The organism is Rhizobium sp. JAB6 (assembly GCF_003024605.1).
Classification (GTDB): Bacteria; Pseudomonadota; Alphaproteobacteria; order Rhizobiales; family Rhizobiaceae; genus Rhizobium.
On the sequence record NZ_PYJQ01000001.1, the window covers coordinates 264,857 to 320,413 of the forward strand.

Sequence of the window (55,557 nt, forward strand, 5' to 3'; positions counted from 1 at the left end):
GATACTGTGTCCTTCGCGCATCTCGCGCTTCCGCGACACTCTATTGACACGCGGGAGGTGCTTTTTTCCTGCTGTCATGCTATTGACTTCAACACAGCTTTTACGACATTTCCGTCAGTTGCGCCGACGGGGAGCGAGAGGCTGCAGCTATCCGAAACAATTCGTGGAGAATACGACCATTCGCAGACCCTTTAAAACCGATGCGCCCGTAAAGGACGGGCCACGTTCCAACAGGGAAATTCGCATTCCCAAGGTTCAGCTCATCGCTGCCGATGGCGCGAATATGGGCATCGTCCCGACCGACCAGGCATTGAGAATGGCAGAGGAGGCCGGTCTCGATCTGGTAGAGATTTCCCCCAATGCTGAACCGCCTGTTTGCAAGATCCTCGATCTGGGCAAGCTGAAATATGCCAACCAGAAGAAGGCCGCCGAGGCGCGTAAGAAGCAGAAGATCGTCGAAGTCAAAGAAATCAAGATGCGCCCCAACATCGACACCCATGACTATGAGGTGAAGATGAAGGCGATCGGCCGTTTCTTCGAAGAAGGCGACAAGGTGAAGGTGACCTTGAAGTTCCGTGGCCGCGAAATGGCCCACCAGGAACTCGGTATGAAGCTTCTTCAGCAGGTCAAGGAAGATACGATCGAGATCGCCAAGGTGGAGGCCGAGCCCAAGCTCGAAGGCCGCCAGATGATGATGGTACTTGCGCCGAAGTGAGGCGCAAGTTGGAGTAGAGAGGCCGGAGCCGTCCCTTGGACGGCTTTTCCTTTTCTGCGGCATGGGCCATGCCTGTCATCGATCTGCAAAGATTCCCGCATTGGCACCGTTGCACTTGAAGACAAGTGCGGTTATAAGCGCGCGTCCGAACTGACCGGCAGGGCATGCCGTGGCAGTTCAGAATGCTGGTGGAGCGGTTCGTCACCGTATCCGCCGTTCAACAACAAACGCTCCGGCACCTTGTTGCAGCCCGGTCAATCCGGATCTGTGGGAAGGGCTTTTAAGCAAAGCAGGCCAGGAAGCATCGAAGGAGTAGCAAAATGCCCAAGATGAAGACGAAGTCCTCTGCCAAGAAGCGGTTCAAGATCACCGCATCCGGCAAGGTCAAGGCAGCCGCTGCTGGCAAGCGCCACGGCATGATCAAGCGTAGCAACAAGTTCATTCGCGATGCCCGCGGCACCATGGTTCTCGCAGAACCGGATGGCCGTAAGGTTATCAAGAACTACTTGCCGAACGGTCTCTAAGACTATTCGTAACGCTATAGACTAAGGAGATCATGACATGGCACGCGTAAAAAGAGGCGTTACCGCCCACGCCAAGCACAAGAAGGTTCTGAAGGCAGCCAAGGGCTTCTACGGCCGCCGCAAGAACACCATCCGTACCGCAAAGGCCGCCGTCGATCGTGCAAAGCAGTATGCTTACCGCGACCGCAAGGTTAACAAGCGCAACTTCCGCGCTCTCTGGATCCAGCGTATCAACGCTGCCGTCCGCGAGCATGGCCTGACCTATGGCCGCTTTATCGACGGTCTGAACAAGGCTGGTATCGAAGTCGACCGCAAGGTTCTCTCCGACATGGCAATCCATGAGTCGGACGCTTTCGGCGCGCTCGTCGCCGCTTCGAAGAAGGCGCTTGAATATCTCAAGGAAGCCGGCACGAAGAACGAGTTCGAAGCAGCCGTTAACTAACGCTGCCTCGCACGTTTTTCGTAAATTCATTATGAAACCCGCGCTGGCGAAACCGGCGCGGGTTTTGTGTTTTGCAGCATACGCTTTTCCATCGTGTCAGGCTGTCTTGTCGGGCGAGGCTCAAAAAAGGGGTCGCGCATCGGGCGGCAAATACCAAGGACCGCATTCTTGGCGTGTTTTTGTCATTTGCCCGGTTGATTGGCCGCTTGCACATGGGTAGTGATCTGCAGCGCCTCATCCTTGCTATAAGCAGTCCGATGTGGGTGTTCATCCATTATTCCGCGGAATGAGCGGCGTTCCAAGCCCGCCGCCCGCAAGGCAGGATCAGATGACGGAACTCGTAACACTCGAAACCCAACTCATGGCCGAGGTGGCCGCGGCGAACGACGAGCAGTCGATCGAGGCGGTCAGGGTTGCCGCGCTCGGCAAGAAGGGCTCGGTTTCGGAACTGCTGAAGACGCTGGGCTCGATGTCGCCGGAAGAACGGCAGACGCGCGGCGCAGCGATCAACGCGCTGAAGAACGCCGTGACCGATGCCATTAATGCCCGCAAGAGCGCGCTGCGCGATGCTGCGATCGAGGCGAAGCTGAAGGCCGAAACGGTCGATGTCAGCCTTCCCGTCCGCTCCTCGCCGGCCGAACGCGGCCGCATCCATCCGATCAGCCAGATCGTCGACGAAATCACCGCCATCTTCGGCGATATGGGCTTCTCGATCGCCGAGGGTCCGGATGTCGAGACCGATTACTACAATTTCACGGCGCTGAACTTTCCGGAAGGACACCCCGCCCGCGAAATGCACGACACCTTCTTCTTCCAGCCGGATGAAAAGGGTGAGCGCAAGGTGCTGCGCACGCACACCTCGCCGGTGCAGGTGCGCACCATGGAAGCGCAAAAGCCGCCGATCCGCATCATCATTCCCGGCAAGACCTACCGCCAGGACAGCGATGCCACGCATTCGCCGATGTTCCATCAGGTCGAAGGCCTCGTCATCGACAAGACGGCGAATGTCGCCAACATCCGCTGGGTGCTCGAAGAGTTCTGCAAGACCTTCTTCGAGGTCGACAATGTGACGATGCGCTTCCGTCCGTCCTTCTTCCCCTTCACGGAGCCGTCCTTCGAGGTGGATATCCAGTGCGACCGTTCCGGCCCGATCGTCAAGTTCGGCGAAGGCACCGACTGGATGGAAATCCTCGGCTGCGGCATGGTGCATCCGAATGTGCTGCGCTATGGCGGTCTCGATCCGGACGAATATCAGGGCTTTGCCTGGGGCATGGGCCTCGACCGCATTGCCATGCTGAAATATGGCATGCCCGACCTGCGCGATTTCTTCAATGCCGATGTCCGCTGGATGAACCACTACGGCTTCCGCCCGCTCGACATGCCGACGCTGTTCGGCGGTTTGAGCGCGTAAGGAAGGGATAAAGCACATGAAATTCACACTCTCCTGGCTGAAAGAGCACCTGGAAACCGACGCCACGCTCGACGAGATCTGCGCCCGCCTGACGATGATCGGGCTGGAAGTGGAAGAGGTTGACGACAAGGCGGCGTTCAAGCCCTTCGTCATCGCCAAGGTTCTCTCGGCCGAAAAACACCCGCAGGCCGATCGCCTGAAGGTGCTGATGGTCGATACCGGTAGCGGTGCGCCCGTTCAGGTCGTCTGCGGCGCCCCCAATGCCCGCGCGGGCCTCGTCGGCGCCTTCGCGGCCCCCGGCACCTATGTTCCCGGCATCGACGTGACGCTCGCCATCGGCAACATCCGCGGCGTCGAGAGCCGCGGCATGATGTGCTCGGAGAAGGAACTCGAAATCTCCGACAGCCATGACGGCATCATCGACCTTCCGGAAGATGCGCCCGTCGGTACGAGCTTCGCCGCCTATGCCGGGCTCGACGATCCAATGATCGAGATCAACCTGACGCCGAACCGCCCGGATTGCACCGGTGTCTACGGCATCGCCCGCGATCTCGCCGCCTCAGGCCTCGGTACGTTGAAGCCTCGCCTTACGCCGACTTTCCCTGTCCAAGGCGAAACGCCGACCGAGCTCAAGATCGAGCTGGACGATATCAGCCTTTGCCCCGGCTTTTCGCTGCGCCTCGTGCGCGGCGTCAAAAACGGCCCGAGCCCGAAATGGATGCAGCAGCGCCTGCTCGCGATCGGTTTGCGCCCCATCAGCGCGCTGGTCGACATTACCAACTACATGACCTTCGACCAGGGCCGGCCGATGCACGTCTTCGACGCCGCCAAGGTCAAGGGCAATCTGGTCGTGCGCCGCGCCAGGGACGGTGAAACCGTGCTGGCGCTGGACGAGCGTGAATATAAGCTCAACCCCGGCAACGTCGTCATCGCCGATGACAACGGCGTCGAATCGATCGGCGGTATCATGGGCGGCGAGCATTCCGGCTGCGACGAGAACACGACCGACGTGCTGATCGAATCGGCACTTTGGGACCCGATGAACATCGCCAAGACCGGCCGCAGTCTCGGCATCATCACCGATGCGCGCTATCGTTTCGAGCGTGGCGTCGATCCGGAATATATGGTGCCTGGCCTCGAGCGCACGACGGAGCTGGTTCTTGCCTGCTGTGGTGGCACAGCCGCCAAGGCGCGCGTCGAGGGCTACAAGGGCTATGAGGCGAAGGTCGTCGATTTCCCGCTGTCGGAAGTCAAGCGCCTGACCGGCCTCGAAGTCTCGACCGATGAGAGCAAGTCGATCTTGACGAAGCTCGGCTTCTCGGTCTCCGGTTCGGGCGAGCGCATTTCCGTTGCCGTTCCCTCCTGGCGTCCGGATGTCGATGGCAAGGCCGACCTCGTCGAAGAAATCATGCGCATCCACGGCGTTGACAATATCAAGCCGCAGCCGCTTAGCAGCCATGCCGCCGTCAACGGCAAGATCCTGACGACACTGCAGATCCGCACGCGCACCGCCAAGCGTGCGCTGGCTTCGCGGGGCATGCTGGAAGCCGTCACCTGGTCCTTCATCTCCGAAGATCAGGCGAAGCTCTTCGGCGGCGGCTCCAATGCGCTGAAGCTTGCGAACCCGATCGCCGCTGATATGTCCGACATGCGGCCCTCGCTGCTGCCGGGCCTGCTGTCGGCCGCGCAGCGCAATGCCGACAAGGGCTATGGCGATGTCGCGATCTTCGAAGTCTCCGGCACCTACGAGAACGATACGCCCGGGGGCCAGCGGCGTGTTGCCGGCGGTATCCGCCGCGGCACGGCATCGCTTGCCGGCGCCGGCCGCATGTGGTCGAACGCCGCCAAGGGCGGCGGCAAGCCGGTCGATGTCTTCGATGCCAAGGCCGATGCGCTTGCAGTGATCGAAGCTTGTGGCCTGCCGATGGGCAATATCCAGATCGAGCAGGGCGGCCCGGCCTGGTATCATCCCGGCCGCTCCGGCACCATAAAGATGGGTCCGAAGGTCGTGCTCGGCTATTTCGGCGAGTTCCATCCGAAGACGCTGGAAGCGCTCGACGTGTCGGGTGCGCTCGCCGGCTTCGAAGTCTATATCGATGCCATGCCCGAGCCGAAGAAGAAGGCGACCCGCACCAAGCCGGCGCTGGAGCTTTCTCCCTTCCAGGCCGTCAAGCGCGACTTCGCCTTTGTGGTCGACAAGTCGGTGGAAGCCGGCGCCATCGTCCGCGCCGCCGTCGGTGCCGACCGCAAGCTGGTCACTGGCGTCAACGTCTTCGACATCTTCGAGGGCGCATCGCTCGGCGAGGGCAAGAAGTCCATCGCCATCGAAGTACAGATCCAGCCGGCCGAGCGCACGCTGACGGATGAGGATTTCGAGGCGCTGACTCAGAAGATCGTCGCGAATGTGACGAAATCGACAGGTGGAGTGCTCAGAGGATAATCGGCTGCTGCCGAGTTCGCGGAGAGCTCGGCACCCCCTCAGTCGCTGCCGCAACATCTCCCCCACAAGGGGGAGATTGGTGACTCGCCGACAGTGACAGAGGGGGTATCACAGGTGCGGCGCATCAAAGCAACCGGTTCTACCGATGCAGATGATAAACCTTGTTCACCACGCTCCACCGTCCATCGATCTTCACCAGTGACAAATAATCCGAAAACCGCATGCCGGCGAATTCGTCGACGACCTTGACGCTTGCCGCATCGCCTTCGATGTCGATCAGTTCGATCTCCATCAGCGGCATGGTGCCGGGCGGGGCGCTGCCTTCCTCGACGATCGCGGCGATGAATTCGTCGCGCGTCATCCATTCCACCGCGCCCTGGTAATTGCCGATGATCGCTGCTCGCGGATGGAAGGCCTTGCGCAGCGCCGGCTCGTTCGCGAATGCCATTCCATCGACATAGAGATGAACAACCGCACGGATTGCCTGCTCTTCCGACATCTCGCCATTCCTCTCTTGAGTTATGCCTAAGATATCATAGACGCCGGCAGCTGACAAAAATGCGGGCGGCGTGATCGCAATGATTTGACTTAATCATTCGACAAAGACCCGCACGCTTGCCGCGCGTCCGGCCGCGTCGATGACGGTCAGCGTCGAATAGCCGGCACCATCGGGTGTCCACTGGTTGGTGCGGCGGCGCGACATGTCGGGCAGCGGCTTGCCGTTGGCGAGCCAGCGGAACGGCGCCCTGCCACCCTGCAGCTTCAGCGCCAGCGGCATGATCTGGTCGTTGCCACTGCTGGCGCCGAGATCGACGCGCGCGCCTTCCGGCGGATAGACGATCTGCGGCGCCGGTTCGCGGCTGGAGGCGGCCAGCAGCCCAGCGGCGGTCACGGAAAAGCGCCGTTGGCTGATCGGCAGTTCGGTCGGCGCGATGCGCACGGCTCCCATAGGAGCGGCAGGGAAGGGGGTTATGGCAACGCCGGATTTCGCGAAGGCCTCGAACAGGATGGGGGCGGCGGAAACATAGCCCGCCAGCCCCGGCACGGCGCCATTGTCCGGACGACCGACCCAGACGCCGAGCACATGCGCACCGTCATAGCCGATCGACCAGGCATCGCGGTTGCCGTAGCTGGTGCCGGTCTTGTAGGCGATGCCGAGCTGCTTGCTGCCGCGCGGCGCGATGATGTCGGAGAGAATATCGGTAATGTTCCACGCCGCGATCGGCTCCATCAACGGCACGCCGTCGATCGGCCCCGGCTCGTCCTGTACGCCGTCGCCGATCCGCATCGCCTTGCCGCGATTGGCAAGGCCGGCATAGAGCTGCACGAGGTCCTTCAGCGTCACGCCGACCCCCCCGAGGCCGATGGCAAGGCCGGGCGCTTCGTTCGGCGGCAGCTTCGGCTTCACCTCGGCACGGCGGAAACGCACCAGCAGCCGCGTGGGACCGACGGCATCGAGCAGCCGCACGGCCGGCACGTTGAGCGACAGCTGCAGCGCCTGACGCACGCTGACATCGCCTTGGTAGCTCATGTCGAAATTTCGGGGGCGGTAGCCGTAGAAATCGGCGGGGCGATCCTCGATGATCGTTTCCTGCGCCACATAGCCGTGCTCGAAGGCAAGGCCGTAGATGAAGGGCTTCAGCGTCGAGCCGGGCGAGCGCAGCGCGCGGGTCATGTCGACCCAGCCGGCGCGCGAGGAATCGAAATAATTGGCCGAGCCGACTTCGCCGATGATCTCGCCGGTCTTGGCGTCAGCCATGATCATGGCGACCGACACTTTCGGCCCAAGCCGCTTTGCCGCCGCATCCGCAACGGCTTCGAGGCCCTGCTGTACATCGCGCCGCAGCGTCGTCTTGTGCTTGATGATGCCGGGCTGTTTGCGCAGCGTCAGTTCGGCGAGATGCGCGGCATAGGCTGGCAACTGCCGGCGCTGGGCCGGAATGGGGGAAAGCGAGGCCCATTCCGCTTCACCTTCGCCGATAACAGCTGCTACGGCGGCGCGCTCAAGCACGCGATGGCGGGCAGCCTGGGCTGCCGCGAGATTGCGGTCCGGCCGGCGTTTTTCCGGCAGCTGCGGCAGCGCCACGAGCAGGCCCGCCTGCGCGACCGTCAAGTGCCGCGGCTCCTTGCCAAAATAGGCAAGGCTCGCCGCGCGCACGCCTTCTAGATTGCCGCCATAGGGCGCATGGGTCAGGTAAAGGTCGAGGATCTGTTCCTTGGTCAGTCGCCGCTCGATCTGGATGGCACGGACGACCTGCAGGAGCTTCGCCGTCATCGACCGCTCGCTGCGCGGCTCGATCAGGCGCGCCACCTGCATGGAGAGCGTCGAGCCGCCGGAGACGATGCGGCCATGGGTGAGGAGCTGCAGGAAGGCACGGCCGATCGCTATCGGATCGACGCCGTGGTGGTCGTAGAAGCGCCGGTCCTCATAGGCGACCAGCATGCGCAGAAATTGCGGATCGACATCGGCAACGCCGGTCTTCAGCCGCCACCGGCCCTCTGGCATGGCGAAGGCGCGCAGGAGATCGCCATTGGCGTCGAGCACCTCGGCCGAGACCACGCGCGCATTATCCAGCGGCGGCGGATAGGCGCGGTCCGCGGCTTCCAGGCCGAAGACCAGAGCCACCGCCGTTAATACGGTGGCTCCAATGCCGACCGCAATTTTCCACCGCGCCTTCATGGCTGCTTCTTACTGCTGGGCGCCCAGCACCTCCATGCGGCCCATCGCCGTGCGGGCCGAAAACTGCGGACGATACATGTCCTCGACGCTTGCGGCCGGATGATCGTAGACGCCGGGGGTAACCGCGCGCACGACATAGGCGAAGGTCATATCGCGGTCTGCTCCGGAGCCCTGATCGAAGGCAGCCACGAAGCGGTCGTTTCGGAATTCGACATGAGCAGGCTGAATTTCGCTGAGCCAGTCGAAGTTCGAAAGCTGGGCGCTGTTGACGATGCTCGGATTGTCGATCTCGAAGCCTGCCGGCAAAAGATCGGTCACGAGGATGCGCTGCGGCCAGTCATTGTCCTCGGTCACATGCAGGACGACCACGTAACGTTCGTTCTGCTGTGCCTGGCTGACATTCGCCTCTTCGCCGTCGAGCGTGTAGTATTTGCGCTCGATCTTGAAGCCGTTGCCGCCGGCCGGCAGCTGTGCGACCGGAGCCGCGACCGTGGTCACGGCAGCTGACAGCGGCTGGCGCGTCGTGTTGGTCACCGTCAGCGGATGGCCCATCAGGGCATCGCCCGACATCTGCGCCATATAGGTGCCGCTGTGGGCGGCACCGTTGACATCGAGCGTCAGGCCGTCATCGCCGTTCTGCAAAGCGCGGGCAGCGAGCAGCATCCAGGTCTGCTCCTGGGTGCTGGTATATTTCCGGCTCTGCCAATCCTTGGCGACGACGCTTGCGAGATCCGGAATGATCGGCGGCACCGGACGGCTTTCGGCGGCCAGCGCCAGCACGGCGGCACCGTCGCGCAGCGACGAGCCGTAATCCGAGCGGACGAAGCTGACCTTGGTCACCGCCGCCTTCTGCGACATCTGCAGCGAATCCAGGAAGATATTGCGCGAGCGCTGAGCATCCCCATAGAGCGCCAGAGCCGCAGCCAGATGCGCCTTGGAGAGCGGCGTCGGGAAGTCGTTCAGCATTGTGTCCGCATAGTAGCGCAGATCGCTGATCGAGGCCTTCTTGTTGCGTGCCAGCACATAAAGCGCATAGGCGATCTCGTTGCCATTATCCTTGACATTGGTGTTGGCGCTGAGCGCATTCTGGAGGTTTTCGAGCCCCTGCACCATCGCCTGATCCGGCACGTTGTACTTCTGCTCGCGGGCGCGGGTCAGGAAATCCATCACGTATGCATCAAGCCAGAGATCGCCGGAGCCCGGCCCCCAGAGGCCGAAGCTGCCCGTCGAAGACTGGTAGGACAGTTCGCGATAGATCGAGTCCTGCACGCGCTTCTGGATTTCGGCATCGTCGGCAAGGCCGTTCTTGATGGCCATGTCGCTGAAGTAGAGCAGCGGCATCGCGCTGCTCGCCGTCTGTTCCGCGCAGCCATAGGGATAGCGGCTGAGGCTCATCAAGAGCGCCGGCACGTCGAAAGCGCTGGAACGGCTGACATTGACGCTGACCGAGGCGCCGGGCAGCACGCTGTCGGCGAGAAGGTCGGCATTAACGGTCAGGCCCTTGCCGGGGGCAAGCGCGATGACACGCCGTTCGGTGACCGGCAGTTGCGATGGGCGCACCGGGATATCGACCGATTGATCGAGTGACATGCCCGACGCATTCGAGAGCTTGATCGAAACCGTACCGTCGCCCGGCTGTCCGCCGGTCAGCGGCAGCGTGATGTTGTACTTGCCGCCGGTCTGCAGGTTAATCTTCTGCTGCGCGGCGCTCGCATCCACGGTCACCGCGCTGTTGCCCGTCACGGCGAGCGTGTACTCGCCCGCGGGCGCATCGGTGTTGGCGACGTCGAGACGCAGGTTCGCCTTGTCTCCGGGAGCCAGGAATTTCGGCAGGCTTGCGGTGACGACAACCGGATCGCGGATGATCACATCCTGCGTTGCGTGGCCGACGCCAGCCTTCGACCAGGCAACCGCCATGAGCCGCGCAGTGCCGTTGAACTGCGGAATGTCGAAGCTGACATTGGCCTTGCCGCTGGCATCGAGCTTGATGGGGCCGGAGAAGAACGCGATCAGCTTTTCCTTCGGCGGGCTTGCCTGCAGGGCCGCCTGTCCGCCGTCGCCGCCGGTGCGCAGCTTGCCGGTCGCGCCGAGCGAGCCGTCGATGAGGCGACCGTAGATATCGCGGATTTCGAGGCCGAGCTGGCGCTGGCCGTAATACCAGTCATCCGGTGCCGGCGGCTGGTAGCGCGTGAGATTGAGGATGCCGACATCGACGGCCGCGATCGTGACATAGGCGTCCTCATTGGCGCCGGCGCCGGCGACCTGCAGGGCGATATTCAGCGGCTGGCGCGGCAGCGTCTTCTGCGGCGCGTCGATCTTGATCTGCAACTTGCGCTCGCCGGGGTCGACCGGTGCCCACTTGATGCCGATGGCGCGCATGGGCATGCGGCTTTCCTGGGCGTCACCAGGGCGGAAAAGGGTAGCCGTCAGATAGGTGCCGGCACCCCAGTCCGCCGTTACGGGAACGTCAACTTCGCCGCCCGTCGCGCCGATATCGGCATTGGTAACCGAGATCAGCGTTTCCGAGCCTGCCGTCACCATGAGCTGGCCGGCATAGCGCGAGGTGACCTTCAGCTTGGCCGTATCGCCGACATGGTAACTTTCCTTGTCGAGTGCGATCTCGAGCGCGTCAGGCGTTTCCGTCGAGGTGGAGGCGACATACCAGCCGGCATTGAATTCGACGCTCGATTCCGGACCGTTCGCATCGGCGGTAGAGACTTCGAGACGGTAGCGGCCCCAGGTGACCGGCATGGAAATCGCCGCGCCGTCTGTCGTGGCGTTGACCGTGCCGACCGCCACCTGCTTGGTGGACATGATCGGCTCGAACTTCCAGCTGCTGCCGTCGCGATACCATTGATAATTGCGCTCGACGCTGAGCAGCTTCCAGGTCAGGCCCTGCATGGCCTGTTTCTGGCCATTGGCGTCGACCACGATGACATGGAAGTTGCCGACGGAATTCTCGCCGAGATCGCCGTCGAATTCCGGCTTGATGCCGATGCGCGGACCGTCCGCCTTGACGGGCAGGGTCAGCGAGCGCTCGACGGCGCGGCCGCCGGCTTCCTGCATACGCACCGTGATATTGGCGTTCAGGAGCTGCGTGGTCGACGGCGTGTCGTTGATCGTGACATTGAAGGTGGTCTTGCCGTTTTCGTCGAGCGCCTGAAGGTCTTCGAGCGGCACCTGCGTGCTTTCCGCCTTGCTGTCGCCGCTGCTGCTGTCGTCGTCGTCATTGTTTGCGTTCGCCTTGCCAGCACCCTCGTCGGCGAGGCCGAACTGATAGCCCTTGAAGGCATCGCTCTGGCGCGTCGGCTTCAGCGTCACTTCGCCTTCGAGGTTGAGGCCGGCAGCCGGCGCGCCATAGAGATAGCGTCCATCGACATTAACAGGCGTCGGCTGGCCGACTTCTATTTCCTTGGCGTCGCTCTTCAGGTCGAATTCGATGCGATCCGGCACGAAGTCGTCGACGAGGAAGGTCTGCGAGCCGATGGAGGCGCCCTTCGGGTCTGTATAGATGTTCATCGTCCAGGTGCCGCGCATCGAGGTCTGCTGCAGCGGCAGGTCGACGTTGTAGCCGCCGAGCTTGCCGCCATCGGTGACGATGCGGCGATCCTCGACGCCATCCGGGCGCAGGAAGACGAAGGTGAGGGGCAGGTTTTCGACCGCCGTCGAGCTGACGTCACGGGCAAGTGCCGAGGCATGCACCGTCTCGCCGGCGCGGTAGATGCCACGCTCGGTCCAGGTCAAGAGGTCGATCGCGCCAGGTGCGGTTCTACCCGCAACGCCGCGGTCGGAAAGATCGAAGCCGGCGCGCGTCATGTCGAGGAAGACATAATCCTGATCGCCGTTCTGAGCCGTGATGACGGCCGGCGTCATGCCCGCCGTGCCGCGCATCAGGCCGGCGCTGAAGACGGCGCGGCCATTGTCGTCGGTCTTGGCTGTACCGAGAATTTCATTGTTCTTGGCAAGCAGCTGCAGCTGGACGCCGGCAATCGGTTTGGCGCTGCCGAGCGAGCGGGCGAAGACATTCAGTCCGTCGGTGCCGGCATAGGTGGTGACCCCGATATCGGAAACGACGAACCATTGTGTCGCCTGCGGGTCCCACTCGTGCCCGCCGCTGTCGGGCGCGACCGCCGTCAGCACATAGACGCCGGGCTTGCGCTTCGGCAGGACCTCATCGACCGGGAAGCTGGTCGCGACTTCCTTGTTGAGTTCCTGCTTGATCTCGATGGAGCCCTGCCAGACCAGCTCGCCATTGGTGTCCTGGATGGTCTGGGCGCTGTAGCTGTCCACCTGCGTCAGGAACTGCGAATTGTTCAGAAGCTGCGCAATATTGCGGTCGCCGATGCGGTAGAGTTTGAGATTGGCCGTGTTGGCGTTGACCGAAACGATCGGGATGCCGCGACGCGCGGTCGAGGGCAGCACGAAATTGTCGCCGGTGAAACGCAGCGAGGCGGCGCGATCCTTGACGTAGATGTCGACATTGACCTGCGAGGCAAGATTTTCATCCACCGAAGAGGGCAGGCCGGCGCGCAGCGAAATGCGGTAGTGCTGGCCGAATTCCAGGCCTTCGACGCAGATCTGGTTATCCTTGGCATCGACACCCTTCGGCGCGGCGCCGTTGACGGTGACGAAGGGCGTGTAGTCGACGCCGCTCTTTACCAGCTTTTCGGAAAACTGCACGCAGGCGCGCGGCGACGCATTGTCGTTGTCGAGCGTATTGCCTGTCACGCGGAAGCCCTGGCGGGCCAGAAGATCGTTGTAGGCTGCCTGCACCGCGGCCGAGCTGACCAGATTGAGACTCGCCTTGTAGGCGCTGAGCGCGGGACGATAGTTCTGCGCATTCTTCAGTGCCTCGGCGAGAACCGCCAGCGCATCGGCGCGGCTGCTCGTCGTGCGGGTCAGCTGATAGCCGTTGAGCGCGGCATAGGCGGCCCGCGTGGCGACAGACGTGTCGTTCGTGATCGTATTGGCGGCGCGCGCCATCTCGATCCACAGGTCGCCATTGTCGGGGCTGAGCGAGAGCGCACCCTGGAAGGCGTTGAGGGCATCGTTGACATTGCCCGAAGTCAGCTCGATGCGGCCGAGGGCAATCAGGCTTTCGACGCCCTGGCCCTTCAGCTCGTTACCGAGCGTCAGCGTGTTCTTGGCATCGCGCGCGCTCTGGACGAAATTGTCGGAAAGGAAGGAAAGGGCAGGGGCAGCGCCGATATCCGGCTCGCTGGTGGCCGCCGTCTCGACGATCTTGCCCGCGATCGCGCCGGGGAAACTGTTGAGCTGATTGAAGTCCGACTTCATGAAGCACCACTTCACCTTGGGATTGTAGGTGAAGGCCTTGCAGGACTTGTCGCCAATGCAGGAGGCGGAGCACTGATCCAGCGTCACATTCTGCTCTGTGCGCAGATCGAAGCCGAAGTAATCGCCATCCTTCGTGGTGACCACCTGGCGCTTGACCTCAGCCGCGAGCGAGGGGCTTAGAGAGGTGAAAGTGGCGAGAAGAAATGCAGAGAAGCCGATAAACGCGCGCCTAGACATAAGTCCTCCCCACGCTGCCCGTTTTGATGGCGGCAATCTTCAAATTTCGGGCGAGTTTGTCAACCGAGCGTCGAGCTGTTGTCTAGGCTTCACGTTAATGACGATTCGCCTAGGCTCTTGAAAGAGGCTGTAATTCAGGCATTTCGCATGTTCACCCAAGCTTCAGCCGGGCTTCATTTTTTTTTCAGTCTCAAAATGACACCGGCTTTGTTGGCCGGTGTCTCTGTCTGAGCCGCACGGGAAGCCCGTTTGTCATATATTCGTCAAGGCCAAGGCGGCATCGGTATACCGCTTTCCGATGACGATCTCGGGCTTAATGATATCGCCGAGTTCCTTCACCTCTTGTGCCGAAAGGACGATATCGGCAGCCGCGGCATTCTGCTCGAGATGGTGCAGCTTGCGAGCGCCAGGGATCGGTACGATGTCGTCGCCCTGATGCAGAACCCATGCGAGCGCCAGTTGTGCCGCCGTGGCGTTCTTTTCTTCGGCAAGAGCTTGAAGCTTCGCCACGAGGGCCGCGTTGGCATCGAAATTCTCGCCCTGGAAGCGCGGCAGCGAACGGCGGAAATCGTCGTCGGCGAGGTCTTCTGTCTTTTGGATCATGCCGGTGAGGAAGCCGCGGCCGAGTGGGCTATAAGGCACGAAGCCGATCCCGAGTTCGCGGCAGGTGGCGAGCACATCTTCTTCCGGATCGCGGCTCCAGAGCGAATATTCGCTCTGCACGGCGGCGATCGGATGTACGGCATGGGCGCGGCGGATGGTGGCAGAGCTCGCTTCGGAAAGGCCGAGCGCGCGCACCTTGCCCTCTTTTACAAGCTCTGTCATGGCGCCGACCGTATCTTCGATCGGCACATTCGGATCGACGCGATGCTGGTAGAAAAGGTCGATGACGTCGGTGCCAAGCCGCTTCAGCGAGGCTTCGGCGACTTCCTTCACATGTTCCGGCCGGCTGTCGACGCCATTCATGGCGGCGAGCCCCGATTTCGTGTGATCGAGCTTGAAACCGAATTTGGTGGCAATGACCACACGGTCGCGAACCGGCCTCAGCGTGCGGCCGAGCAGCTCTTCGTTGGTGAAGGGGCCATACATTTCGGCGGTATCGAAAAAGGTGACGCCGAGATCGACGGCGCGGTGCAGCGTTTTGACGGATTCGTCGTCGTCCGTCGGGCCATAGGCGAAGCTCATGCCCATGCAGCCGAGTCCGACGGCGGAAACGGTGAGATCCTTACCAAGCCTGCGGGTTTTCATGATCTATTCCTTTTGAGCTTATGGAAGCGGCGGCGGTCATTTCCGCTGCCGACATGCTCAAATTAGGGTTCCGGACAATGAATGAAAATCGGTGCAAATCCTTACAGGTTGTTCTATAATTTAGATCAATGAACAGAACACAGCTCTCTCAGCTTGCGGTATTCGCTGCCGTCGCCGCCCATCGAAGCTTCCGCGCCGCCGGCAAGGAATTGTCGATCGCGCCGTCGGCCGTCAGCCATGCCGTCTCCAGCCTGGAGGAAAGCCTAGGCGTGCGCCTGCTTGCCCGCACCACGCGCAGCGTGCTCCCGACGGAGGAGGGGCAGGCGCTATTGCAACGGCTGGCGCCCGCCCTGGAGGAAATCGATATCGCGCTGGAGGATACGCTTGCGACCCGTGGTCGCCCGGCGGGAACGCTGCGCATCACCGCGCCTCGTTTTGCCTCCGATCTGCTGATGGCGCCCCGCATCGGCGATTTCCTCAATACCTATCCCGATATCACGCTCGAAATCGCCAACGAGGACGGCTTCAGCAATATCGTCAAGGAAGGCTACGATGCGGGCATCCGGCTGGCGGAGAGCATCGAAGGCGACATGATCGCGGTGAAGATCTCGCCGGATATACGCACCGTCATTGCCGGCTCTCCGGCCTATTTCGAAAAGCATCCGAAGCCTCTGCATCCGCGCGATCTCGTCCATCATCGCTGCATCAAGCGGCGGTTCAGCGATGGCTCGATCTATCGCTGGGAATTCGAGAAGGATGGCCGCGAGCTGGTCGTTGCCGTCGATGGGCCCCTGATCGTGATCGAGGATCGGCTCGGCGTTTTAGCCGCCCTCAATGGCGCCGGCCTTGCCTATCTCTTCGACATTCGCGTGCAGCAGGAATTGGCCGAGGGCAAGCTCATCCGCGTGCTGGAGGATTGGTGTCCGCCCTATCCCGGCTTCTGTATCTATTATCCAAGCCGCCGCCAGATGCGCCCGGCGCTCAGAGCCTTCATCGATTTCTTTAAATATGCCGGACCCTGACATAGCTGCTGACAGAAATCGGGTGGCGGTGATGCGATAAGTCGTCTCGACTGATCGAATGGTTTCAGAAAGGGATAGCAGCGATGAGAAAACCGGGATCGATGAAGGGGCTTGAGGATCTCGGCCGCGTCAGGCTTTCGAGGAACTTCTTTTTTCGCGATTTCCTGCATTCGGAAATATCGGATTTCTATCGCATTCCCAATATTCCGGAGGATCCCGATCTGGCGATCGAGACGGGCCGCAGGCTCTGCGAGGAATTGCTGGAGCCGCTGGAAGCGACCTTTGGCCGGCTGCATATCCGCTCAGGTTATCGCTCACCCGAGGTCAACGCCTTCGGTAACAGGAACGGACTGAATTGCTCGACCAATCCGCACACTGCCGCGCATCACATCTGGGATATGCGCGATCTCGACGGCTGCATGGGGGCTGCAGTCTGTATCGTCGTGCCATGGCTGATCGATCGTCACCGCCATGAGGGCGACTGGCAGAAGCTCGCCTGGTGGATCCACGATCATCTGCCCTATGCCTCGCTCTGCTTCTTCCCGAAGCTCTGGGCCTTCAACATCCAATGGCACGAGCGGCCGATGCGGACCATCCAGAGCTATGTCAGCCCGCGCGGCATGCTGACGAAGCCCGGCATGGCGAACTGGGACGGTGATCATGCAGCCCATTATGAGGGCTTTCCCAAGCTCAAAAGCTGATGCGATAGCGAATATGCCCGTCGCTTTCGACATAGGTGTCGTAGAGCTTGCGGGCGGTCGCGTTGCCTTCTTCCGTATGCCAGCAAAGACGAGCCCAGCCGTTCTTCTTGCAAAGGGCAACGAGGTCGTCGAGCAGCGCCCGACCGACGCCGCGGCCGCGAGCGCTTTCATCGACGAACAGGTCTTCCAGATAGCAGTCGGGCGCGCGCACCCATGTGCCCTCATGCGTGAGGCTGAGGGTAAAGCCCTTCACCTCGCCATCGACCTCAGCGACGCGCATGAAGATCGCCGACGCCGGATCGAAGACGCGGCGCCATGTCGCATCGGTAATGTCGGGCGCGACGGTGACGCCATAGAAGGCGAGATAGCCGTTCCATAGCGCGCGCCAGCGCGCTTCATCTTCGGGTCTGGCGTCTCGGATCGTCACGGTCATTGGATTGCCTCTTTTATTCGCCGGCTGCATCGAGCAGGCGCATGGCGTCATCGGAAAGCGAAACCTTTGCCGAATTGATGAGCGCGTCGAGCTGGCTGAGGCTGGTGGCGCTGGCGATCGGGGCTGTGACACCGCGTTTGCGTAAGAGCCAGGCGAGCGCGATTTCTGCGGGCTTCGCGCCGGTTTCGGCGGCGACCTTGTCGAGGGCCGCAAGGATGCGCAGGCCCTTGTCGTCGAAATAGGCTGAAACCCGGTTCTCGCGCGCCCGTCCTTCGGTATCGGCCTTGGTGCGGTACTTGCCGGTCAGGAAGCCGGCGGCGAGGCTGAAATAGGTGATGACGCCGATCTCTTCCCTAACGCAGAGATCCGCCAGCGGCCCTTCGAAGCTGTCGCGGGCATAGAGATTGTATTCCGGCTGCAGCACGTCATAGCGCGGCAGGCCGGCCTTGGCGGCAGCATCGAGCGAAGCCTGGAGCTGCGTCGCATCGAGGTTCGAACAGCCGACATGGCGGATCTTGCCCTGTTCCTGCAGCTTGGCATAGGCGGCAAGCGACTCCTCATACGGCGTCTCAGGATCCGGCCAGTGCGAGAGATAAAGGTCGATGTGATCGGTCTGCAGCCGCTTCAGCGAGGCTTCAGCCGCTTCGATGATGTAGCCGGCCTTGAGGCCCTTCTTGCCCGGCCCCATCTCCGATCCGATCTTGGTGATGATGATGGCCTTGTCGCGCGAAACGCGGCCCTGCTTCAGCCACTTGCCGATGATCTCTTCGGAATCGCCGCCCTTGTTGCCGGGAACCCAGCGGGAATAGACATCGGCCGTATCGATCGTGTTGAAGCCGGCGTCGAAGAAGGCGTCGAGCAATGCGTAGGAGGTTTTCTCATCGGCCGTCCAGCCGAAGACATTGCCGCCGAAAACGATGGGGGCGACAAACAGATCGGTTCGTCCAAGCTTGCGCATGTCCATGATATCACTCCAAATCACTCGAGAGTCGGGCCGGCGAAGGATGCCGGAGGAAGAAAAAGGCAGGCTAACGCCGCGAAGAGTGAAATTCCACTAACGATTTCTTTATTCATCGGCGAAGGCCACTTTTGGAACGGCGTTGCGCCCGCTGCGGCTGGCGCTTAAGGTCAGCGCCGCTGCTGCGGCGTCGAGTCGCTGGCTCTGCTTTTCAACCTTACTGGCTCCTAGGGCGCGGTCTGCGCCGTGGATGCGATGCTTCAGGAGAGAGATCATGTTGCGTTTCGGAATTCTGTCGACGGCCAAGATCGGCCGCGAGCTTGTCGTGCCCGCTATCCAGGATGCTGAAAATTGCGTGGTGACGGCCATCGCCAGCCGCGATCTCGCCCGCGCCCGGCAGATGGCCGATCGCTTCTCCGTGCCGCATGCCTTCGGCTCCTATGAGGAGATGCTCGCCTCCGACACGATCGATGCCGTCTATATCCCCCTGCCGACCTCTCAGCATGTCGAATGGACGATCAAGGCTGCCGATGCCGGCAAGCATGTGTTGTGCGAAAAGCCGATCGCTCTCAAGGCGGATGAGATCGACAGTCTGATTGCCGCCCGCGACCGCAACAAGGTTCTGGTGACGGAAGCCTATATGGTCACCTATGCGCCGGTCTGGCGGAAGGTCCGCTCGCTGCTCGCCGACGGCGCCATCGGCCGGCTGCGCCACATCCAGGGCGCCTTCACCTATTTCAACCGCGATGCCGGCAACATGCGCAACATTCCCGCACTTGGCGGCGGTGGCCTGCCCGATATCGGCGTCTACCCGTCCATCAGCACGCGTTTCGTCACCGGCCGCGAGCCCCTGCGCATCCAGGCGGTGACCGAGCGCGATCCGGAGTTCGGCACCGACATCTACTCCAGCGTCAAGGCAGACTTCGGCGATTTCGAACTGACCTTCTACATCTCGACGCAGATGGCCAACCGTCAGGTCATGGTCTTCCACGGTACGGATGGTTTCATCGAGGTGAAATCACCCTTCAATGCCGACCGTTATGGCGCTGAAGAGCTGGAGCTGACCAACCGCGGCCATTCGGAATCGCAGATTTTCCGCTTTCCCGACAGCCGCCAATACAAGCGTGAGGCGGAGGCCTTCGCCTCTGCCGCGCTTGGTCAAGGCGCGGAGGTCGTGTCGCTGGAAAGTTCGAAGCTCAACCAAAAGGTCATCGACGCCATCTACCGCGCCAGCGAGAAGGACGGCTGGGAGCCGGTCTGAGAGTTTCCTCAGGGGCTCTGCCGGTGGCGGAAGACGAAGCGCGAATAGCCGAAGAAGCTGAACGCCGTCGCCGCCGCCGAAGACAGGATTAAGGCAATGATGGGCCTGAGCCCCGGCTCGGTCATCAGCAAAGAACTGAAGAGGGCGTAGTTCAGCAGAGCCGAGGTCAGCCCGACCGAACCGTAGCGGAAACCCTCCGCCGCAAGCGAGCGGTCGGATCGGCCGAAGGTGAAGTTACGGTTGAGTACCCAGGTGGCAAGCAGCGCGCTCGGTATCGAAATGGCACGGCCGACGAATGGGCCGAAAGGTGTGAACCAGAGCAAGAGATGCAGCACGCCCGCATCGACCACGAAGCCGACACCGCCTGCGATCAGGAAGCGAAAGAGCTTCTTCATGCCGCCTTGGCCCTTTTCTTCCGGCTTGGCGGCTTGTCAATCTCAGCCATGTAAACCGTCCTGTCATCGCCGCTTTCCCCGGAGGAGGGCTTGGGCAGGCTCATATAGTGGATGCGCAGCTGTTCGGCGCGGGCGCGCGCCACGGAATCCAGAATGATGCCGGCCGTAAACAGCATGAAGGCGATCATTGTGAGCGCCAGCGAGAGCATCCAGCTCGGCATGCGCAAGACCCGCCCGGTTTCGAAATACTCGATGAAGACCGGGATGGAGAAGCCGATGCTGAGCTCGATGGCGACGGCGCTCAGAACGCCGAAAAAGGCGAAAGGCCGCGTTTCCTTCATCAGCATCGCGAACATCCAGAGAATCCTGCCACCGTCGCGGAAGGTGGAAAGCTTCGAATGCGAGCCTTCCGGCCGCCGTCCGTAATCGAGTTCCAGCTCGCTGACGGGCAGTTTCAGCCTGGAGGCATGCACCGACATTTCCGTCTCGATCTCGAAGCCGCCCGACACCGCGGGGAAGCTCTTGACGAAGCGGCGCGAGAAGCAGCGGTAGCCGGAAAAGATATCGGTGAAATCGGCCCCGAAGATGCCGCGATAAAGCCAATTGAAGATGCGGTTGCCAAAGGCGTGGCCCTGCCGGCCGGCGTCGTTGTGAACGTTGCGGCGGGTGCCGACGACCATGTCGGATCCCTCGGTCAGCAGCGTGCGGATCAGCTCTTCGCCGTCTTCGGGCGCATAGGTGCCGTCGCCGTCGGCCATCAGGTAGATGTCGGCTTCGATATCGGCGAACATGCGGCGCACCACATGTCCCTTGCCCTGCCGGCGTTCGCGCACGACAGTCGCGCCGGCAAGCATGGCATGCAGCGCGGTGCCGTCGGTCGAATTATTGTCATAGACATAGATCGCAGCCTGCGGCAGCGCCTTGCGGAAGCCGCGCACGACCTCGCCGATTGTTGCGGCTTCATTGTAACAAGGCAGGAGGACGGCGATGTTCAGCTTCTCATTCCACATGGTCTTGGCCGGTTGCTGCGTGTGAAGTCAAGTCGAGGCCCGATGGACGATCCGGACGAGAGCTTATCCCGCTGGCTGTTAATAAGACCCTATGGCTGCCAAATAAAAAAGGCGGGATACCGGCGCTGCGAAAAACATTCTCGTGATGAACGCGGTCGTAGGCATGGGCTTTACTTTTTTTTGATCGGCAACCGTTAGCGTATCGCCGGACTATCCTTCCAACACGGGGTTTATCGAGATGGCGCAAACGCTGGCAATGCCGCCCGAGGCAGCCGGAACGGCAGAGAAGAAGGCGCCTCTGGGCTGGTCTCATCCTGCTCTCGCTGCTCTCGTCTATGCCGCCATCGTCATCGTCGCACAGCTCATCATTCATCGTAACCTCGCGGACTATGTCGGGGCCGATAATGATGACGCCATGCGTCTTGTCGAAGTGCGCGATTTTCTCGCCGGCCAGGGTTGGTTCGACATGATGCAGTATCGTCTCGGCCTTGCGGGCGGGACGCTGATGCACTGGTCGCGCTTTATCGATCTGCCGATTGCAAGCCTCATTCTCTTCTTCCGGATGTTCCTTTCACCCGAAGGCGCCGAAGCGGCGGCACTGACCGTCTGGCCGTTGATGCTCGTCCTGCCGCTGATATTTTTCATGGGCCTTGCGGGCAGGCGCGTTGCCGGCGTGGAAGGCATGCATTTCTCGCTGATCCTGACGGCGTTGTTTATCTTGCTTTCGCCCCGCTTCGTGCCGGGCTCCATCGATCATGACAATGTCCAGCTCGGTCTAGTTGCCCTCACCGTGGCAATGCTGGTCGATGAAAACTATCGCCCTCGCAATTTCGCCATTGCGGCCGTCGCCCTTGCCGTCCAGCTCGGTATCGGCGCGGAGACAACGCCCTTCGTCGCCGTCGCCTGCATGTCGGTTGCCTGTTTGTGGGCGTGGAAAGGCGAGATTTTCGCACCGGCAGCAAAGGCTTTTTCGCTGACCCTGGCGGTTGCCGTCAGCGCCGCCTTTTTTTCGCTGGTGCCGCCGCGCCTTTATTCGATGGTCACATGCGACAATCTCTCGCTCGGCTTTTACGGCATCACCAGCGCCGGCTGCGTCGGGCTTCTCCTGTCGTCTCTCTTTGCCAGCCGTCTCTCCCGACCCCGGCGCATTGCAATTCTCGTGGTCAACGGTGCATTCGTGTTGGCGACGACGGTGGCCCTCGCACCACAGTGCCTGCGCAATCCGCTTTCCGATCTGGACCCCATGCTGATTGACCTGTGGCTTAGCAGAGTGACCGAGGCGCAATCGATCTTTTCCGTGGCTCACCACCAGCCCGATACGCTCGGGGCTTTCTATGCGACGGGCCTCCTGGCGATGCTCATTTGCGCGGTTCGTATCCTGCGGGGTAATCGCGCCAGCCTCCATGCAATGCTGCTGGCTCTGATTGCGATCAATTGGATGATTACGCTGGTGCAGGTGCGCGGCGCAGAATTTGCCAATCTCCTGGCCATACCGCCATTGGCATTGGCGATTGCCGAACTGCGAAAAAACTACATGGCCGATCCCAAAAATCTGCGCTCGGTCCTGCTCTACGCGGGGACGCTATTGGCCTCGGTCCCAGCCGTTTGGGCCGTGGCCGGCACGCTTGCAACCAAGGGGGGCGTCGATGGTTTTATAGCCGCGGCACCGGTCAAGGCGGAGGAGACTGCCAACTGTGCCTCCAGGCAGGCCCTGGCGCCGATCGCGGATCTTGAGCCGGGGGTGGTCGCCGCAGCCTCCAACATGGGAGCGCCGATTTTGCGCTTCACGCCCCATCGAACCCTCTCCGGCCCCTATCATCGCGATCCGGACGGAATGATGGCCGAGCTGCTTATCGGCCTTGCGGAGCCGCAACAGGCGGAATCGCTTCTGCATGGGGCAAAGGTGACGATTGTCGCCTTCTGCAAGGGCGATCCGCAGGTGGAGCTTGTGAGCGAACGGGCGCCGAACGGGCTTTACGCGCAGCTGACTGCCGGGCATGTCCCGGCTTATCTGGAGCCCATTGCGGCGCCGGCGGAATCGGATGTGAAGTTTTTTCGCGTCAAGCCGCAGGGGTGAAGTGGAGCCGTTCAGCTCCGCGCGGGATCTCCGAACCGCCCGCTACACGCACTTTCCCGCTACTGCCTCTGGGCTCGGCGCTGCTCCAGCACATCAGCCGTGATGAGATAGCCGATAAAGCCGAGATTGTAGCCGCCGAGTGCGATGAACAGGGTCGTCAGCGGCGGCGGAACGATGGATATTGCCACAGCCGCCATGAAGGCGATGCTCACCAGCGCCGCGCCGAGAAGGGCGCTGATCGTCGAGCGCTGCAGGCCGGCGGCAATTCCGATGATCGTGGCGGTCGCGAATATCATCGCTCCATATCCTCTTTACCAAGAACCAGTTTGCACAGGTTTACGCGCGGATGGCTAAGAAAGGCTTTGTCAGCAGGGTTAACGCTTGATGAAGCAATAGGCTCCGCATTTTCCGTGACATCGGCTAGAAAGAAGTCATGAGCAGCTTTTTTGAGAATGATTCGCCCTCGAACCTGACGGAATATTCCGTCTCGGAATTGTCCGGATCGATCAAGCGCACGGTCGAAAATGCGTTCGACCAGGTGCGCGTGCGCGGGGAAATTTCCGGCTATCGCGGGCCGCATTCTTCCGGCCATGCCTATTTCTCGCTGAAGGATGATCGCGCCCGCATCGACGCGGTGATCTGGAAAGGCACATTTTCCAAGCTCAAATTCCGCCCTGAAGAGGGAATGGAGGTCATCGCGACCGGCAAGGTGACGACCTTTCCCGGCTCGTCGAAATACCAGATCGTCATCGAGACATTGGAGCCGGCTGGCGCGGGCGCGCTGATGGCGCTTTTGGAAGAGCGCAAGCGCAAGCTCGGCGCCGAAGGCCTCTTCGATCCCGAGCGCAAGCGCAGGCTGCCCTTCATGCCCAAGGTGATCGGCGTCGTTACCTCGCCGACCGGTGCCGTCATTCGCGATATCCTGCATCGCATCTCCGATCGTTTTCCCGTGCACGTGCTGGTCTGGCCTGTAAAAGTGCAGGGCGAGGGCTCCGGCGACGAAGTGGCGAACGCCATACGCGGCTTCAACGAATTTGCCCACGGCGGCCCCATTCCGCGCCCCGATGTGCTGATCGTCGCGCGCGGCGGCGGGAGTCTTGAGGATCTCTGGAGCTTCAATGACGAGGCCGTGGTGCGCGCCGCCGCCGCGAGCGAGATTCCGCTGATCTCGGCCGTCGGTCACGAGACCGACTGGACCTTGATAGACTACGCCGCCGACGTGCGCGCCCCGACACCGACGGGTGCGGCCGAAATGGCCGTTCCGGTCAAGGCTGAACTGGAGGCGCAGCTTGCAAGCCTTGCCGCCCGGCTGCAGGGCGGAATGACGAGACAGATGGATCAGCGGCGGCAGGCGGTGCGCGCTCTGCTGCGTGCCCTGCCTTCGCTCGACCAGATTCTCGCTTTGCCGCGTCGCCGCTTCGATGAGGCAGCAGCCGGCCTTGGCCGCGGACTGGAGTTGAACACGCTGAACAAGCGCCGCTCCTTCGAGCGCACGGCCTCGCATCTCCGACCCGATATTCTGTCAAACCGTATCGCCGAGCGCCGACAGCAATTAAGCGAACGGATGACCCGCGCCGAGCGGACCATCGAGCGCATGCTCGACCGGTCTCGTGCCCGTATCGAGCGAGCCGATGCCGTTTTTGCCACGTTGCCGTCGCGCCTCGAAGCGCAGACGGGCAGGGCGCGCGATCGCCTCGGCAATCTCGTCCGCCATGCCGATACCGCCATCCGCCATCAGTTGACCCGGGCGCGCAGCGAGCTTACGGCGCAGGAGCGTATCCTGCAGTCGCTCTCCTACAAGAACGTCCTGAAGCGCGGATACGCCGTGATTCGCGACGAGGATGGCCGCCCGGTTTCGCTGGCGGCAGCGCTTTCCACCGGTGCTGCGATCTCGATCGAGTTCGCGGACGGCCGCATCGGTGCGGTTACAGGCGATGATCCTATCACGCCGTCTCCATCCACGCCGCTCTCGAGCACTGCGCCCTCGAAGAAGCGCGTCAGCAAGCCGGCAGAGCCCGCCGCCGCTCCACCGAAGCAGGGAAGCCTATTCTGATGCGTATCCTGCTGGTGCTGGCTCATCCGCTGGAAGACAGCTTTGCCGCCGCGGTGGTAAAGCTTGCGCACGAAACACTCGTTGCGGGCGGCCATGAGGTCAATCTGCTCGATCTTTATCGCGAGGGCTTCGACCCGCGCCTGTCCGAAGCCGAACGGCGCGGCTATTTCGACCAGCCCTATGATACGTCAGGCGTCGACAATATCGTCGCGCAGATGCGTCAGGCGGAAGGCCTGATCCTGGTGTTTCCGCAATGGTGGTTCAATTTCCCGGCGATCCTCAAGGGCTTCTTCGATCGCGCCTTTGCGCCCGGCGTCGCCTTCACCCATGATCCGGCCGGCGGCCGAATTGTGCCGAAGCTCACCAATATCCGCCTGTTCTGGGCGTTGACGACAACGGGGTCGCCCTGGTGGATCGTGCATCTCTACATGGGCAATCCGGTGCGGCGCCTGCTAAAGCGCGGCATTGCCGCCTTCTGCGCCAAGCGGCTGAATTTCCGAATGCTGGCGCTGCATGACATGGACCGCGTGACCGAAGCCGGACGCAAGGCGCATCTCGAGCGTGTCAAGCGAGCGCTGGCGACGATCTGATCTCACGATTTTCGAAAAATATGCCGCGGCAGAGATACCGCGGCATGATTGCATTCGAATATCCGAACTTGGTTATGCCCACTCGCCCTTGCGCATGACCGGCACGCGCGAGCCATCGGCATTGATGCCGTCGATATCGACCTTGTCGGAGCCGATCATCCAGTCGATGTGGATCAGGCTGGAATTGCCGCCCTGCGCCTTGATCTGCTCCTGGCTGAGCTTTGCGCCATCGATGAAGCACTTGGAATAGCATTGGCCGAGCGCGATGTGGCAGGAGGCGTTTTCGTCGAAAAGCGTGTTGTAGAACAGGATGCCGCTTGCCGAAATCGGTGAGGAATGCGGCACCAGCGCCACTTCGCCAAGCCGGCGTGCGCCTTCGTCGGTATCGAGCACCTTGTTCAGCACTTCCTCGCCGCGCGTCGCCTTGGCCTCGATGATCCGGCCGCCTTCGAAACGCACCTGGATATTGTCGATCAGCGTGCCCTGATGCGACAGCGGTTTCGTAGACGAGACATGGCCCTCGACACGCAGCGCATGCGGCGTGGTGAAGACCTCTTCTGTCGGGATGTTCGGGTTGCAGGTGATGCCGTTCTTGGCGGTCGAAGCGCCGCCATGCCATTCATGGCCGTCTGCAAGGCCGACAGTCAGGTCGGTTCCCGGTCCCTGGAAATGCAGTGCTGCGAAGCGCTGGCCGTTCATCCAGGCCGAGCGCTTGTGCAGATTGGCATTATGTTCCGTCCAGGCCGAGATCGGATCTTCGACATCGACGCGCGAAGCGGAAAAGATCGCCTTGGCGAGCTTGGCAACGGCGATCGCTTCCGGATCGTTCGGAAAGACCAGCTTCGCCCAGGAGGGGTTCGGATAGGAGACGATGTTCCAGTTGGTGTCGAAATTCGAGATCTTTTCGAGCGCCGGCTTGTAGGCGGCCGAATTGGCGCGGTTGGCGCGCGCCACCTTGTTCGGGTCCTGGTTGGACAAGAGCATCGGATTGTCCCCGGCAATGGCGAGGCGCGCCGTATTGCTGGAGAAAGCCTTGGCCATGCCTTCATATAGCCATGTCGCGGCGCGGTCGAAGCTCGCATCCTGGCCGTATTCATAGCGGGCGAGCGTCGTCTCTTCGTCGGAATAGAAGGTGGAAACGAGGCCGGCGCCGGCTTTGTAGGCCTCGCGCGTGATCAGGCGCACCAACGGCATCGCCGCGATCGGCGCCGTCATCAGCAGATCCTGACCGGCCTGTAGCTGCAACCCGACCCTTACGGCTACTTCCGCAAGCTTTTCAAGCTTGGCGTGATCGACGGGATGATGGTTGAGGGTGGCTGATGTCATGACAAACCTGCTTGGCTGATATCGGAAGATGGTCTGAAGACTTAGACCGGTTTGCGGCGAAATTGAAGGCGTGAAGTCCGATCTTGAAGATGGTCAGGCAATCAGGGGCGCAGCCTTGGCTTTAAGAGCGAGCAAGGCATCCTGCGGACTGAGACGCACTTGCAGCCCGCGCTGGCCGCCATTGATATAGACGTAAGCCTCGGTCATAGCCTGCGCCTCTATTGCTGTCGGCACAAGCTTCTTCTGGCCGAAGGGGCTGATGCCGCCGACATGATAGCCGGTCAGGCGCTCGGCGTCGGCCGGCTTCATCATGGCGGCCGATTTGCCGCCAAAGGCTGCGGCAAGCTTCTTCATGCTGACTTCGTGGTCCGAAGGCACGACGGCGCAGACCGGCTTGCCATCCACCTCGGCCATCAAGGTCTTCAGGACGCGATGCGGCTCTTCGCCAAGCGCCTCCGCCGCCTGCAGGCCGACACGCTCTGCATTCGGATCGTAGTCATAGGCGTGTACGGTGAAGGCGACCTTCGCCTGGGCCAGCACTTGTGTGGCGCGGGTGGTTTTCGACATGAGATAATATTTCCAGTCGTGCGGCTTTAAGTGCGTTGGGAATGAGCGCGATCGAGCTTTTCGAGAATGTCTAAGCCACGAGCTTTGTCACCTTTGGCTGCCCTGAGCCGAAACCGTGTCTCGGCGTCGAACTCCGTAAGTACTTTTGTGGTCAGTTCTTCGAAAAGCTTGTTGAGACTCGTGCCGCGAGATGCAGCAAGAGCCTTCAGCCGTTCGTGGTGATCGTTTGGAAGGCGAATTGTCAGCGTGCTCATGTCAAAGCTTCCTTCGAATAAGGAACTCACCTGCTGTATGAATTTCCAGCTGCGGAAATAGCAATTCCGCTTGAGCGAAATCTCTCTTGTTTGCCGTTATCAGCGCCGATGCACCGCCACCAACCGCGAGTTCGATCAAGTGATTGTCTCCTTCGTCGTGTAAGTTTGGACGCCATAAGTAATATATGGGAATCCACAAGCAGCTTGAAAGGAACGCATTGAGGAGAGCGGCGCGCTCTTCTTTTGCGATGAATCGATCATCGAAAAGGCTATCTCTTTCGCAAACATCCTCGTATTCGGCAAACAATGCATTGCTGATCAGTGGAACCAACTGCTCTTCAAGACAGAGGCGGATGACCTGTCGCGGCGCCCCATCTGCATTCATGATCGCGGAAACGAAAACGTTCGTGTCAATGACAACCTTCATGGGAAAATGATAGCGTATATGCTATCAAATTCAAGGATGCAGTGGCGGACTATGACTTGCCGAATGAAGCCGCATAAACATCCGGCTTGAAGCCGATGAGCAATTTGCTGTCCGCTTCGAGCACCGGGCGCTTGATCATCGAAGGCTGCGCCAGCATCAGCTGAATGGCCTTGTCCTTCGAAAGGTCGGTGCGATCCGCTTCGGGCAGGGCCTTGAAGGTCGTGCCGGCGCGGTTGAGGACGACTTCCCATCCCGCTTCCGTCGTCCAGCGCTCCAGATGATCCCGATCGATGCCGATTGCCTTGTAATCGTGGAAATCATAGGCAATGCCATGGCCCTCGAGCCAGCTCCGGGCCTTCTTCATCGTGTCGCAGTTCTTGATGCCGTAAATGATGATCGCCATGTCGAATCCGTCTCTTACTTCTCAGTCCTCAAGCGTACCCGGCTTGCGGGCAACGGAGCTTGGCTTATCCGCGCCGATCTTCATCAGGTCGCCCCGCCGGCGCACCAGCCGGTCCGAAACACGAGTGACGATCAGGCCCGCTTGCGGCGCAAGGACATCGATGGTCCCGTTCGCCATGCCGGGCGCGGTGATGATGGTCGCGAGCAGATCGCCTTCCTTGACCCTTTCGCCGATATTGCGGTGGAAAAGCACGGTGCCTGCTTGGGGAGCGCGGATCATCTCGACATTGTCGAGCGGTACGGCCGGGCCGGTGAATGTGCCAAGGGCTGCCCCCTCGTCGCGGACTGCGCCGCGCGCGGCAAGAAAGCGCCAAAGCCCTTTCGCATCTTCCCTTGCCATCTCCGGATAGACGTCGCGCGTGCCGCGCAGCTCGACCGTCACCGAAAGCTTGCCCGGCAGCCTTGCCTTCTTTTCCCCCGGCACCTCGTATTTCCAGGCGAAGCTGACCGCTTCCTCGAAGGCCGAGCTTTCGCCATCCGACAGCAGCACGGCATCCATCTTCAGCGCCGCGGCAAGATCGGCGGCTTCGGGCCAGAATGCCTCATCGATATAGGCATATTGCAGGGATTCATCATCGCAGTGGAGATCGATCACCAGATCGGCACCGAGCGCCATATGGATAAGCTGACGCTTCAACCGGTCGACGGCGGGGTAACGCTCCAGATTTTCGATCAGAAGATCGCGATCGCGCAGCGAGATCAGCGGGAAATCGCGGTTGAAATTGGTGCGCGATCCCAGGTCGAACCGGCCCTGCATCTCGCCGAAATGCGATTGCGCCGCGCCGATCGGATTGGCATGCGGCACCACGACGATATCGCTGAGGATTGCGCCTGTCCCTTCCGCCTGCCGCAGGCGCTCGCAAAGGAAATGCACGAGCGCCGTGCCCGGCAGCTCGCCAGCGTGCAATGCAGCCTGGATATAGATCTTCGGCGCATCTGCCTTGCTGCCGGGAAAATGCAGGACGGGCAGGCGCCACGCGATTCCAGGAGTGTCGCCTTCGATGACGATTTCGGTGACGTTCATGGGCGGGCCTCCTGCTTCGCGACAATCAAAGACCCATATCAAGCCTTGGCCGCAAGCCGCAACCATTTGTCGCCTAATGACGGCATCCGGATCGGGAGGAGCAGCCTAACGGTTTTTAGCGGCCGCGATTCCGGCGCAGGCAAAAATCAGGACCAGGCGGGTGCCGATGCCCTTTTCCTTTACTCCATGCACGGGCGGGCGCGTTTGCGCCAGCATGAAACCCGTAACCGCAAGGATAATGGTAACGACGCCGATGGCGAAGAGGCCGCATTGCCCTTGCAAAGCTGTCGGTTGCGGGACGCCGCAGATCCCGGCCTATAAGTCCCGATTCCAACTCATATTTTCTGTTGCGGCCTTATGGCGAAACTCTATCCATAGATGGATGGACCACACTTACGGTCGGTGATCGATGACGAAGCTGAGCAGCTGGTTCGCGTTGGACAGGGCCGATCTGGTCGCCGGCATATCGGTTGCCGGCCTAATGCTGCCGGAAGCGGTCGCTTACGCCGGCATCGCCGGCCTGCCGCCGCACCGTGCGATCCTCGCCGGCATCGCCGGATGTCTCGTCTATGCCATATTCGGCCGCAGCCGCTTTGCCATCGTCTCCCCCACGTCCTCATCCGCTGCCATTCTGGCCGCGACATTGGCAGTCGTACCCGGCGATCCGACGGTCAAGGCAGCTCTTGCCACGGTTGCCGTGGCGCTCGCCGGCCTTCTCTTCATTCTCGCCGGTACCTTGCGCCTTGGCGGCATCACCGGTTTCATCTCGCGGCCGGTCCTGCGCGGCTTCGCGCTGGGGCTGGCGATTACCATCATTCTGCATCAGCTGCCGATCCTAGTCGGCGTGCCGGTGCAGGGTTCGAACATCCTGACCTATGCGGCCGCACTCTTCGGCGCGATCCTCCAGTGGAATCCCATCAGCGTCGCCGTCGGCTTCGTCGCGCTGGCGGCACTGTTGCTGCTGAAGCGGTTGCCGGGCATTCCCGGTGCCTTCCTTGTGCTGGTCGCCGGCATCCTCGCCTCCGACCTGTTCGGCCTGGAAGGCCACGGCGTCAAGCTGGTCGGCCCCATCGAGATTCTGCCGCAATGGCCGTTACTGCCTGATGCCGATTGGACCGCCTATTCGCGGCTCGCACAGTTCACCATGCCGCTCGTCCTCATCCTCTTTGCCGAATCATGGGGGACGATGCGGGCGTTGGCATTACGCTATGGCGAGACGCTGGAGGTAAATCGCGAGCTCGGCGCGCTGGGCGCCGCCAACATCGCCAGCGCCGTCGTTCAGGGCATGCCGGTCGGCGCAGGTTTTTCCGCCGGCTTCGCCAGTGAGGCGGCGGGAGCGAAGACGCGCGCAACCACCGTCTTTGCCGCGATCGGCCTGGCGATCCTGATTGCCTGTGCCGGACCGCTGGTGGCGCTTCTGCCGGAGCCGGTGCTGGCCGCCGTCGTCATCGCGGCTCTGACGCATGCGCTCGATCCGAGTCCTATCCTGCGCCTGCGCCGGCTGCATCGCGATTTTTACGTGGCATTGGGCGCCGCCGTCGGCGTACTCGCTTTCGGCGTGCTCAATGGCATGCTGCTGGCGATCGCGCTCTCGCTTGCCGCCATGATGCATCGCCTGGCATCCCCGTATATCGCCCGTTTGGGACGGCTCAACAACGGCCATGACTTCGTCGATGTCAGCAGGCATGACGATGCCGCGGAGATACGGGGCATTGCCATCTGGCGCCCCGGCGAAACCCTGTTTTTCGGCAATGCCGATACGATCTTCGGCGAGATATTGTCCGGCAGCCGCAGCCAAGCGGGGTTGCGGGCAGTCATCTTCAGCCTGGAGGAGAGCTCCGATATCGACAGCACCGCGATGGACGCCTTGATAGAGTTCGACAGTGCGATGCAGCGAGCCGGTCTCCGCGTCCAGTTTGCCCGAGTTCATGACCGGGTTCGCGATCTCATGACCGTCGCCGGCATTGCCGATGTCGACAAGCGCTGCAGCTTTAGCGTCGATGATGCCGTGGTCGCGGTGATGGCGACAGTTGAACCTGTTCCGAAACCGTAAGCGCTAGAACCTAGATTTAGAGCAATGGCCAATGCCAGACATGGCCGTGTTCGCCGTCGCCTTGAAAGCTGTTGACCAGCGTGAACATTTTGACCGTCCAAGCGATCGGCGCTTCCAAAATCACTTCGGGAAGAACGTGGTTGCAATAAAACAGCGTCATGTGGGGTCGGAACGACCCAGATATGCTGCTTTCAAAGCCCATGCTTTGCATTGCAGCATCCAATTCCCGACGAAGTGTCGTTAGCCCTTCGTTTCCATCCCTGCACCAGAGCACATATTGACGGTTGTTGCCGCTGCCGAATGTGCCTGTCCGATCGAATATCAGGGGAAACGATTTTAAGCAGATGGTTGAGCCAGCCTCCAACGCAGCGAAGGTGGCTTCCTCCTGTGAGCGGGAGACAATGTCGATGGGATAGATAGTGGCATGGTAAAGATCGTGCTTTCGCGCTGTGCGCATCAACCCGTTTCGTCGACTTTGATCGACGGTCATTTCAGCAGCCAATCTGGCGATTTCCGGGTCTGGCAACGCGGCAAAGTAGAGTGCTTGCCGGCGCTTTGGCGGGCTTTTGCTCTTGCGATTAATAGGCGGTTTGCCGAGATTAAATGACAACTGATCGACATGCTGCATGGCTTCATTCAAAGCCCGTTTGGCTCTGCCTCCTTTTGTTTTCCGATCTCCAAAGCATATACCTCAACGGCTATGATTTCAAGAACAAAGCAAGAACATTTAGTGTAGCGACATCCTCGTTTCAACAGCGATCGAATAAAAGGAGGGCCTGATCCGTTCATTCCAGGTTCGGGCCTGCGTGCCCTATCTCACCCAAAGGAATCACGATCATGTTCACCAGATCAGTCTTTGCGGCCGTTATTTTCGCCCTCATAGGGCTCGGCATTTCTGCTTGCTCCACATCGGGAGATCACAATTCCGGTGGCGGCATGACGCTGAACGCTCCTCCAACCGGTGGCGGATATTGAGCCATGCTCGCGATTGTCCCAGCACCGCGCCGCCGACATCAAAACGGGGGCAATTCTCGCCGCTTGCAAGAAACGGGTTGAATTCGGCGCTCCCGAGGACGATTTTTATGGCAAGTGGAAACACAGGAGCTTTCGTCATGAACGAAACAAGGCAGAATTACCTGATCTTCGAAACGGCCGGCGGCTTCTGCGGCATCGCCTGGAACGAAGTCGGCGTGCTGCGTTTTCAATTGCCGACCAAGGATGCGGGCGCGACCGAGCGCCTGCTTCTGCGCCGCCTGCCGAATGCGCAGCCCGGGACCCCGAGCGCACAAATTGCTGAAGTGGTTGCCAGGGTAAAGCGCTATTTCGCAGGGGAGGAGATCGATTTTTCCGACGTCGCGCTCGATCTCGGCGAGCAGGACGCCTTCTCCAGGCAAATCTACGGTGCCGCCCGGCAGGTCAGCTGGGGCCATACGACAACTTACGGAACATTGGCCAAGCAGCTTGGCGCAGGGCCGGAAGCTGCGCGCGATGTCGGGCAGGCTATGGCGAAGAACCCGGTGGCGCTGATCATTCCCTGCCACCGCGTTCTGGCGGCAGGCGGCAAGATCGGCGGCTTTTCCGCACCGGGCGGCTCCAGCTCCAAGGCTCGCATGCTGGAACTGGAAGGGGTCCAGCTCGCGCCGCCGAAGCCGGTGCAGCAGTCGCTGGCATTCTAGGTGCGCTGCCAACGATAACTGACGAATTTCCGGATGATCCCACCGGCGCCGCGGGGCGAGAGCGCCAAAGCGTGCCCGATCGCGACATTGCTGCTGTGCTATACCGCTCGCTCCCGCGATCTCGTCCACGATAGGACTAGGAGCATGAAGGCGAGAACATGGCTCACAAGCAGCAGCGGCACGTAAAGCGCCGGTATATAGATGCCGGCGCCGAAGAGACCGGGATTTCCGATTTTCGTGACGCCCATGTAGTAGGCGTTCAGAAGATCCAGCGTGCCCCAAATGTTGAATATCCAGACAATGGGAATGGCGATCGGCCACCGCCAGGAAAGGGCGGCCATGGAAACAAGTGCGAGAACGGCCGCGGTGAGATCACCCCATCCGACCTTATCGGCGAAATCCGAGCTCAACTCCGAAGATACGAATCCGGATACCAGAAAGTTCATCCCGAGGAACCGGAACGCATGGAAGGCAGCAAGAAGTCTCAGAGCCTCGTAGCGCGGCATTGTTCGAAGCGCCGGCCAGGCATAGATACAGGCCATCACCGAACTTGTGACGAAGGCGCCGGCGACACTTAGAACGAATGGAAGATTGAGATCCGGTGGCATTTCGGTTTCCTTTTTGCTTGTCTCTCTATGGTCGGACGAAGCCGAAATCGATGAATGTATCTCGTCGGGTGTTCAGGCATTGGCCATGAGCAGGCGGAGCGGCAGAAGCGGACCGATTGGGATATATTCGTGATCCATGAGGTGTTGTTTGGCCAACGGCAAGCCTTCGATGATTGCATGGGCGTCGGCGATATCCCTTGTATCCAGCAGGAACACGGCTCCTCGGCCGTCGCCTCGCGAATACCACTCGCGTATCTTCCCATCGAAATAGAGCTGAGCGGTATGCTGGATTTCATCGGGCATGATGGCCATCACCCGTTCGCGTGTGACGCCCGCCTTCACGGTAAGGATTACGATCACACCGGTAATGGCCGGTGAGACGGCCTGTGCCTGGGTCGGGGTTGAATGATCGGTCATGGAAGTAGCTCCTGTGAGAGTGGGAACCAGGAAGGTGTTGCCGAGCCGGCACGCCGCAGATGTTTGGCCGACGTCGGCGACGCTCCCATTTGCAACTCAGGTATAAGACTGCTTTTCAGGGGCGACTATTCTCGATAATGTCGACGAGTTATGAAGCAGAACTTCACAGTCAGGCAGGGTGCGCTCGATGGCGTGGAGGCCTTTCTGAGCGTCGCCCAGCATCGCAGTTTTCGCAAAGCGGCCGCGGAGCTCGGGGTTACGCCATCGGCGATCAGCCAGGCGGTACGCGCGCTCGAGGCGCGTGTCGGCGCTGCACTTTTCATCCGCACCACGCGCAGCGTCAGCCTCAGTGAAGCCGGCGAACGATTTCACTTGCGCGCCAAGCCCGCTTTCGAGGAGCTTGTCGCCGCAAGCGAGGTTGCGCGTGACCTCGGGCAGCGGCCCGCCGGACTGCTGCGCCTCACCGTGCCCCGGGCAGTGATCCCGATCCTGCTGGAGCCGCTGATCGCATCTTTCTGCCAAGCCTATCCCGAGGTCGAGGTGGAGATCGCCGCAAGCGCAGATCTTGTCGATATCGCAGCTGAGGGATTTGACGCCGGCATCCGGCTGGGGCAGTTCATCGCCGCGGACATGGTTGCGGTTCGGCTTACTCCGCCTTTTCCGCTTGTCGTCGTCGGCAGTCCCGAATATCTGCGCCGACAAGGAAGGCCCGAGCATATCGATGATCTGCGCCGGCATGCCTGCTTAAGGATGCGCCGCTCGGACGAGTCGATCGCGCCGTGGTCCTTTGTCGACGGCAATAAGCCAATCGAGGCGATTGTCTCAGGCCCGCTGATCGCTCGGGATTTCCCCACCATTCTCGGCGCGGCCGGGGAGGATATGGGCCTTGCGCAAGTGCCCAAGCCGATTGCCGTGAGCCTGATGAAGGCGGGCAAGCTCGTGCAGGTTCTGGAGCCATTCGCGCCAATGGCGCCGGGAGTGTTTCTGTATTATCCCAGCCGCCATCAAATGATGCCGAAGCTGCGTGCTTTCATCGATCACGTAAAGAGCCGTTCGGGCGCTATCAACAAAAGTCAGAAGCGCATGGATGGGGAACGAAGACCCGAGCCGAATTGAATTGAAGCTGCCAGGGGATGGGGCCGAGGATGCGAGACCTCGACTGCGGCTGCAACGACAATATCGCGTCCAATGGCGCGCCGATCTACGCCACGGCACTACTGTCCCTTCATTCTCATTCGATTGCCTGGATGTACTCTAACGCTTTGTTATTGCCGTGCTTTGGAACCAATGATGTGCGAGAGCGTTCATCTATGACTTTGATACGACGCTGACGTCGTGCCCGGCCGGCTGGGTAAGCGGCGCATTTGAGGAGCAGCTCATCATGAATATTTCATCTGGATTTCGTTCAGTTGCGGTTGCAGCCATTGCCGCAGCAGGAATTGGCTTCGCCAGCGCGGCACATGCCGATAGCGGCACGATCCGCTTTTCCGTCTACAAGGCGGCCTTCTTCGTCGGTGGTTCCGGAGGCGAGGGCACGCTGACCTTCCATGGTCGCAAATATCCCATCTCGATCGGCGGCATCTCCGGCGGTCTCGCCTTCGGTGCCTCAAAGACCTATTTCCAAGGTACTGTGCGCAATATTCGCCGCGCCCGGGATGTGGCCGGCGTCTATGGCGCCGCAGGCGGTGGCGGCGCGGTGGGCAGGGGCGCCCAGATGATCGTCATGACCAATGACAAGGGCGCCAAACTTGAGCTCACAGGCCGGCAGGTCGGCCTGCAGGTCAATGCCGATATCAGCGGCCTGAGCATCACGATGAAATAAGAGGGCGAGTCAGCTCGTGTAATTATTGCCCGGAGGCCTGATCTGCAGGAATGGCGGTCAGGCCTTCGTCGCGAAGCAAACTACCCCATAAGGGGTTGCCCTTTTTACTCCCACTCGGTTGCTCTAAATCTAGTAAAACTGTTGATATATATAGGTTTTTATTCGAAAATTCGTGCTGTTTCGGCTTCTATCGAAGTCGATCGCTTTCCGGAGCCACTGATCGGCCAAAGACGCCACTCGGAAAGCGGAGGTCCCGCAGGCGGCGGCGGAATAGTCAGAGCCAGCGGCGAACCTTGGCCTTGTAGCGGCGGTAGTCGTCGCCGAACTTCGCCTCGAGATAGCGCTCCTCGCGGGCGATCACCTGCGTCTGGATCGCGATCAGCACCAACGGGAGCAAGGCGAAGGCGATCGGCCCGTCGAAGCGGATCGCAGAGCCGGCATATATAAGCGCCATGCCGAGATACATGGGATTGCGGGTCCACCGATAGGGACCGGTCGTTGCGATGAGGGTCGTTGGCTGCGACGGCGGAACGTTGGTGCCCCGCCGCCGGAACAGCCCCGCGATAAATCCACTCTTGGAATTTCGGATACTGCGTAGTATCGTAATTCGAGGATAACGATACTGTCAAGGACTGTAAATGAGATGACCGAAAATAGTCGAGGCCGGCGTGGCCGGCCCGCCAACGAGGCGCTTGGCCAAACCATTGTCGAAACCGCAGGCGAACTCTTTGCGGAGTTGGGTTTTCAAGCGACAACATTGGACAAGGTCGCCCAGCGGGCGAAGATATCGAAGCTCAGCATTTACAGGCACTTCGAGAACAAGGAGGCGCTGTTTGGTGCGGCGTTTGCCGCCCGCTGCCAGCAGTTAATCCCACAGGCCCTTTTCGACGGCGTCGACGGTTCGGCCGAGGGTCAGCTCATGGCGGTGGGATCATCGCTGCTTCGCACGCTGCTGCGCCCGGACGTCCGCAACGTCGAAGCCATGGTGATGGCCGACACGCCGAACCAAAAGTCGTTGAGCAAAGTCCATTACGAAGCCGGCCCCGCCCACATCATCGCCCAAATCGAGGCCCTGTTGCGTCAATTGCATGCGAAGGCGGTCCTGAACGTGCCCGATCCTATCCGGTCCGCCCGCTTGTTTGCCGCGCTTTTCAAAGGCTCCGATCTTTTGATTATTGCGCGCTTCGATGAGGCGAGAGCAGAGGACGACAACGAAATCGAATCCTATTGCCGGTCGGCCGTCGCCATGTTCATCGCCGCGCACGGTGGCAACGACGGGGGGATAGCCTAGACAAGGCCGCGAAGGAGGGCGGCGAGCAACCAATAACGCCCGCTTTTTTGGGAGGTGCCAATCAAGCTCAGCCCAAATGGATGAAACAGGTATGGCAGCGAAAATTGGCGCTTAGACTGCGCGATCACCACCGTTCTCCCCTCACTCCCACTCGATCGTGCCTGGCGGTTTCGACGTGACGTCATAGACCACGCGATTGATGCCGCGGACTTCGTTGATGATGCGGGTCGCGGCGCGGCCGAGGAATTCCATGTCGTAATGATAGAAATCCGCCGTCATGCCGTCGACGGAAGTGACGGCGCGCAGCGCGCAGACGAATTCATAGGTGCGGCCATCGCCCATGACGCCGACGGTCTGGACCGGCAGCAGCACGGCGAAGGCCTGCCAGATGGCGTTGTAGAGGCCGGCCTTGCGGATCTCGTCGAGATAGATCGCGTCGGCTTCGCGCAGGATTTCCAGCTTCTCGCGGGTGATGCCGCCCGGGCAGCGGATCGCAAGGCCCGGGCCGGGGAAGGGATGGCGTCCGATGAAGCTGTCGGGCAGGCCGAGCTCCTTGCCGAGCACACGCACTTCGTCCTTGAAGAGTTCGCGCAGCGGCTCGACGAGCTGCATCTTCATGCGCTCCGGCAGGCCGCCGACATTATGGTGCGACTTGATGGTGACCGAAGGACCGCCGGTGAAGGAAACGCTCTCGATGACATCGGGATAAAGCGTGCCCTGGCCGAGGAAGTCGGCGCCGCCGAGCTTCTTGGCTTCATCCTCGAAGGTCTCGATGAAGAGGCGGCCGATGATCTTGCGCTTGGTCTCGGGATCGGAAACGCCTTCCAGCTCGCCGATGAAGCGGTCGGAAGCATCGACGTGGATGAGATGCAGATTGTAGTGCTCGCGGAACATGGCGACGACATTGGCCGCCTCGTCCTTGCGCATCAGGCCGTGGTCGACCAGGATGCAGGTCAGCTGGTCGCCGACGGCTTCGTGGATCAGCAGCGCGGCAACGGAGGAATCGACACCGCCTGATAGTGCGCAGATGACGCGCTTGTCGCCGACCTGATCGCGGATCGCCTGCACCGCCTTGGCGCGATAGGCCGACATCGACCAGTCGCCCTTGATGCCCGCGATGTTATGAATGAAGTTGCCGATCAGCTTGGCGCCGTCGGGCGTATGCACGACTTCCGGGTGGAACTGTACGCCGTAATATTTGCGCTTTTCGTCGGCGATGAAGGCGTAAGGCGCATTCGAGGAGGTGGCGACCACTTCGAAGCCTTCCGGCAGCGCGGTGACGCGGTCGCCGTGGCTCATCCAAACCTGATGGCGCGAGCCGTTCGACCACAGTCCCTCGAAGAGGGCGCAATCCCTGTCGACTTCCAGGAAGGCGCGGCCGAATTCGCGATGGTGGCCGCTCTCGACCTTGCCGCCCAGCTGCATGCACATGGTCTGCTGGCCGTAGCAGATGCCGAACACCGGGATGCCGCTGTCGAAGATGATCTGCGGCGCCCGCGGCGAGCCTTCGTCCACGGTCGAGGCCGGGCTGCCTGACAGGATCACGGCTTTCGGCTGCAGGCGCTTGAAGCCCGCTTCGGCGGATTGGAAAGGAACGATTTCGCAGTAAACGCCCGCTTCGCGCACGCGCCGCGCGATGAGCTGCGTCACCTGGCTGCCAAAATCGACGATGAGAACGGTGTCTGGATGTGCTGTCTGGGTCATGGCGAGCCTTTAATGAAAAGCGCTTTCCCTGGCAATCGGGCAAATCACGCAAACGCCGATTTTATTGTCCCGATTGTCCTACATTCTCTGTCTTTTTCGCAATGCCGGACCGAAAACCGCTACACACTTTTCTTGGAATTGCTCCAGTGATTTCCAGTCCCTCAGAACCAGAATACGCCGTCTTCCAGCGCCGTAAACAGGCCGTCGACGGCGTAGGAGAGTTTGCGGTCGATCACATGCAGATATTCGGTCCAGTCCGAAATGCGCTGCAGCTCGACCTTCCCGTCGGAAATGCCCCGCAGGCCGATCAGCGGCAGGCCGTAAGTCTGGCAGGCGCGCAGCACCGCGAAGGTTTCCATATCGACCATGTCGGTGCCGATGCGTTCATAAGCTTCGGAGCCCGAGACGATGTTGGCGCCCGTTGACAGGCTGCCCTCGGCAATGGTGGGGATGCGCAATGGCAGTTCGATCGTCGCCGGCAGATCGAGGAAGGGGGTGCGGCCCTTCTCGAAGCCGAGCGGCGAGGCATCCATGTCTCGGTAGGAAACCGAGGCGACCTGATAGACCTCCGTCTGCTCCAGCTTGGCGGAACCGGCCGAGCCGAGCGACACCACGAGATCGGGAAGATCGCCCTGAGCTTCGAGCTGCGCGAAGGCACGAGTCAGCGCAATCGCCGCCTCCACCGGACCGACGCCCGTCATCAGCGGATCGATGCGCGAGCGCAGGAAGGGTCCATATTCGGCCTCGGCTGCCATGACAAACAGGATCGATTTGCCCGATACCCGTTTCAGTTCGAATTTCATCCGCTAATTCCCTCTCTGCCCCGGATGACCATCATCGTTCCCGTCATCGAGGCGATCAGCTTGGCCGGCCCGTCGCCGACGGCATAACCGCGGCCGTCGGCGACGATGATCGTCGTGCCGGGCTTGGTGACATCGCCGCGAAACAGGAAGCGCTCGCCGCGCCCCGGCGACATCAGGTTGACCTTGAATTCGATCGTGAGGATCGATGCGGAGGGATCGATGACGCTATAGGCGGCAAAGCCGCAGGCAGAATCCAGCGCGGCGGCGATGATCCCGGCGTGCAGGATGCCATGCTGCTGGGTCAGCTTGATATCGAACGGCAGCTCGATTTCGACCGTACCGTGCTCGACGCGCGTCAGTTCCGCACCGATCGTCGCCATGGCGGCCTGCCGCTCGAAGCTGGTCCTGATGCGGGTCCGAAAATCGCCGCCGGTCTCCGTGTTATGTGCCCCTGTCATGCCGTCCCCTTTCGCGGGTGCGAAATTGGCATGGAGAGGCCGTTTGGACAAGGGTTGTCCCGTGGAAAAAGGAAGAGCCGAAGCTGCTGTGCCGACATCGAATTTCCAAGATCAGATTCCCCTGCCATCCGAAGCAATGAAGCTTGAGGGCGCGGATGACGACGATCCGGCAATCAGCGGTCGCCTATGCGAGCTGGATACGGACGCCGCTCGGTGCCGATCTGGTAGATCAATGTCGGGCGGCTTCCAAGATCAGATGGGCGATCGTATCGGGGTGTGAGATCAGCGAGAGGTGGCTGGCCTTCACTTCGATGGTTTTCGCGCCCATGCGCTTGGCCATGAAACGTTCCAGATCCGGATCGATCGTTCTGTCTTCTGTGGAAACGGCATACCAGCTCGGCTTGCTGCGCCAGGCGGCCTGGCTGGTCTTTCCCGTCAGCAACGCCTTCTGGAAAGGCTGCTGCACGGCATAGAGCACTTCGGCCTTGGCCTTGGGCAGATCGCCGGCGAAGTCACGCAGGAAGGCTTCCTCGGTCAGCCGTCCTTCGTCGCCGTCGAAGACGATACCGGCCGAGGCAGGGGGCGTTGGATAGGTCTTGGCGAGGGCCGTATAATCTTCGCCGGCATCCGGTGCGCGGGCTGCGACATAGACAAGCGCGGAAACCTTCGGATTCACGCCGGCTTCCGTCACCATCATGCCGGAGAAGGAATGGCCGACAAGAACGGTCGGGCCGTCCTGGCGGTCGAGTACGCGCTGCACGGACGCGACGGCTTCGGGAAGGGTCGTCAACGGATTCTGCACGGCCGTGCAGTTCAGCCCCTTGGCCTGCAGCCGGGCGATGACCTCCGTCCAGCAGGAGCCATCTGCGAAAAGTCCATGCGCTAGAACGACGTTGCGGGCCTTTAGCGGCGCGGAGGCAGCCGCACCCGTGGTCGAGCTGCTGGCGGCCATGCCGCGCGTGGAAATGAGGGAGGCGGCGGCACCGGCAACAATGGCGGTCGCGAAATTCCGTCTGGTCAGCATCATCGTGATCCCTATGGTTGAGAGGATAAATTAGCACCAGAAGGCCGTCGTGCCGGAACGGTAAAACTTCTGAAATTTTGTATGTCTGAGGACGGCATCTGGCCGGATCCTGCGGATCAAATGCGTCATCTGCATTCCGATTCAGCATCAAACTTGCTTTGTGTATGCGAAAGCAATCTCTATGCCTATTTTTGTATTCCGCGTATGGAATTTAGTCAATAATTGGATGCGTAACAGTCTCGTGATGGATAAATTGTATGCAGATTGGAGTTAGAAGTGATATTTTGCATGCGCGCCTCGTTGGATATCGGAGAATTGGGAACGATGGATGGGCTAAATGGTGCAGCCGAGGATCGCGAATTGCTGTCTGACCGCATTCGCAACGCGCTGGAAGGTGAGATTGCGAGCGGCAAGCTTAAGGCGGGGGCCGCACTGGACGAACAGCAGCTGGCCGATCGTTTCGGTGCCTCACGCACGCCGGTTCGCGAGGCCCTGAGGCAGCTGTCGGTAAGCGGTCTGGTCGAAATGCGAGCGCGGCGCGGGGTCGTCGTTGCCCGCATGACGCCTGAACGCATCATGGATATGTTCGAGACGGTTGCCGAAATCGAATCGATGTGCGTGAGGCTCGCCACCTATCGCATGACGCCGCTCGAGCGCAGCCATCTGATCGAGCTGCACGACGCATCCGAAACGCTAGTGAGGACAGGCGATTTCGATGCGTACGATATGTTCAATCGCGCTTTCCATGAGGCGATCTATCACGCGACCCACAACAGCTTTCTTGCCGAGCAGGCGATCACGATCCGCAATCGCCTGGCGGCCTTCCGCCGGGCTCAATTGCAACAGGAGCAGCGGCTCGATCGATCCCGGGCGGAGCATGAAGCCATCATGCAGGCCATAGCCGAGGGGGATGGGGAAATGGCGTCGCGGCGTATGCGCGCGCATATGCTCAATGCGGCGACGGCGTTGCGGCGCTTCATCGAAGCCAGCAGGCTTACTTAGGCAGTTCAGCCAAGTTCGCATCAGCCGCGGGCGATGCGGACGATGTGCTGGTCCCAGGCGACGTCGCTGTGCTCGTTCAGGAAATCACCGCCATAGGACGAGACGGCAAAGCCATACCGAGCCGGCGCGATGCCCGCCGCATCGGCAATGCTCTTCACCTTCAGCACCTTGCCGGTCGTCGCATCGAGCGTCACCGAGGTTCCCTCGATTGGTGAGGTGACGCCAACGAGATTCTCTGCACGATTGACCGCGATAGCGCCGACATAATTGCCAAGGGCCCGTGTCGTCTCGTCGGGCAGGGTGACGAAACTCAGGTCCTCGCCTCTCGCGAAATGGCCGACGAGTGGCGGCAGGTCGTTGCGATGACCCTCATACTGGCAGGCGAACCAGACGCGACCGCTGGCATCGATATCGACATGGCGGGTGGAGACCTGAGCATATTGGGCCGGCAATGAGTGTTTCTCGATCAGCCGGCCGCTGGCGGCGTCGATCAGCGTCAGCGACGGTTCCATGTGGTCGAGGTTGAGCTTGGTGCGGCCGAAATCCGGATGGGTCTCGATGCCGCCATTGGCGACGATCAAAAGCCGCCCGTCATCCGAAACCGTCATGTCGTGCGGGCCGACGCCATAGGTCTCGTATTCGCCGATGCGGGCAAAGCGGTTGCCGGCATCATAGAGCCCGATGATACCGCGATTGTTGTCGAAATCATTCTCGCTGGCATAGAGCAGCCTGCCATCGGGGGAAAACGCGCCGTGCCCGTAAAAATGCCGGCCTTCTCTGGCGGAAATGACGATCGGCTCGGCCTTGTTCCAGGGGTCGAAGATCATCGCATAGGTGCCGGGCCGGCGCGCGAAGGCGACGGTCTTGCCGGTCGCCTTGGAAAAAGCCATGCCGTGGGCGCGGGCAGGCAGCGCCACCTGATCGATGATGCGGCCCTGCTCGGTCACCGTCGCCACGGCAAAGGAGCCGTCCGCGGCGCGGATGCCGGAGGCGTAGACCGCATCCGCCCGTTCCAGCGCCATCAAGGCACCGGGCTTCAACGCCGCGAGGAAGGTCAGCCCCGCTGCCTTGACGAAAGCTCTCCGATCGATCAGGTCGCTGCGCATGCGCCCGGAGCCTGATAATTTTAGGTCTGTTCGACCTAAAATCATCCGCTCTGAAATCGGGGAAGTAGAACATGATGTCGCCCGAAAACCGCGAACACTTTTCGGCATCATGTTCTAATCTCCGTCTGCGAAGGAGAAACCAGCCGAAAGGCCGATGGCGCCGCCGTACTGGTCGCTGAAGCTGGTGGCGAGATCGCGGCTCACGGAGAGCAGCTTGTCGATCTTGGCGCGTTCCGCGTCGTTGCTGATCGCCGCCTCAATATCCGCATTGATCGTCGGTGCTGTGGCCGCGAGTTCGTTCAGGAGGCCGTCGATCTTGGTGGCGACAGCGCGCTTGTCAGCCGGCAGCAGCTTCGCCATGTCGGCTTTTTCCCAGAGCGTCTTCAGCCCCTCGATGTTACCGGCAAACGAGGTCCACGTGTTGGCCGAACGCCAGTAGATCGCCATCTTCGGCCGCGCCGTTGCCGGATCGCCCTTGTAGAAGGTTTCCAGCCGCTGGTCACGGATATTGGCGGCTCCATGCACGAGAATTCCGAGTAGCGCCGTCACGGCCTCCTTGTTATCAATGAAATCGTCGCTGCTCTTGCCCGGGGATTTCCAGGATTTCTGCACGCCGTCGGGCGCATCCCATTCATCGGCGATTTCCTTGGCGGTGTTTTCGATATTGCCGGCGATAGCCGCGCCATAGCGGCAACGGAAGCTCTGCTTGTCCTTGCCGAGGACATCGGAGCCGCTGCCGAAGAGCACATATTCCAGCGCGGTCATGCTCATCAGCGCCACGCTCTTGCCGGCAACGGCCTCGACGGTCGCGTCGTGTTCGTCGGCCTTGGCGATCAGCGCCTGCACCTGCTTGAGGCCGACGCCCTTGCGGTCGGGATAGAACAGGATGTGCTCGAAACGGTTCTTTTCGAGGATCGGGCCGGTATCGACGATCTCGATGCGCGACCAGCTCTTCACCGTATCGCGGAAGGCCGTCTGGGCGCCGATGAGCGATGCATCGGTGGGATCGGCGCAAAGCGCCTTCATCGCAACAGTCAGTTTCGAGGCGGAGTCGTGCATGGCGCGGTAGCCGGGACGAATGACATCATCCACCGCCTTTTGCAGCGTCGCCGGCACCGCCGCCTCGTTCAGTCCGGCGCCATTGGTACCCGCATCCTCGGCACGGGCAGGCAGAGCCGCAACGGTAAGCAGCAGGCTGGCGGCCAGAGCAATTCCAGCAAAAGTGCGCAGCGGTTTTGCGTCTGGAATTGCGTGAAAACAATGGGACGGAGCATTTGCGTGACTCCGTTTAGAGCGGAAATGCTCCGGGCGTTTCCAGTGGCGCATCAGAGGGACTCCAGAAAGTTGACGAGGGCTTGCCGATCGTCCTTCGAAAGACCGGCGAATGCGTTGCGGGCTTTTTCCGCCTCTCCTCCATGCCAGAGGATGGCTTCGGTCAATGTGCGGGCGCGGCCGTCATGCAGATAGGTCTGCCGGCCGCTCACCGTCTGCGTCAGGCCTATACCCCAGAGCGGCGGCGTGCGCCAATCGCGGCCGGATGCCACGCCCACCTGCTGCCCATCGGAAAGGCCGTCGCCCATATCGTGCAGCAGGAAGTCTGAATAGGGCCATATCAGCTGGAAAGCCTGCGGCGAATCCTCGCCGTCGCTGCCCTTGAGGCCGTCGCGGGTGACGAATTTCGGCGTGTGGCAGGCGGCGCATCCGGAGCGGTAGAACATCTCCTTGCCGTGCAGCACATCGGAAGAGCCTGTCTCGCGTCGGGCCGGCACCGCGAGATTTTCTGAATAGAAGGCGACGAGGGGCAGCACCGGGTCCGGTGCTTCCGTGTCACCCAGGCGCTTCTGCACGCCGGTCGGCATGCTCAGGCAACGCGCTTCCTTGGGCGTGCAATCGCCACGGGGATTGGGCCGGTCCGGCGTTGAAATGCCGATATCGGCGGAAAAGGCGTCGGCCACCTGGTCGCGCACCGTGGCATTCTGGGCCTTCCAGCCGAAGCGCCCGAGCGCGAGCTGGCCGGTGCGGTGATCGCGAACGATGGCGGGGCGCCCGCGGATGCCGGTGCCCTTCGTGTCGTCCGGGTCGGCATTGGCGAGAATATCCGCATCCGGGATGGCCTCGATCAGGCCGAGGCCGATCATCGGCGGTGCGATGCGCGGCGAAATGGTGGTGCTTGCATCCATCGGCCCGTAGGCGAGATCGCTGGCGCCGTAATGCGGTTTGCGCAGGGTTACGGTTTCCCCGCCGGCAAGCGTCACCGTCTCCTCGCTATAGCTGAGGGTCAGCTTGCCTTCGGCGGCGAGGCCGGGAACGGCAAGATCCTGCAGCTGTACTCCATACGTCGGATCCGGGAAATTGAGCGCGCGAAAATCCTTGACGGCCTGCTCCTCCTCCGCTGTTACGGCGGGCCGTGCAAGGCGCAAGACCATAGAGGTCGCGGCAGCTCCTGCCTCCTCAGGCGGATGGCCGCGCCCGTCCCGGATATGGCAGCTCTGGCAGGAGCGGGCGTTGAACAGCGGCCCCAGCCCATCGGAGGCCTGCGTGGAGGAGGGAGCGGAAACCCAGAGCTTGCGGAAGAGCGCGTTGCCGAGATGGAAATCCTGGCCCTGTTGCTGGTTCAACGTAGCAGAAGGCTGCGAGAAGATATCGCGCGTGACTTTGTCGATTGCGGTTAGTGCTCCGCCCTGCATCGCCTCATAGGGCTCGGCCTTGAGAAAATTGCTGGTGGCGCGGGTCACGTCGCGCACGCGCTTCAATTCCTCAGCGGAAAGATCGCTGCGCGTGGTCGGAAAAGCGAGAATATCGGCGGCTGCCAACGTGATGGAAAAAACCAAAAAACCCGCAGCGAGGGCGGGCAAAAGGGCGCGATTGGCCGGTAGAGCTGTCATGGGTATCGGGGTGGCGGCACCTGATCGCGCCGCCACCTTCCCTCGTTACTTCTTCTTGAAGACGGAGTTCGGATTGTCCAGGCTGTCCGAACCTTCGAGCTTGATCGAGCCGAGATCGAGAGCGGCGATGACGCGCTGGATGCTCTTCGTCTGGTCGAGCAGGCCATCGATCGCCTTCTGAACCGTCGCGTTGCCTTCCTTGTTGCCCTCGCCGATCATCTGGTCGTATTTTTCGACCGTTTCGCCGCGATGCACCAGAGCCTTCATGGCGGCAAGCGTCGTGTCGAGCTTGCCTTCCATTTCCTTGTCGAGCGCCGGATCCTTGGCCTTGACGAGATCATGCAGCGACGGGCCCTTCAGCTTGGTGCCGTCGACGCGGGCATAGTTGCCGTTATAGGCCGAGGCGATGCCGATGGCGTCGCCATTATGCTCGTTATAGGTATTGTCGGAGAAGCAATCCTGCTCTTCTTCCGGATCGTGCAGCAGCAATCCGAGCTTCATGCGCTCGCCGGCAAGCTCGCCGTAGGAGAGCGAGCCCATGCCGGTCAGAATGGTAGTGAGGCCGGCCTTGGGATCAGCTTCGACATGCTTGGTGGCCTCGCCATCGGGCGCCCACTTATCCGTCATCTCCTGCAGGTCCGAAACCAGGAGCTTCGAGGCGGATTTCAGATATTCGGCCCGGCGATCGCAATTGCCGTGCGTGCAATTCTTCAGATCGTAATCGGTCGCCGGACGTTCGCCGGCGCCGGCACCCGTGCCATGCAGGTCCTGGCCCCACAGCAGGAATTCGATGGCGTGGTAGCCGGTTGCGACGTTCGCCTCGACACCGCCGGCCTGATGCAGCGTGCCTGACAGGAATTCCGGCGTCAGATGCGAGGCATCGACATCCTTGCCGTTGATCTTGATCGTCTTGTTGGCGATGACATTGGCGACATAAAGCGCATTCTCATCGCTTTCCGTGCCATAGGAGGCGTCGACATAATCGATCAGGCCTTCGTCCAGCGGCCAGGAATTGACCTTGCCTTCCCAGTCGTCGACGATCGGGTTGCCGAAGCGATAGACTTCCGTCTGCGCATAGGGAACGCGAGCTTTGATCCAGGCCGAGCGTGCCGCCTTCAGCGTCTTGTCGCTGGGGTTGGCAAGCAGGGCGTCGATCGCCTTGTCGAGCGCCTGCGCCGTCGTCAACGCGTCCTGATATTTGGCATGAGCCAGTTCCGTGTAATGCTTGAGAACGGCGGACGGCTCCGGAGTGGCGGCAAAAGCGGGCAGGCCGGATGCGGCTGTCGCGGTGATGGCCGCCGCAAGGACGGCGCCAAAATGGATCTTCAGTTTCATGTTCCTCTCCTGTGACGGCGGGGGCACCGCCAAAAACTTGGCAATTTGTCTCATGTATGAAAAACAAACTTGTGTCAAACGCTCTAGTTTAGAACGATTTAAGGGAAGGGCCTGGGAATCCGTGGCGCAAGCGATCTGGATTCGCTTGTAAATGCGCAGATATAGGCCGCTTGGCATGGCGTCGGCAGGGGCGAAAGCACGTAGCGATGCGCGATCGGCAGACCATACCCCGGCTCGATCGCGGCCGGATTGCATCGATCACTTGCAGAGCGATAATTTCGGTAAATTCAGCTCACATCTTCCGCTGCAGACGGCTGAAGAAGAAGCCGTCGGTATCGGTGGAGGCAGGGGTCAGTGTAATGGTCTTGCCGTCGGAGGAGCGTGGCTTCGGAGCCTCCTTGCCGAACAGCTTTTCCCAGGAGCTCAGGGTCTCCACCACTTCGAAGGCCGGGTTCTGGGTGGCGAAGCGGTTTACCTGCGCTTCATTCTCCTCCGGCAGCACCGAACAGGTGACGTAAAACAGCGATCCGCCTGGACGGACGAATTCGCCGGCTTGCGCCAAGGCTTCCTGCTGCTGGCTGGTGCGCTCGTCGAGGTTCTTCTGTGTCAGCCGCCATTTGGTATCGGGACGGCGCCGCCATGTGCCGGTCCCGGTGCAGGGAGCGTCGACCAGCACCTTGTCGAACTTGCCCCGCAGCTGGAGCAGGCCGTTGCGCTCGTCGTGAACCTGGACATTGCGGGTGCCGGCCCGCTTCAGGCGCTCGATGATCGGCGCCAGCCGACGCCGGTCGCTGTCATAGGCATGCACCTGGCCCTTGTTATGCATCGCGGCCGACATGGCGAGCGTCTTACCGCCGCCGCCGGCGCAATAATCGAGCACCTGATCGCCTTCATCAGGCAGGACCAGATCCGCCACGATCTGTGAGCCTTCGTCCTGCACCTCGAACCAGCCCTTCTGGAACGAAAGTTCGGCCGTGACGTTTGGAAGGCGGGACGCGCCTTCGCCGGCGGGAATGCGGATGCCGAAACGAGCGAGGTTCGACGGCTGCCCGCCGGCGCGTTCCAGCGCTTTCACGACCTTGGCGCGGTCGGCCTTCAGCGCATTGGCGCGGAGATCGAGCGTCGGGCGTTCCGAAAGGGCCTTTGCTTCCGAGAGCCAGCCGTCGCCGAAGGCTTGGCGGAAGGAGGGCTCGATCCATTCGGGAATATCGCCCTGGATATGGAGGGGAGCGTCTTCGAGTTTGCGGGCTGCAAAGGCAGCCAATGTTTCGGCGCTCGGGGCTTCGGGCGCGAATTTATCGCCGTCGAGCTCGGCAGCCAGCGCTTCCGGCGTCAGGCCCCATTGGCGGAAGAGCACGGCATGGGCAAGCGCGGACGCACTGTCGTCTTCCATCAGCCAGGCATGCGAAAGCCGCATGCGCAGGGCGTCGTAGACGATGTTGCCGATCGCGGCCCTGTCGCCGGACCCGGCGAAGCGATGGGCAAGGCCCCAATCCTTCAGGGCATCGGCCACCGGTCGCTTGCGCGCTTCGATATCGGCAAGAACTTCGATGGCCCCCTGCAATCGGCCGCCCAAACGCATGCACACTCTCCTGCTCGCGCATGTCCCGGAACCCATTCGGGCTCATCTTGGGACTCTGCGCCTACCAAAACCGCTGACGCCTCGCCAATCCGCGCAAGCAATGCCCATGGCGGCGGATTTTGAGACGTCTCAATCGCGTGGTAGCCGCGATTGGCCGAGAGAGCAAGCGTCATGCCGATTTGCCTGACGGTTCCGGCTTGCGGCGATTACTTCGAGGCGACGACCTCGTAACAGACCTTGGCCGTACCCGAAGCGACCATGCCGATGTTCTGTGCGGCAGCGCGGGAGAGGTCGAGAACACGTCCGCGAATGAAGGGTCCCCGGTCATTGATGCGGACGACGACGCTGCGGCCATTGTGCTTGTTGGTGACCCGCAGGCGTGTGCCGAAAGCAAGCGAGCGGTGTGCTGCAGTAAGATTTCTGGAACTCATGCGTTCCCCGGAAGCAGTCTTGGAGCTCCCCCCGTACCATGAAGCGCCTCCGCAGCCAGCGGATGCAAATGCCGGTGTAGAAACGACAGCAATGGAGGCGGATATAGTTGCGGCGATTGCCAAAGAACGTGCGATTTTCTTCAAACCGATTTTTCCCTCAAGCTATTGAACTTGCGCCCTGGGTAGGCGGCGGGCTTAAATCAGGCTAAAAATGGCGAAAAAGTGCCGTTATGGATCACGGAATATTACAGAATGTAACAATTGTGATTGCGAGCGAATACTGTGGCTATTCACCAAATTTGCTTGATTGCAGAAAAAACCCAATAAAATCAGCTAAAAATGGAACGAATTTTCTCGTGAGCGCCGACCAACCTCAGGCCTCACGAAAATCGGAAAAATAATTTTCCGGCTTTGCCATAATCGCTGCCGCATTTGTGCAATTTTAGAGGTCGTTAACCATAAATGCGGAGCAAATTGAACTAGAGCGGCCGGCTAAGTAGGAATTTTCATGCGATCCCACGTGTTTGGGCAAGTGGGTTCTCAGCCGCGCCACGCTCCGGAGGACCATAATTCGGCGAGCGACATGCGATACTCAGGGTAGCGGAATCGAAAGCCGAGCGCGCGCAATTTCGCGTTCGAAACGCGTTTGTTCTCACCATAGAAGGAGCGCGCCATCGGCGTCAGCTCAGCGGTTTCGAAGGGCTGTTCCGGTGGCGGTTCGACGCCCATCAGGCGGGCGGCCTCGGCAATGACATCCTGTGGCGGAGCGGGTTCGTCATCGGTGACATTATATATGCCGCCGAGCTTGCGCTCCGACAGGAAGTGGGCGCAGGCGCCGATATCCTCGACGCGGATGCGGTTGAACACCTGGTTCGCCTTGATGAGCCGCCGTGCGGTTCCCTTTTCCAGATTGCAGAAGGCGTTTCGGCCCGGGCCGTAGATGCCGGAAAGCCGGAGCACGGCGACGGGAAGACCGAGCCGGATGCCGACCCGCAGCCAGCCGTCTTCTGCTTCGACCCGCTCGACGGAGCGGTCCGCAACCGGATGCAGTGGGGTTTGCTCGCTGACCCAGGCGCCCTTGCGGTCGCCATAGACGCCGACGGTCGAGAGGTAGCACACCCATTCCAGCTTCGGCATCAGCGCCTTGAGATTGAGCTGTGCCAGCCGCAGCAGCGGATCGCCTGATTTGCCAGGCGCGATCGATTGCACCAGATGCGTCGCCGTTTGCATCGCTTCGGCGAGAGCCGGGTCGATCGCTTCACCGTCGAAGACGAAGGCTTCGATGCCTTCCTTCGTCAATAATGCCGCCTTGTCGGCGGAGCGGGTCGTGCCAGTGATCCGGATCCCGGAGCCCGCGAAAGCCTTGGCGATGGCCGTTCCGGAATAGCCGCAGCCGAAAATCATCACATGCATCACGATACCCCCGCCAGTTTCCATTCGGTGCAAACGTCTTCGTCCGCCTCGTCATCTCTTTCTGCCGCAAACGCGCGGAATTCGCCAGCCGTCATCAGCCGCGATAGCGCCCAGACCGCCATGCCTCGGACGGTGGGCGAGGGATCCCCAGCCAGTTCGCGGCACTTCGGGATAAAGGAACGCTCGCCCGAATTGCCGGCTGCGATGAGAACGTTGCGGATGAACCGGTCCCGGCCGATGCGCTTGACCGGCGAGCCGCTGAAGAAAGCACGAAAGGCCGCGTCATCCAAATCGAGCAGAAAGGCGATCGTCGGCTCCCTGAGATCCTCCCGCGCCACCAGCTTCATTTCCGAGGCGGCACTGGCGAACTTGTTCCAGGGGCAGGCGGCCAGGCAGTCGTCGCAGCCGTAGATGCGATTGCCGATCAACGGCCGCAGTTCAGGATCGATCGGCCCCTTGTGCTCGATGGTCAGATAGGAAATGCAGCGTCGTGCATCGAGCTGATACGGGGCAGGGAAGGCAGCGGTCGGGCACGCGTCGAGGCAGGCCCGGCAGGAGCCGCAATGGTCGATCTCCGGCTCATCGGGCTTGAGCTCGGCCGTTGTGAACATCGAACCGAGAAAGAGCCAGGAGCCGAAGCCGCGGCTGACGAGATTGGTATGCTTGCCCTGCCAGCCGAGCCCGGCCGCGCCGGCCAGCGGCTTCTCCATGACCGGTGCCGTATCGACGAAGACCTTGACGTCCTCCTTCGAGCGCGCGGCAAAGCGGGTGGCGATTTCCTTCAGCCGCCCCTTGATGATGTCGTGATAATCGCGGTTTCTGGCATAGACGGAGATTGCCGCCTTATCCTTCTTTTCCAGAATGCCGCGGGGATCTTCCTCGGGGCCGTAGTTGAGGCCGAAGACGACGATGGAGCGGGTCTCGCTCCAGAGCACGCGCGGATCGGCGCGGCGGCCGCGGGTCTCCTCCATCCAGCCCATGGTGCCGTGATGACCTTTATCGAGGAATTGCCCCAGCCGGGCGGCCGCCTCGGGAATGGCATCCGGTCTGGTGATGCGACAGAGATCGAAACCCTGGGCACGCGCTTCCTCTCGCAAAAAAGCGGTCAGTGTGCTTCGGCGCTTGTCAGCTTTTTCCGCTTCGCGATCACCGGGCATATCGAGCCCTCGTCAGAAATCCAGATCCGCGTAGTGCGAAACCGGAGTGACACCGCGCACGCGCTCCGCCAGGATCGGCCGGAAGGACGGGCGCGACTTCAGCCGCTGATACCATTCCTTGGCAACCGGCGATTCCGCCCAGTCGATCTCACCCAGATAGTCTAGCACGGAAACCGAAGCCGCGGCGGCAAGATCGGCATAGCTCAGTCGCTCGCCGGCGAGCCACTGCCGCGAGCCCGCCAGCCAAGACAGATATTTCATATGCTGGCGGATATTGCCGCGCGCCATGCGCATGACCTTGGAGTCGGGCGCGCCGCCGCCCTGCTCGGCGGTCATCTGCAGCTTGAACACGCGTTCGCGCGTCAGCGGCCGCGTGACATCCTGCTCCATCTTCTGCATGAACCATTCCGTCAGCCGGCGGATTTCGGCGCGCTGGAACGGATCTTCGGCGAGAAGCCGGCGGTCGCGCTTCAGAACGCCATGCGTCTCGTCGAGATATTCGGAAATAACCGAGGCGCCGCAGAGCGCCCGCATGCTGTCATCGACGTAGACAGGCAGGGTGCCGGCGGGATTCAGCGCCAGGAAATCGCGCCGCTTTTCCCAGGTCTGTTCCTCGATCAGCTCCGTCTGATAGCCATATTCCGTCAGGATCAGACGAACGAACCGGGAGGAAGATGACATTGGGTGATGATACAGCGTCGGCATTGGTACTCGGGTGTTTCTGATTGATGCTATGGAAGTCTTTTGGGTCGCGATCCTGCGACCCTAGTCATTTGTCATCGGTTGAAGCTATAGGATCTTGGCCTAGTTTGCACAAGCGAATCGGGCCGCCCTGCCGTTAGACAAAGGACACGATATGGCTGAACAAATTGTTATCGCGTTGGTTTTAGGCCTTGTGGAGGGGCTTACGGAGTTCATTCCGGTCTCCTCGACAGGCCATCTGATATTGCTCGGACATTTTCTCGGCTTCAAGTCGGCCGGTACTTTTGAAGTTTTGATCCAGCTCGGCGCGATTCTCGCCATCCTGCTCGTCTATTTCAATCGCCTCGTCCAGATCGCCAAGGTGCTGCCCGTCAGCACCAAGGCTCGTCACTTCGTGCTCGCCGTCCTCTTCGGCTTTCTCCCCGCTGCCGTTATCGGGGCGCTGGCGCATGATTTCATCAAGACGGTGCTGTTCGATTCGCCGAAGATCATCTGTATCTCACTGATCCTGGGCGGCATCGTCCTGCTCGTCATCGACAAGATCGAGTTCAAGCCGAAATACACCAGCGCCTATGAATTTTCCTGGCCGATGGCGGTCAAGATCGGCTTCTTCCAGTGCCTGGCCATGATTCCGGGAACGTCGCGCTCCGGTTCCACCATCGTCGGCGCCCTGCTGCTCGGTGCCGACAAGCGTTCCGCCGCTGAATTTTCCTTCTTTCTCGCCATGCCGACGATGGTCGGCGCCTTCACGCTAGATTTGTGGAAGAGCCGCCATGATCTTAGCGTCGCTGATGGTCAGCTGATCGTCATCGGCTTCGTGATGGCGTTTATTTCGGCGCTCTTTGTCGTGCGCGCGTTGCTCGACTTCGTATCGCGCCGTGGTTACGCCCCTTTCGCATGGTGGCGCATTGCCGTCGGCGCAATCGGTCTCATCGGTCTCTATTTCGGCTGAGACCGATCGTTGGCGCTGGATATCCTGAAAAAATGAAGGCCGGTCAAACCCCGGCCTTTTTCATAACGGTCAGTTCCGCGAGGACGTGTCGATGGAACCCGTCGTGCAGGGATCGACGCCGTAGGCCGGCGCACATTCGCCCTTGATCGAGGCGATGCTGCCGCGGGCCACGAACGAGCCTGCGAGAATCACCAGTGCCGCGCACGCAAACAGAAGCGCGATAGACTTGCCCATCGAAGAATGCCTTTCCGCAGAAGTGTGAAGCGCGCCGCGGACCGGTTCATTATCCAAGCCTGAGACGCGCGGCTGTGTTAGTCAGTGGAATGAGCAATAGCAATAAATGTTCATATTAAATTTGGCGTTAATGCTACTATTTCCGCACTGCGTCTTTTGAGCAACGCTGAGCTGTGAATGGCGGTGCGTTGCCAGCCCGCCGGACCGGTTTCCGTCGTTAAGGAGCAACAAAAAACGCCGCCCGGCAAAGCCGTGCGGCGCATGGATTTCGTGGAATGCCGAATCGTCAGGCGGCTTTGCCGGAACCTGTAAACTGGCCTTGCGGGCGGTAACGCACCAAGTAGGACGGCAGCACGGAGACCAGCAGTGTCGGCAGCAGGCCTATGCCCTTCAGGGTGCGTCCTTCCGCTTCCGCCTGCTTGGAAACGACATTGTCGCTCTTCAGCAACGTTACCTGGTCGGCGGTGATCGGCGGCGTGATGAGCGGCACCAGCGATGCGACCGAGCCGATCAGAGAAGCCAGGCCGAAGGGGATGGAGACGAACGACTTCTTCCGATTGATGACGGCAAGCGTCGTCTCGAGACATTCGCGGAAAGAAAGGACCTCAGGACCGCCGAGCTCATAGGTCGTGCCGGGCTTCAGTTTGCCGTCGACGCTGCGGGCGACGGTTTCCGCGATATCCTGAACATAGACCGGCTGAAATTTCGTCTTGCCGCCGCCGATCAGCGGCAGAAAGGGCGCGGTGCGGGACATATCGGCGAATTTGTTAAAGAATTCGTCTTCAGGCCCAAAGACGATCGAGGGGCGCAGGATGATTGCATCCGGCTTGATCGACAGGATGGCGGTTTCGGCGCGTGCCTTGGTTCGGGCATAGGCCGAAGGCGAGTTGGCATCGGCGCCAAGTGCCGAAATATGCGTCAGCGAGGCGCCGGCGCCGCGGGCGGCTTCCGCAATCGCCTTGGCGCCGAATTCCTGTACGGCATCGAACGTGTTGCGGCCGCTTTCGGCGAGAATGCCGACGCAGTTGACGACATGCTGTGCGCCTTCGACGGCACGGTCGATGGAGTTACGGTAGCGCACATTGGCCTGAACGAGCGAAATCTGGCCGAGATTGCCAAGCGGCTGCAGGAAGCCGGCAAGATCGGGACGGCGAACAGCGACACGGATGCGATAGCCGCGCTTGGCAAGCGCACGCACGACGTGCCGCCCGATGAAACCTGATCCTCCGAACACAGTGACGAGCGGCGGGAGGTTGGACAGGGTCATGGCAGGCTCCTCGAAAGGCTTTGATTGGGCTTATCTGGTTTCGTCTTAGCCGATCCGCGCGCCGAGGTGAAGTGCTATCGCGC

General features: G+C 61.1%; 52 protein-coding genes and 1 pseudogene. 18 read left to right on the forward strand and 35 right to left on the reverse strand.

Going from position 1 to position 55,557, the window contains the following annotated elements:
* Positions 1 to 178: 178 nt before the first annotated feature.
* The 5 genes from infC (at position 179) to pheT (ending at position 5,532) form a co-directional block, all read left to right on the forward strand.
* A complete protein-coding gene (infC, locus tag C7U61_RS01320) occupies positions 179 to 715 on the forward strand; it encodes a translation initiation factor IF-3 (RefSeq protein WP_174176104.1) in 537 nt (178 codons plus the stop codon).
* A gap of 320 nt (positions 716 to 1,035) precedes the next feature.
* On the forward strand, positions 1,036 to 1,239 hold the full coding sequence (gene rpmI, locus C7U61_RS01325) for a 50S ribosomal protein L35 (RefSeq protein ID WP_012759782.1): 204 nt from the start codon (positions 1,036 to 1,038) through the stop codon (positions 1,237 to 1,239).
* 37 nt (positions 1,240 to 1,276) lie between these two features.
* Complete coding sequence (rplT, locus tag C7U61_RS01330; protein WP_106996343.1) at positions 1,277 to 1,681, forward strand: 50S ribosomal protein L20; 405 nt, start codon at positions 1,277 to 1,279, stop codon at positions 1,679 to 1,681.
* Between the two features lie 328 nt (positions 1,682 to 2,009).
* Positions 2,010 to 3,092 carry a phenylalanine--tRNA ligase subunit alpha gene (pheS, locus tag C7U61_RS01340; RefSeq protein ID WP_106996344.1) on the forward strand — a complete coding sequence of 361 codons (1,083 nt, stop codon included), beginning with the start codon at positions 2,010 to 2,012 and terminating at the stop codon, positions 3,090 to 3,092.
* Between the two features lie 16 nt (positions 3,093 to 3,108).
* On the forward strand, positions 3,109 to 5,532 hold the full coding sequence (gene pheT / locus C7U61_RS01345; protein WP_106996345.1) for a phenylalanine--tRNA ligase subunit beta: 2,424 nt from the start codon (positions 3,109 to 3,111) through the stop codon (positions 5,530 to 5,532).
* 139 nt (positions 5,533 to 5,671) lie between these two features.
* On the opposite strand, the gene C7U61_RS01350 is transcribed toward pheT, so the two are convergent.
* From C7U61_RS01350 to C7U61_RS01365, 4 genes are all read right to left on the reverse strand, one after another.
* The gene (locus C7U61_RS01350; protein ID WP_106996346.1) at positions 5,672 to 6,031 is read right to left on the reverse strand and encodes a nuclear transport factor 2 family protein; all 360 of its coding nucleotides are present in this window, start codon (positions 6,029 to 6,031) and stop codon (positions 5,672 to 5,674) included.
* A 93-nt stretch (positions 6,032 to 6,124) separates the two neighbouring features.
* The gene (gene pbpC / locus C7U61_RS01355) at positions 6,125 to 8,212 is read right to left on the reverse strand and encodes a penicillin-binding protein 1C (protein ID WP_106996347.1); all 2,088 of its coding nucleotides are present in this window, start codon (positions 8,210 to 8,212) and stop codon (positions 6,125 to 6,127) included.
* Positions 8,213 to 8,221: 9 nt separating this feature from the next.
* Positions 8,222 to 13,744 carry an alpha-2-macroglobulin family protein gene (locus tag C7U61_RS01360; RefSeq protein ID WP_106996348.1) on the reverse strand — a complete coding sequence of 1,841 codons (5,523 nt, stop codon included), beginning with the start codon at positions 13,742 to 13,744 and terminating at the stop codon, positions 8,222 to 8,224.
* Positions 13,745 to 13,996: 252 nt separating this feature from the next.
* Positions 13,997 to 14,992 (reverse strand): aldo/keto reductase, encoded by a 996-nt coding sequence (locus C7U61_RS01365; RefSeq protein WP_106996349.1) that lies wholly within the window; start codon positions 14,990 to 14,992, stop codon positions 13,997 to 13,999.
* A 128-nt stretch (positions 14,993 to 15,120) separates the two neighbouring features.
* Here C7U61_RS01365 and C7U61_RS01370 point away from each other — a divergent pair, with 128 nt between their 5' ends.
* On the forward strand, positions 15,121 to 16,014 hold the full coding sequence (locus tag C7U61_RS01370) for a LysR family transcriptional regulator (protein WP_106996350.1): 894 nt from the start codon (positions 15,121 to 15,123) through the stop codon (positions 16,012 to 16,014).
* Positions 16,015 to 16,097: 83 nt separating this feature from the next.
* Positions 16,098 to 16,715 (forward strand): hypothetical protein, encoded by a 618-nt coding sequence (locus C7U61_RS01375; protein ID WP_106996351.1) that lies wholly within the window; start codon positions 16,098 to 16,100, stop codon positions 16,713 to 16,715.
* Here the strand turns inward: C7U61_RS01375 and C7U61_RS01380 are convergent.
* The 3 genes from C7U61_RS01380 to C7U61_RS19415 all read right to left on the reverse strand — a co-directional run bounded on the left by C7U61_RS01380 (position 16,705) and on the right by C7U61_RS19415 (position 18,382).
* A complete protein-coding gene (locus C7U61_RS01380) occupies positions 16,705 to 17,148 on the reverse strand; it encodes a GNAT family N-acetyltransferase (RefSeq protein ID WP_106996352.1) in 444 nt (147 codons plus the stop codon). The two genes, C7U61_RS01375 and C7U61_RS01380, sit on opposite strands and share 11 nt — an antisense overlap.
* Positions 17,149 to 17,161: 13 nt before the next feature.
* Positions 17,162 to 18,112 carry an aldo/keto reductase gene (locus C7U61_RS01385; protein WP_106996353.1) on the reverse strand — a complete coding sequence of 317 codons (951 nt, stop codon included), beginning with the start codon at positions 18,110 to 18,112 and terminating at the stop codon, positions 17,162 to 17,164.
* A gap of 102 nt (positions 18,113 to 18,214) precedes the next feature.
* Positions 18,215 to 18,382: a hypothetical protein gene (locus C7U61_RS19415; RefSeq protein WP_181315764.1), complete on the reverse strand. Its 168-nt coding sequence runs from the start codon at positions 18,380 to 18,382 to the stop codon at positions 18,215 to 18,217.
* Here C7U61_RS19415 and C7U61_RS01390 point away from each other — a divergent pair.
* Entirely contained in the window at positions 18,381 to 19,367 is a 987-nt protein-coding gene (locus tag C7U61_RS01390) for a Gfo/Idh/MocA family oxidoreductase (protein ID WP_106996354.1), read from the forward strand. The two genes, C7U61_RS19415 and C7U61_RS01390, sit on opposite strands and share 2 nt — an antisense overlap.
* Before the next feature lie 8 nt (positions 19,368 to 19,375).
* Here the strand turns inward: C7U61_RS01390 and C7U61_RS01395 are convergent, their stop codons facing one another.
* Both C7U61_RS01395 and C7U61_RS01400 read right to left on the reverse strand, forming a co-directional pair.
* The gene (locus tag C7U61_RS01395; protein WP_106996355.1) at positions 19,376 to 19,762 is read right to left on the reverse strand and encodes a GtrA family protein; all 387 of its coding nucleotides are present in this window, start codon (positions 19,760 to 19,762) and stop codon (positions 19,376 to 19,378) included.
* Complete coding sequence (locus C7U61_RS01400) at positions 19,759 to 20,772, reverse strand: glycosyltransferase (RefSeq protein ID WP_106996356.1); 1,014 nt, start codon at positions 20,770 to 20,772, stop codon at positions 19,759 to 19,761. Before C7U61_RS01400 ends, C7U61_RS01395 begins: the two co-directional genes overlap by 4 nt.
* Before the next feature lie 238 nt (positions 20,773 to 21,010).
* Between C7U61_RS01400 and C7U61_RS01405 the strand changes: the two genes are divergently transcribed.
* A complete protein-coding gene (locus tag C7U61_RS01405) occupies positions 21,011 to 22,849 on the forward strand; it encodes a hypothetical protein (protein ID WP_106996357.1) in 1,839 nt (612 codons plus the stop codon).
* A gap of 59 nt (positions 22,850 to 22,908) precedes the next feature.
* Here C7U61_RS01405 and C7U61_RS01410 read toward each other — a convergent pair whose 3' ends face one another.
* The gene (locus C7U61_RS01410; protein ID WP_106996358.1) at positions 22,909 to 23,145 is read right to left on the reverse strand and encodes a homogentisate export protein; all 237 of its coding nucleotides are present in this window, start codon (positions 23,143 to 23,145) and stop codon (positions 22,909 to 22,911) included.
* 137 nt (positions 23,146 to 23,282) lie between these two features.
* Here C7U61_RS01410 and xseA point away from each other — a divergent pair, with 137 nt between their 5' ends.
* A complete protein-coding gene (gene xseA / locus C7U61_RS01415; RefSeq protein ID WP_106996359.1) occupies positions 23,283 to 24,902 on the forward strand; it encodes an exodeoxyribonuclease VII large subunit in 1,620 nt (539 codons plus the stop codon).
* Complete coding sequence (locus tag C7U61_RS01420) at positions 24,902 to 25,492, forward strand: NAD(P)H-dependent oxidoreductase (protein ID WP_106996360.1); 591 nt, start codon at positions 24,902 to 24,904, stop codon at positions 25,490 to 25,492. The genes xseA and C7U61_RS01420 overlap by 1 nt, the downstream gene beginning before the upstream one ends.
* Positions 25,493 to 25,564: 72 nt before the next feature.
* On the opposite strand, the gene C7U61_RS01425 is transcribed toward C7U61_RS01420, so the two are convergent.
* The 6 genes from C7U61_RS01425 to C7U61_RS01450 all read right to left on the reverse strand — a co-directional run bounded on the left by C7U61_RS01425 (position 25,565) and on the right by C7U61_RS01450 (position 29,552).
* Positions 25,565 to 26,818 carry an aminopeptidase gene (locus C7U61_RS01425; protein WP_106996361.1) on the reverse strand — a complete coding sequence of 418 codons (1,254 nt, stop codon included), beginning with the start codon at positions 26,816 to 26,818 and terminating at the stop codon, positions 25,565 to 25,567.
* A 93-nt stretch (positions 26,819 to 26,911) separates the two neighbouring features.
* Positions 26,912 to 27,385: a Cys-tRNA(Pro) deacylase gene (gene ybaK, locus C7U61_RS01430; RefSeq protein ID WP_106996362.1), complete on the reverse strand. Its 474-nt coding sequence runs from the start codon at positions 27,383 to 27,385 to the stop codon at positions 26,912 to 26,914.
* A gap of 26 nt (positions 27,386 to 27,411) precedes the next feature.
* Positions 27,412 to 27,639, reverse strand: a complete 228-nt coding sequence (locus tag C7U61_RS01435) for a toxin-antitoxin system HicB family antitoxin (RefSeq protein WP_106996363.1) — start codon at positions 27,637 to 27,639, stop codon at positions 27,412 to 27,414.
* A gap of 1 nt (position 27,640) precedes the next feature.
* Positions 27,641 to 28,066: a putative toxin-antitoxin system toxin component, PIN family gene (locus tag C7U61_RS01440; RefSeq protein WP_106996364.1), complete on the reverse strand. Its 426-nt coding sequence runs from the start codon at positions 28,064 to 28,066 to the stop codon at positions 27,641 to 27,643.
* Positions 28,067 to 28,115: 49 nt separating this feature from the next.
* Positions 28,116 to 28,469, reverse strand: a complete 354-nt coding sequence (locus C7U61_RS01445) for an ArsC family reductase (RefSeq protein WP_106996365.1) — start codon at positions 28,467 to 28,469, stop codon at positions 28,116 to 28,118.
* A gap of 21 nt (positions 28,470 to 28,490) precedes the next feature.
* Positions 28,491 to 29,552, reverse strand: coding sequence for a succinylglutamate desuccinylase/aspartoacylase family protein (locus tag C7U61_RS01450; protein WP_106996366.1), 1,062 nt, complete (start codon positions 29,550 to 29,552; stop codon positions 28,491 to 28,493).
* 409 nt (positions 29,553 to 29,961) lie between these two features.
* Between C7U61_RS01450 and C7U61_RS01460 the strand changes: the two genes are divergently transcribed.
* A complete protein-coding gene (locus C7U61_RS01460) occupies positions 29,962 to 31,605 on the forward strand; it encodes a SulP family inorganic anion transporter (RefSeq protein WP_106996367.1) in 1,644 nt (547 codons plus the stop codon).
* A 16-nt stretch (positions 31,606 to 31,621) separates the two neighbouring features.
* Here C7U61_RS01460 and C7U61_RS01465 read toward each other — a convergent pair whose 3' ends face one another.
* Positions 31,622 to 32,233 carry a 2'-5' RNA ligase family protein gene (locus C7U61_RS01465; RefSeq protein ID WP_106996368.1) on the reverse strand — a complete coding sequence of 204 codons (612 nt, stop codon included), beginning with the start codon at positions 32,231 to 32,233 and terminating at the stop codon, positions 31,622 to 31,624.
* Positions 32,234 to 32,717: 484 nt separating this feature from the next.
* Between C7U61_RS01465 and C7U61_RS01470 the strand changes: the two genes are divergently transcribed.
* Entirely contained in the window at positions 32,718 to 33,281 is a 564-nt protein-coding gene (locus C7U61_RS01470) for a methylated-DNA--[protein]-cysteine S-methyltransferase (protein ID WP_106996369.1), read from the forward strand.
* A gap of 98 nt (positions 33,282 to 33,379) precedes the next feature.
* Here C7U61_RS01470 and C7U61_RS01475 read toward each other — a convergent pair whose 3' ends face one another.
* Together C7U61_RS01475 and C7U61_RS01480 are read right to left on the reverse strand one after the other, a co-directional pair.
* Positions 33,380 to 33,889: a hypothetical protein gene (locus tag C7U61_RS01475; RefSeq protein ID WP_106996370.1), complete on the reverse strand. Its 510-nt coding sequence runs from the start codon at positions 33,887 to 33,889 to the stop codon at positions 33,380 to 33,382.
* Positions 33,890 to 33,961: 72 nt separating this feature from the next.
* The gene (locus C7U61_RS01480) at positions 33,962 to 34,306 is read right to left on the reverse strand and encodes a hypothetical protein (RefSeq protein WP_181315765.1); all 345 of its coding nucleotides are present in this window, start codon (positions 34,304 to 34,306) and stop codon (positions 33,962 to 33,964) included.
* Between the two features lie 150 nt (positions 34,307 to 34,456).
* Here C7U61_RS01480 and C7U61_RS01485 point away from each other — a divergent pair, with 150 nt between their 5' ends.
* On the forward strand, positions 34,457 to 35,422 hold the full coding sequence (locus C7U61_RS01485; RefSeq protein ID WP_106996371.1) for a LysR family transcriptional regulator: 966 nt from the start codon (positions 34,457 to 34,459) through the stop codon (positions 35,420 to 35,422).
* A gap of 265 nt (positions 35,423 to 35,687) precedes the next feature.
* Complete coding sequence (locus C7U61_RS01490) at positions 35,688 to 36,128, forward strand: hypothetical protein (RefSeq protein WP_106996372.1); 441 nt, start codon at positions 35,688 to 35,690, stop codon at positions 36,126 to 36,128.
* Positions 36,129 to 36,402: 274 nt separating this feature from the next.
* Here C7U61_RS01490 and C7U61_RS01495 read toward each other — a convergent pair.
* A pseudogene (locus C7U61_RS01495) lies at positions 36,403 to 36,690 on the reverse strand (isoprenylcysteine carboxylmethyltransferase family protein); the annotation flags it as partial.
* Positions 36,691 to 36,771: 81 nt separating this feature from the next.
* Here C7U61_RS01495 and C7U61_RS01500 point away from each other — a divergent pair.
* Positions 36,772 to 37,419 (forward strand): TetR/AcrR family transcriptional regulator, encoded by a 648-nt coding sequence (locus C7U61_RS01500; protein ID WP_106996373.1) that lies wholly within the window; start codon positions 36,772 to 36,774, stop codon positions 37,417 to 37,419.
* 141 nt (positions 37,420 to 37,560) lie between these two features.
* Here the strand turns inward: C7U61_RS01500 and guaA are convergent, their stop codons facing one another.
* From guaA to C7U61_RS01520, 4 genes are all read right to left on the reverse strand, one after another.
* Positions 37,561 to 39,123, reverse strand: coding sequence for a glutamine-hydrolyzing GMP synthase (gene guaA / locus C7U61_RS01505; protein WP_106996374.1), 1,563 nt, complete (start codon positions 39,121 to 39,123; stop codon positions 37,561 to 37,563).
* Between the two features lie 161 nt (positions 39,124 to 39,284).
* Complete coding sequence (locus C7U61_RS01510; protein WP_106996375.1) at positions 39,285 to 39,926, reverse strand: 5'-methylthioadenosine/S-adenosylhomocysteine nucleosidase; 642 nt, start codon at positions 39,924 to 39,926, stop codon at positions 39,285 to 39,287.
* On the reverse strand, positions 39,923 to 40,384 hold the full coding sequence (locus C7U61_RS01515) for a PaaI family thioesterase (RefSeq protein ID WP_106996376.1): 462 nt from the start codon (positions 40,382 to 40,384) through the stop codon (positions 39,923 to 39,925). The genes C7U61_RS01510 and C7U61_RS01515 overlap by 4 nt, the downstream gene beginning before the upstream one ends.
* Positions 40,385 to 40,613: 229 nt before the next feature.
* Positions 40,614 to 41,411: an alpha/beta hydrolase gene (locus tag C7U61_RS01520; RefSeq protein ID WP_106996377.1), complete on the reverse strand. Its 798-nt coding sequence runs from the start codon at positions 41,409 to 41,411 to the stop codon at positions 40,614 to 40,616.
* 321 nt (positions 41,412 to 41,732) lie between these two features.
* On the opposite strand from C7U61_RS01520, the gene C7U61_RS01525 reads away from it, so the two are divergent.
* Positions 41,733 to 42,410: a GntR family transcriptional regulator gene (locus C7U61_RS01525; RefSeq protein WP_106996378.1), complete on the forward strand. Its 678-nt coding sequence runs from the start codon at positions 41,733 to 41,735 to the stop codon at positions 42,408 to 42,410.
* Between the two features lie 20 nt (positions 42,411 to 42,430).
* Here C7U61_RS01525 and C7U61_RS01530 read toward each other — a convergent pair whose 3' ends face one another.
* From C7U61_RS01530 to C7U61_RS01570, 9 genes are all read right to left on the reverse strand, one after another.
* Positions 42,431 to 43,516, reverse strand: a complete 1,086-nt coding sequence (locus tag C7U61_RS01530; RefSeq protein WP_106996379.1) for a DUF1513 domain-containing protein — start codon at positions 43,514 to 43,516, stop codon at positions 42,431 to 42,433.
* Between the two features lie 114 nt (positions 43,517 to 43,630).
* Positions 43,631 to 44,842 (reverse strand): imelysin family protein, encoded by a 1,212-nt coding sequence (locus C7U61_RS01535; protein ID WP_245410722.1) that lies wholly within the window; start codon positions 44,840 to 44,842, stop codon positions 43,631 to 43,633.
* The gene (locus C7U61_RS01540; protein WP_106996380.1) at positions 44,842 to 46,401 is read right to left on the reverse strand and encodes a di-heme oxidoredictase family protein; all 1,560 of its coding nucleotides are present in this window, start codon (positions 46,399 to 46,401) and stop codon (positions 44,842 to 44,844) included. Before C7U61_RS01540 ends, C7U61_RS01535 begins: the two co-directional genes overlap by 1 nt.
* Before the next feature lie 45 nt (positions 46,402 to 46,446).
* Positions 46,447 to 47,736: an imelysin family protein gene (locus tag C7U61_RS01545; protein ID WP_106996381.1), complete on the reverse strand. Its 1,290-nt coding sequence runs from the start codon at positions 47,734 to 47,736 to the stop codon at positions 46,447 to 46,449.
* Positions 47,737 to 48,028: 292 nt separating this feature from the next.
* A complete protein-coding gene (locus C7U61_RS01550) occupies positions 48,029 to 49,318 on the reverse strand; it encodes an RsmB/NOP family class I SAM-dependent RNA methyltransferase (RefSeq protein WP_106996382.1) in 1,290 nt (429 codons plus the stop codon).
* Between the two features lie 206 nt (positions 49,319 to 49,524).
* The gene (locus tag C7U61_RS01555; RefSeq protein ID WP_015338531.1) at positions 49,525 to 49,893 is read right to left on the reverse strand and encodes a septal ring lytic transglycosylase RlpA family protein; all 369 of its coding nucleotides are present in this window, start codon (positions 49,891 to 49,893) and stop codon (positions 49,525 to 49,527) included.
* A 396-nt stretch (positions 49,894 to 50,289) separates the two neighbouring features.
* Positions 50,290 to 51,162, reverse strand: a complete 873-nt coding sequence (locus C7U61_RS01560) for an SDR family oxidoreductase (protein ID WP_106996383.1) — start codon at positions 51,160 to 51,162, stop codon at positions 50,290 to 50,292.
* Positions 51,162 to 52,319: a tRNA epoxyqueuosine(34) reductase QueG gene (queG, locus tag C7U61_RS01565; protein ID WP_106996384.1), complete on the reverse strand. Its 1,158-nt coding sequence runs from the start codon at positions 52,317 to 52,319 to the stop codon at positions 51,162 to 51,164. Before queG ends, C7U61_RS01560 begins: the two co-directional genes overlap by 1 nt.
* Before the next feature lie 12 nt (positions 52,320 to 52,331).
* Positions 52,332 to 53,024: a glutathione S-transferase family protein gene (locus tag C7U61_RS01570; RefSeq protein WP_106996385.1), complete on the reverse strand. Its 693-nt coding sequence runs from the start codon at positions 53,022 to 53,024 to the stop codon at positions 52,332 to 52,334.
* 151 nt (positions 53,025 to 53,175) lie between these two features.
* On the opposite strand from C7U61_RS01570, the gene C7U61_RS01575 reads away from it, so the two are divergent.
* Complete coding sequence (locus C7U61_RS01575; RefSeq protein WP_106996386.1) at positions 53,176 to 53,973, forward strand: undecaprenyl-diphosphate phosphatase; 798 nt, start codon at positions 53,176 to 53,178, stop codon at positions 53,971 to 53,973.
* 69 nt (positions 53,974 to 54,042) lie between these two features.
* On the opposite strand, the gene C7U61_RS19420 is transcribed toward C7U61_RS01575, so the two are convergent.
* Both C7U61_RS19420 and C7U61_RS01580 read right to left on the reverse strand, forming a co-directional pair.
* Positions 54,043 to 54,207 (reverse strand): hypothetical protein, encoded by a 165-nt coding sequence (locus C7U61_RS19420; protein ID WP_181315766.1) that lies wholly within the window; start codon positions 54,205 to 54,207, stop codon positions 54,043 to 54,045.
* 286 nt (positions 54,208 to 54,493) lie between these two features.
* Entirely contained in the window at positions 54,494 to 55,474 is a 981-nt protein-coding gene (locus C7U61_RS01580) for a complex I NDUFA9 subunit family protein (protein WP_106996387.1), read from the reverse strand.
* Positions 55,475 to 55,557 lie beyond the last annotated feature (83 nt).

Excerpts from the sequence above, each read along its gene's own strand:
- rpmI (WP_012759782.1), top strand. The coding sequence starts at position 1,036 with ATGCCCAAGATGAAGACGAAGTCCTCTGCCAAGAAGCGGTTCAAGATC.
- rplT (WP_106996343.1), top strand. The coding sequence starts at position 1,277 with ATGGCACGCGTAAAAAGAGGCGTTACCGCCCACGCCAAGCACAAGAAG.
- pheS (WP_106996344.1), top strand. The coding sequence starts at position 2,010 with ATGACGGAACTCGTAACACTCGAAACCCAACTCATGGCCGAGGTGGCC.
- pheT (WP_106996345.1), top strand. The coding sequence starts at position 3,109 with ATGAAATTCACACTCTCCTGGCTGAAAGAGCACCTGGAAACCGACGCC.
- C7U61_RS01350 (WP_106996346.1), bottom strand. The coding sequence starts at position 6,031 with ATGTCGGAAGAGCAGGCAATCCGTGCGGTTGTTCATCTCTATGTCGAT.
- pbpC (WP_106996347.1), bottom strand. The coding sequence starts at position 8,212 with ATGAAGGCGCGGTGGAAAATTGCGGTCGGCATTGGAGCCACCGTATTA.
- C7U61_RS01360 (WP_106996348.1), bottom strand. The coding sequence starts at position 13,744 with ATGTCTAGGCGCGCGTTTATCGGCTTCTCTGCATTTCTTCTCGCCACT.
- C7U61_RS01365 (WP_106996349.1), bottom strand. The coding sequence starts at position 14,992 with ATGAAAACCCGCAGGCTTGGTAAGGATCTCACCGTTTCCGCCGTCGGA.
- C7U61_RS01370 (WP_106996350.1), top strand. The coding sequence starts at position 15,121 with ATGAACAGAACACAGCTCTCTCAGCTTGCGGTATTCGCTGCCGTCGCC.
- C7U61_RS01375 (WP_106996351.1), top strand. The coding sequence starts at position 16,098 with ATGAGAAAACCGGGATCGATGAAGGGGCTTGAGGATCTCGGCCGCGTC.
- C7U61_RS01380 (WP_106996352.1), bottom strand. The coding sequence starts at position 17,148 with ATGACCGTGACGATCCGAGACGCCAGACCCGAAGATGAAGCGCGCTGG.
- C7U61_RS01385 (WP_106996353.1), bottom strand. The coding sequence starts at position 18,112 with ATGGACATGCGCAAGCTTGGACGAACCGATCTGTTTGTCGCCCCCATC.
- C7U61_RS01390 (WP_106996354.1), top strand. The coding sequence starts at position 18,381 with ATGTTGCGTTTCGGAATTCTGTCGACGGCCAAGATCGGCCGCGAGCTT.
- C7U61_RS19415 (WP_181315764.1), bottom strand. The coding sequence starts at position 18,382 with ATGATCTCTCTCCTGAAGCATCGCATCCACGGCGCAGACCGCGCCCTA.
- C7U61_RS01395 (WP_106996355.1), bottom strand. The coding sequence starts at position 19,762 with ATGAAGAAGCTCTTTCGCTTCCTGATCGCAGGCGGTGTCGGCTTCGTG.
- C7U61_RS01400 (WP_106996356.1), bottom strand. The coding sequence starts at position 20,772 with ATGTGGAATGAGAAGCTGAACATCGCCGTCCTCCTGCCTTGTTACAAT.
- C7U61_RS01405 (WP_106996357.1), top strand. The coding sequence starts at position 21,011 with ATGGCGCAAACGCTGGCAATGCCGCCCGAGGCAGCCGGAACGGCAGAG.
- C7U61_RS01410 (WP_106996358.1), bottom strand. The coding sequence starts at position 23,145 with ATGATATTCGCGACCGCCACGATCATCGGAATTGCCGCCGGCCTGCAG.
- xseA (WP_106996359.1), top strand. The coding sequence starts at position 23,283 with ATGAGCAGCTTTTTTGAGAATGATTCGCCCTCGAACCTGACGGAATAT.
- C7U61_RS01420 (WP_106996360.1), top strand. The coding sequence starts at position 24,902 with ATGCGTATCCTGCTGGTGCTGGCTCATCCGCTGGAAGACAGCTTTGCC.
- C7U61_RS01425 (WP_106996361.1), bottom strand. The coding sequence starts at position 26,818 with ATGACATCAGCCACCCTCAACCATCATCCCGTCGATCACGCCAAGCTT.
- ybaK (WP_106996362.1), bottom strand. The coding sequence starts at position 27,385 with ATGTCGAAAACCACCCGCGCCACACAAGTGCTGGCCCAGGCGAAGGTC.
- C7U61_RS01435 (WP_106996363.1), bottom strand. The coding sequence starts at position 27,639 with ATGAGCACGCTGACAATTCGCCTTCCAAACGATCACCACGAACGGCTG.
- C7U61_RS01440 (WP_106996364.1), bottom strand. The coding sequence starts at position 28,066 with ATGAAGGTTGTCATTGACACGAACGTTTTCGTTTCCGCGATCATGAAT.
- C7U61_RS01445 (WP_106996365.1), bottom strand. The coding sequence starts at position 28,469 with ATGGCGATCATCATTTACGGCATCAAGAACTGCGACACGATGAAGAAG.
- C7U61_RS01450 (WP_106996366.1), bottom strand. The coding sequence starts at position 29,552 with ATGAACGTCACCGAAATCGTCATCGAAGGCGACACTCCTGGAATCGCG.
- C7U61_RS01460 (WP_106996367.1), top strand. The coding sequence starts at position 29,962 with ATGACGAAGCTGAGCAGCTGGTTCGCGTTGGACAGGGCCGATCTGGTC.
- C7U61_RS01465 (WP_106996368.1), bottom strand. The coding sequence starts at position 32,233 with ATGCAGCATGTCGATCAGTTGTCATTTAATCTCGGCAAACCGCCTATT.
- C7U61_RS01470 (WP_106996369.1), top strand. The coding sequence starts at position 32,718 with ATGAACGAAACAAGGCAGAATTACCTGATCTTCGAAACGGCCGGCGGC.
- C7U61_RS01475 (WP_106996370.1), bottom strand. The coding sequence starts at position 33,889 with ATGCCACCGGATCTCAATCTTCCATTCGTTCTAAGTGTCGCCGGCGCC.
- C7U61_RS01480 (WP_181315765.1), bottom strand. The coding sequence starts at position 34,306 with ATGACCGATCATTCAACCCCGACCCAGGCACAGGCCGTCTCACCGGCC.
- C7U61_RS01485 (WP_106996371.1), top strand. The coding sequence starts at position 34,457 with ATGAAGCAGAACTTCACAGTCAGGCAGGGTGCGCTCGATGGCGTGGAG.
- C7U61_RS01490 (WP_106996372.1), top strand. The coding sequence starts at position 35,688 with ATGAATATTTCATCTGGATTTCGTTCAGTTGCGGTTGCAGCCATTGCC.
- C7U61_RS01500 (WP_106996373.1), top strand. The coding sequence starts at position 36,772 with ATGACCGAAAATAGTCGAGGCCGGCGTGGCCGGCCCGCCAACGAGGCG.
- guaA (WP_106996374.1), bottom strand. The coding sequence starts at position 39,123 with ATGACCCAGACAGCACATCCAGACACCGTTCTCATCGTCGATTTTGGC.
- C7U61_RS01510 (WP_106996375.1), bottom strand. The coding sequence starts at position 39,926 with ATGAAATTCGAACTGAAACGGGTATCGGGCAAATCGATCCTGTTTGTC.
- C7U61_RS01515 (WP_106996376.1), bottom strand. The coding sequence starts at position 40,384 with ATGACAGGGGCACATAACACGGAGACCGGCGGCGATTTTCGGACCCGC.
- C7U61_RS01520 (WP_106996377.1), bottom strand. The coding sequence starts at position 41,411 with ATGATGCTGACCAGACGGAATTTCGCGACCGCCATTGTTGCCGGTGCC.
- C7U61_RS01525 (WP_106996378.1), top strand. The coding sequence starts at position 41,733 with ATGGATGGGCTAAATGGTGCAGCCGAGGATCGCGAATTGCTGTCTGAC.
- C7U61_RS01530 (WP_106996379.1), bottom strand. The coding sequence starts at position 43,516 with ATGCGCAGCGACCTGATCGATCGGAGAGCTTTCGTCAAGGCAGCGGGG.
- C7U61_RS01535 (WP_245410722.1), bottom strand. The coding sequence starts at position 44,842 with ATGCGCCACTGGAAACGCCCGGAGCATTTCCGCTCTAAACGGAGTCAC.
- C7U61_RS01540 (WP_106996380.1), bottom strand. The coding sequence starts at position 46,401 with ATGACAGCTCTACCGGCCAATCGCGCCCTTTTGCCCGCCCTCGCTGCG.
- C7U61_RS01545 (WP_106996381.1), bottom strand. The coding sequence starts at position 47,736 with ATGAAACTGAAGATCCATTTTGGCGCCGTCCTTGCGGCGGCCATCACC.
- C7U61_RS01550 (WP_106996382.1), bottom strand. The coding sequence starts at position 49,318 with ATGCGTTTGGGCGGCCGATTGCAGGGGGCCATCGAAGTTCTTGCCGAT.
- C7U61_RS01560 (WP_106996383.1), bottom strand. The coding sequence starts at position 51,162 with ATGCATGTGATGATTTTCGGCTGCGGCTATTCCGGAACGGCCATCGCC.
- queG (WP_106996384.1), bottom strand. The coding sequence starts at position 52,319 with ATGCCCGGTGATCGCGAAGCGGAAAAAGCTGACAAGCGCCGAAGCACA.
- C7U61_RS01570 (WP_106996385.1), bottom strand. The coding sequence starts at position 53,024 with ATGCCGACGCTGTATCATCACCCAATGTCATCTTCCTCCCGGTTCGTT.
- C7U61_RS01575 (WP_106996386.1), top strand. The coding sequence starts at position 53,176 with ATGGCTGAACAAATTGTTATCGCGTTGGTTTTAGGCCTTGTGGAGGGG.
- C7U61_RS19420 (WP_181315766.1), bottom strand. The coding sequence starts at position 54,207 with ATGGGCAAGTCTATCGCGCTTCTGTTTGCGTGCGCGGCACTGGTGATT.
- C7U61_RS01580 (WP_106996387.1), bottom strand. The coding sequence starts at position 55,474 with ATGACCCTGTCCAACCTCCCGCCGCTCGTCACTGTGTTCGGAGGATCA.